48 protein-coding genes, 2 tRNA genes and 1 pseudogene (2 of these 51 cut by a window edge) are annotated in these 57,008 nt (G+C 73.5%); 24 read left to right on the plus strand and 27 right to left on the minus strand.

Going from position 1 to position 57,008, the window contains the following annotated elements; all coding sequences use genetic code 11:
* Positions 1-638, minus strand: partial view of a putative bifunctional diguanylate cyclase/phosphodiesterase gene (locus ACFZCD_RS24315; RefSeq protein ID WP_391834229.1) — the 5' portion only. 1,135 nt of this gene lie to the left of the window's left edge; 638 of the gene's 1,773 nt are visible here — the first part of the coding sequence; the start codon lies at positions 636-638; its stop codon lies beyond the left edge, outside the window.
* Positions 639-1,030: 392 nt separating this feature from the next.
* Here ACFZCD_RS24315 and ACFZCD_RS24320 point away from each other — a divergent pair, with 392 nt between their 5' ends.
* Positions 1,031-2,254 (plus strand): M6 family metalloprotease domain-containing protein, encoded by a 1,224-nt coding sequence (locus ACFZCD_RS24320; protein ID WP_391834826.1) that lies wholly within the window; start codon positions 1,031-1,033, stop codon positions 2,252-2,254.
* A gap of 118 nt (positions 2,255-2,372) precedes the next feature.
* Here the strand turns inward: ACFZCD_RS24320 and ACFZCD_RS24325 are convergent.
* The 7 genes from ACFZCD_RS24325 to ACFZCD_RS24355 all read right to left on the minus strand — a co-directional run bounded on the left by ACFZCD_RS24325 (position 2,373) and on the right by ACFZCD_RS24355 (position 9,070).
* A tRNA-Lys gene (locus ACFZCD_RS24325) sits at positions 2,373-2,446 on the minus strand.
* Positions 2,447-2,585: 139 nt separating this feature from the next.
* A complete protein-coding gene (locus tag ACFZCD_RS24330) occupies positions 2,586-3,218 on the minus strand; it encodes a hypothetical protein (RefSeq protein ID WP_391834231.1) in 633 nt (210 codons plus the stop codon).
* Between the two features lie 219 nt (positions 3,219-3,437).
* Entirely contained in the window at positions 3,438-3,806 is a 369-nt protein-coding gene (locus tag ACFZCD_RS24335; protein ID WP_391834233.1) for a hypothetical protein, read from the minus strand.
* A 150-nt stretch (positions 3,807-3,956) separates the two neighbouring features.
* On the minus strand, positions 3,957-5,312 hold the full coding sequence (locus ACFZCD_RS24340) for an AAA domain-containing protein (RefSeq protein ID WP_391834828.1): 1,356 nt from the start codon (positions 5,310-5,312) through the stop codon (positions 3,957-3,959).
* Between the two features lie 65 nt (positions 5,313-5,377).
* Positions 5,378-6,919 (minus strand): hypothetical protein, encoded by a 1,542-nt coding sequence (locus tag ACFZCD_RS24345; RefSeq protein ID WP_391834235.1) that lies wholly within the window; start codon positions 6,917-6,919, stop codon positions 5,378-5,380.
* Positions 6,910-8,166 (minus strand): hypothetical protein, encoded by a 1,257-nt coding sequence (locus ACFZCD_RS24350; RefSeq protein WP_391834237.1) that lies wholly within the window; start codon positions 8,164-8,166, stop codon positions 6,910-6,912. Before ACFZCD_RS24350 ends, ACFZCD_RS24345 begins: the two co-directional genes overlap by 10 nt.
* The gene (locus tag ACFZCD_RS24355) at positions 8,081-9,070 is read right to left on the minus strand and encodes a phosphatase PAP2 family protein (protein WP_391834239.1); all 990 of its coding nucleotides are present in this window, start codon (positions 9,068-9,070) and stop codon (positions 8,081-8,083) included. The genes ACFZCD_RS24350 and ACFZCD_RS24355 overlap by 86 nt, the downstream gene beginning before the upstream one ends.
* A 338-nt stretch (positions 9,071-9,408) precedes the next feature.
* On the opposite strand from ACFZCD_RS24355, the gene ACFZCD_RS24360 reads away from it, so the two are divergent.
* From ACFZCD_RS24360 to ACFZCD_RS24380, 5 genes are all read left to right on the plus strand, one after another.
* Positions 9,409-10,002 carry a histidine phosphatase family protein gene (locus ACFZCD_RS24360; RefSeq protein WP_391834241.1) on the plus strand — a complete coding sequence of 198 codons (594 nt, stop codon included), beginning with the start codon at positions 9,409-9,411 and terminating at the stop codon, positions 10,000-10,002.
* Positions 10,003-10,225: 223 nt separating this feature from the next.
* The gene (locus tag ACFZCD_RS24365) at positions 10,226-11,542 is read left to right on the plus strand and encodes an ABC transporter substrate-binding protein (RefSeq protein ID WP_391834243.1); all 1,317 of its coding nucleotides are present in this window, start codon (positions 10,226-10,228) and stop codon (positions 11,540-11,542) included.
* Positions 11,539-12,531, plus strand: a complete 993-nt coding sequence (locus ACFZCD_RS24370; RefSeq protein WP_391834245.1) for a carbohydrate ABC transporter permease — start codon at positions 11,539-11,541, stop codon at positions 12,529-12,531. The genes ACFZCD_RS24365 and ACFZCD_RS24370 overlap by 4 nt, the downstream gene beginning before the upstream one ends.
* Positions 12,532-12,540: 9 nt before the next feature.
* On the plus strand, positions 12,541-13,512 hold the full coding sequence (locus ACFZCD_RS24375) for a carbohydrate ABC transporter permease (protein ID WP_391834247.1): 972 nt from the start codon (positions 12,541-12,543) through the stop codon (positions 13,510-13,512).
* 29 nt (positions 13,513-13,541) lie between these two features.
* Positions 13,542-14,930, plus strand: a complete 1,389-nt coding sequence (locus ACFZCD_RS24380; protein ID WP_391834248.1) for a GH1 family beta-glucosidase — start codon at positions 13,542-13,544, stop codon at positions 14,928-14,930.
* A gap of 10 nt (positions 14,931-14,940) precedes the next feature.
* On the opposite strand, the gene ACFZCD_RS24385 is transcribed toward ACFZCD_RS24380, so the two are convergent.
* The 6 genes from ACFZCD_RS24385 to ACFZCD_RS24410 form a co-directional block, all read right to left on the minus strand.
* Complete coding sequence (locus ACFZCD_RS24385; protein WP_391834830.1) at positions 14,941-15,828, minus strand: spermidine synthase; 888 nt, start codon at positions 15,826-15,828, stop codon at positions 14,941-14,943.
* A gap of 13 nt (positions 15,829-15,841) precedes the next feature.
* Positions 15,842-16,288 carry a hypothetical protein gene (locus tag ACFZCD_RS24390; RefSeq protein WP_391834250.1) on the minus strand — a complete coding sequence of 149 codons (447 nt, stop codon included), beginning with the start codon at positions 16,286-16,288 and terminating at the stop codon, positions 15,842-15,844.
* A gap of 270 nt (positions 16,289-16,558) precedes the next feature.
* Positions 16,559-16,631, minus strand: a tRNA-His gene (locus tag ACFZCD_RS24395).
* 107 nt (positions 16,632-16,738) lie between these two features.
* The gene (gene orn / locus ACFZCD_RS24400; protein WP_391834252.1) at positions 16,739-17,344 is read right to left on the minus strand and encodes an oligoribonuclease; all 606 of its coding nucleotides are present in this window, start codon (positions 17,342-17,344) and stop codon (positions 16,739-16,741) included.
* Between the two features lie 5 nt (positions 17,345-17,349).
* Entirely contained in the window at positions 17,350-18,723 is a 1,374-nt protein-coding gene (locus ACFZCD_RS24405) for a helix-turn-helix domain-containing protein (RefSeq protein WP_391834254.1), read from the minus strand.
* A 414-nt stretch (positions 18,724-19,137) separates the two neighbouring features.
* Entirely contained in the window at positions 19,138-19,470 is a 333-nt protein-coding gene (locus ACFZCD_RS24410; RefSeq protein WP_391834256.1) for a hypothetical protein, read from the minus strand.
* Between the two features lie 379 nt (positions 19,471-19,849).
* Here ACFZCD_RS24410 and ACFZCD_RS24415 point away from each other — a divergent pair, with 379 nt between their 5' ends.
* Positions 19,850-20,371, plus strand: coding sequence for a universal stress protein (locus tag ACFZCD_RS24415; RefSeq protein ID WP_030369762.1), 522 nt, complete (start codon positions 19,850-19,852; stop codon positions 20,369-20,371).
* Positions 20,372-20,692: 321 nt separating this feature from the next.
* On the opposite strand, the gene glmS is transcribed toward ACFZCD_RS24415, so the two are convergent.
* The 3 genes from glmS to ACFZCD_RS24430 form a co-directional block, all read right to left on the minus strand.
* Complete coding sequence (glmS, locus tag ACFZCD_RS24420) at positions 20,693-22,513, minus strand: glutamine--fructose-6-phosphate transaminase (isomerizing) (RefSeq protein ID WP_391834258.1); 1,821 nt, start codon at positions 22,511-22,513, stop codon at positions 20,693-20,695.
* Between the two features lie 119 nt (positions 22,514-22,632).
* Entirely contained in the window at positions 22,633-22,908 is a 276-nt protein-coding gene (locus tag ACFZCD_RS24425; protein WP_194960160.1) for a hypothetical protein, read from the minus strand.
* An 86-nt stretch (positions 22,909-22,994) separates the two neighbouring features.
* The gene (locus ACFZCD_RS24430; protein WP_391834260.1) at positions 22,995-23,900 is read right to left on the minus strand and encodes a DUF4429 domain-containing protein; all 906 of its coding nucleotides are present in this window, start codon (positions 23,898-23,900) and stop codon (positions 22,995-22,997) included.
* Positions 23,901-24,132: 232 nt separating this feature from the next.
* On the opposite strand from ACFZCD_RS24430, the gene ACFZCD_RS24435 reads away from it, so the two are divergent.
* Positions 24,133-25,776 (plus strand): beta-N-acetylhexosaminidase, encoded by a 1,644-nt coding sequence (locus tag ACFZCD_RS24435; RefSeq protein WP_391834262.1) that lies wholly within the window; start codon positions 24,133-24,135, stop codon positions 25,774-25,776.
* Positions 25,777-25,876: 100 nt separating this feature from the next.
* Here ACFZCD_RS24435 and ACFZCD_RS24440 read toward each other — a convergent pair whose 3' ends face one another.
* Genes ACFZCD_RS24440 through ACFZCD_RS24455 form a run of 4 tightly spaced genes read right to left on the minus strand, consistent with a single transcriptional unit; the run spans position 25,877 to position 31,712 of the window.
* Complete coding sequence (locus ACFZCD_RS24440; RefSeq protein WP_391834832.1) at positions 25,877-27,037, minus strand: acyl-CoA dehydrogenase family protein; 1,161 nt, start codon at positions 27,035-27,037, stop codon at positions 25,877-25,879.
* A 9-nt stretch (positions 27,038-27,046) separates the two neighbouring features.
* Positions 27,047-27,985 carry a hydroxymethylglutaryl-CoA lyase gene (locus ACFZCD_RS24445; protein WP_391834264.1) on the minus strand — a complete coding sequence of 313 codons (939 nt, stop codon included), beginning with the start codon at positions 27,983-27,985 and terminating at the stop codon, positions 27,047-27,049.
* Complete coding sequence (locus ACFZCD_RS24450) at positions 27,982-30,072, minus strand: biotin carboxylase N-terminal domain-containing protein (protein ID WP_391834266.1); 2,091 nt, start codon at positions 30,070-30,072, stop codon at positions 27,982-27,984. The genes ACFZCD_RS24445 and ACFZCD_RS24450 overlap by 4 nt, the downstream gene beginning before the upstream one ends.
* An 8-nt stretch (positions 30,073-30,080) precedes the next feature.
* A complete protein-coding gene (locus ACFZCD_RS24455; protein WP_391834268.1) occupies positions 30,081-31,712 on the minus strand; it encodes a carboxyl transferase domain-containing protein in 1,632 nt (543 codons plus the stop codon).
* Positions 31,713-31,829: 117 nt separating this feature from the next.
* On the opposite strand from ACFZCD_RS24455, the gene ACFZCD_RS24460 reads away from it, so the two are divergent.
* The 4 genes from ACFZCD_RS24460 to ACFZCD_RS24475 all read left to right on the plus strand — a co-directional run bounded on the left by ACFZCD_RS24460 (position 31,830) and on the right by ACFZCD_RS24475 (position 34,977).
* Positions 31,830-32,465: a TetR/AcrR family transcriptional regulator gene (locus tag ACFZCD_RS24460; protein WP_391834270.1), complete on the plus strand. Its 636-nt coding sequence runs from the start codon at positions 31,830-31,832 to the stop codon at positions 32,463-32,465.
* Between the two features lie 105 nt (positions 32,466-32,570).
* The gene (locus ACFZCD_RS24465) at positions 32,571-33,731 is read left to right on the plus strand and encodes an acyl-CoA dehydrogenase family protein (protein ID WP_391834272.1); all 1,161 of its coding nucleotides are present in this window, start codon (positions 32,571-32,573) and stop codon (positions 33,729-33,731) included.
* 23 nt (positions 33,732-33,754) lie between these two features.
* The gene (gene tesB, locus ACFZCD_RS24470) at positions 33,755-34,678 is read left to right on the plus strand and encodes an acyl-CoA thioesterase II (protein WP_391834274.1); all 924 of its coding nucleotides are present in this window, start codon (positions 33,755-33,757) and stop codon (positions 34,676-34,678) included.
* A 101-nt stretch (positions 34,679-34,779) separates the two neighbouring features.
* On the plus strand, positions 34,780-34,977 hold the full coding sequence (locus tag ACFZCD_RS24475) for a hypothetical protein (protein WP_391834276.1): 198 nt from the start codon (positions 34,780-34,782) through the stop codon (positions 34,975-34,977).
* Positions 34,978-34,979: 2 nt separating this feature from the next.
* Here ACFZCD_RS24475 and ACFZCD_RS24480 read toward each other — a convergent pair whose 3' ends face one another.
* Positions 34,980-35,768 (minus strand): phosphatase, encoded by a 789-nt coding sequence (locus ACFZCD_RS24480; RefSeq protein WP_391834278.1) that lies wholly within the window; start codon positions 35,766-35,768, stop codon positions 34,980-34,982.
* Between the two features lie 178 nt (positions 35,769-35,946).
* On the opposite strand from ACFZCD_RS24480, the gene speB reads away from it, so the two are divergent.
* From speB to ACFZCD_RS24505, 5 genes are all read left to right on the plus strand, one after another.
* Positions 35,947-36,927 carry an agmatinase gene (gene speB / locus ACFZCD_RS24485; RefSeq protein WP_391834280.1) on the plus strand — a complete coding sequence of 327 codons (981 nt, stop codon included), beginning with the start codon at positions 35,947-35,949 and terminating at the stop codon, positions 36,925-36,927.
* Between the two features lie 358 nt (positions 36,928-37,285).
* A complete protein-coding gene (gene kdpB / locus ACFZCD_RS24490) occupies positions 37,286-39,268 on the plus strand; it encodes a potassium-transporting ATPase subunit KdpB (RefSeq protein WP_391834834.1) in 1,983 nt (660 codons plus the stop codon).
* Positions 39,269-39,337: 69 nt separating this feature from the next.
* Complete coding sequence (locus tag ACFZCD_RS24495; protein ID WP_391834282.1) at positions 39,338-40,402, plus strand: esterase-like activity of phytase family protein; 1,065 nt, start codon at positions 39,338-39,340, stop codon at positions 40,400-40,402.
* 115 nt (positions 40,403-40,517) lie between these two features.
* Positions 40,518-44,234 (plus strand): ABC transporter ATP-binding protein, encoded by a 3,717-nt coding sequence (locus ACFZCD_RS24500; protein ID WP_391834284.1) that lies wholly within the window; start codon positions 40,518-40,520, stop codon positions 44,232-44,234.
* A gap of 62 nt (positions 44,235-44,296) precedes the next feature.
* Complete coding sequence (locus tag ACFZCD_RS24505; protein WP_391834286.1) at positions 44,297-44,878, plus strand: dihydrofolate reductase family protein; 582 nt, start codon at positions 44,297-44,299, stop codon at positions 44,876-44,878.
* Here ACFZCD_RS24505 and ACFZCD_RS24510 read toward each other — a convergent pair.
* A complete protein-coding gene (locus tag ACFZCD_RS24510; RefSeq protein ID WP_391834288.1) occupies positions 44,862-45,290 on the minus strand; it encodes a winged helix-turn-helix transcriptional regulator in 429 nt (142 codons plus the stop codon). The two genes, ACFZCD_RS24505 and ACFZCD_RS24510, sit on opposite strands and share 17 nt — an antisense overlap.
* 151 nt (positions 45,291-45,441) lie before the next feature.
* Between ACFZCD_RS24510 and ACFZCD_RS24515 the strand changes: the two genes are divergently transcribed.
* Both ACFZCD_RS24515 and ACFZCD_RS24520 read left to right on the plus strand, forming a co-directional pair.
* Positions 45,442-46,407 (plus strand): NADP-dependent oxidoreductase, encoded by a 966-nt coding sequence (locus tag ACFZCD_RS24515; RefSeq protein ID WP_391834290.1) that lies wholly within the window; start codon positions 45,442-45,444, stop codon positions 46,405-46,407.
* Positions 46,408-46,488: 81 nt separating this feature from the next.
* The gene (locus ACFZCD_RS24520; protein WP_391834292.1) at positions 46,489-47,919 is read left to right on the plus strand and encodes a S28 family serine protease; all 1,431 of its coding nucleotides are present in this window, start codon (positions 46,489-46,491) and stop codon (positions 47,917-47,919) included.
* A 12-nt stretch (positions 47,920-47,931) separates the two neighbouring features.
* Here ACFZCD_RS24520 and ACFZCD_RS24525 read toward each other — a convergent pair whose 3' ends face one another.
* The 3 genes from ACFZCD_RS24525 to ACFZCD_RS24535 form a co-directional block, all read right to left on the minus strand.
* Positions 47,932-48,558 carry a hypothetical protein gene (locus ACFZCD_RS24525; RefSeq protein ID WP_391834294.1) on the minus strand — a complete coding sequence of 209 codons (627 nt, stop codon included), beginning with the start codon at positions 48,556-48,558 and terminating at the stop codon, positions 47,932-47,934.
* Positions 48,559-48,918: 360 nt separating this feature from the next.
* Positions 48,919-49,539, minus strand: a complete 621-nt coding sequence (locus ACFZCD_RS24530) for a TetR/AcrR family transcriptional regulator (protein WP_391834296.1) — start codon at positions 49,537-49,539, stop codon at positions 48,919-48,921.
* A gap of 104 nt (positions 49,540-49,643) precedes the next feature.
* Positions 49,644-50,549, minus strand: a complete 906-nt coding sequence (locus ACFZCD_RS24535) for a LysR family transcriptional regulator (protein ID WP_391834298.1) — start codon at positions 50,547-50,549, stop codon at positions 49,644-49,646.
* Between the two features lie 91 nt (positions 50,550-50,640).
* On the opposite strand from ACFZCD_RS24535, the gene ACFZCD_RS24540 reads away from it, so the two are divergent.
* Positions 50,641-51,615, plus strand: coding sequence for an EamA family transporter (locus ACFZCD_RS24540; RefSeq protein WP_391834300.1), 975 nt, complete (start codon positions 50,641-50,643; stop codon positions 51,613-51,615).
* Here ACFZCD_RS24540 and ACFZCD_RS24545 read toward each other — a convergent pair.
* Positions 51,605-52,354, minus strand: a pseudogene (locus tag ACFZCD_RS24545) (sugar phosphate isomerase/epimerase family protein); the annotation flags it as partial. The gene ACFZCD_RS24540 and the pseudogene ACFZCD_RS24545 overlap by 11 nt on opposite strands.
* Between ACFZCD_RS24545 and ACFZCD_RS24550 the strand changes: the two are divergent.
* The 4 genes from ACFZCD_RS24550 to ACFZCD_RS24565 form a co-directional block, all read left to right on the plus strand.
* Positions 52,345-53,490: a Gfo/Idh/MocA family protein gene (locus ACFZCD_RS24550; RefSeq protein ID WP_391834302.1), complete on the plus strand. Its 1,146-nt coding sequence runs from the start codon at positions 52,345-52,347 to the stop codon at positions 53,488-53,490. The pseudogene ACFZCD_RS24545 and the gene ACFZCD_RS24550 sit on opposite strands and share 10 nt — an antisense overlap.
* Complete coding sequence (locus ACFZCD_RS24555) at positions 53,487-54,641, plus strand: dihydrodipicolinate synthase family protein (protein ID WP_391834304.1); 1,155 nt, start codon at positions 53,487-53,489, stop codon at positions 54,639-54,641. Before ACFZCD_RS24550 ends, ACFZCD_RS24555 begins: the two co-directional genes overlap by 4 nt.
* Positions 54,638-55,495, plus strand: a complete 858-nt coding sequence (locus tag ACFZCD_RS24560) for a sugar phosphate isomerase/epimerase family protein (protein WP_391834306.1) — start codon at positions 54,638-54,640, stop codon at positions 55,493-55,495. Before ACFZCD_RS24555 ends, ACFZCD_RS24560 begins: the two co-directional genes overlap by 4 nt.
* Before the next feature lie 292 nt (positions 55,496-55,787).
* A protein-coding gene (locus ACFZCD_RS24565) for an ATP-dependent RecD-like DNA helicase (protein WP_391834308.1) crosses the window boundary here: on the plus strand, positions 55,788-57,008 show its 5' portion. It continues 1,020 nt past the right edge of the window; only the first 1,221 of its 2,241 coding nucleotides appear in the window; it begins with the start codon at positions 55,788-55,790; its stop codon lies off the right edge, out of view.

Here is a 57,008-nt window from a genome sequence, read left to right on the forward strand (position 1 = left end):
AGTCTGTCCCCGGCGCGGTGGCCGAGGGTGTCGTTGATGGCCTTGAAGCCGTCGAGGTCCAGATAGCAGACCCCGATCCGGCCGGTGCCGCCGTGCGCGGTGGAGGCCGTGGCCAGGGCGGTGGTCAGCCGTTCGAAGAACAGGCTGCGGTTGGGCAGCCGGGTGACCGGGTCGTGCATCCGCAGGTGACGCAGGCGGGCCCGCAGGTCCCTCCGGTCGCTGATGTCGGCGACGGAGAGGAGGGTGTCGCAGCTGTCGGGCAGCGGTGTGACGATCACCTCGGCCCACACCCCCTGCCCGCCGGTGTGCTTCAGCCGCCGGGTGCAGTGCAGCCGCTCGCGGCGGCCGAGCAGCACCTCCCGGTAGGCGCTCCAGGTGCGCGAGTCCTCGCGCAGACCGGTGAACTCGGCGGCCGGGGCGTCGGCGAGCCGGGCCGGATCGGTCCCCAGCAGCGCCCCGAGCGCATGGTTGGCGGTGCGCACCAGGCCGTCGCGGCCCACCACGGCCATGGCGAGCTGCGCGGCGTTGAACGCGGCACGAAAATCACTGGATTCACTACGTTGCGTGACGACTGTAGGCGTAGGGCCGGGCGCGCCGCCCTGGCCATCGAGGGTTCCGCTCACCGCTCGCTCCCGCATGGCATTCGTTCCGCACTGGTTTCGTATGGGTCTCATGGATCTCGTACGCGTGTCCGAACAGGCGGCGGGAGGCCGTCCGCCCGGGGTATCCGTGCTGGAAATGTGGCGATCATAGAGCTCGCGGGGGGACCGTTCCAGCGGCCCTCACGAGGGAGGCCGGGCCGCCGACCCCGGGTTGTCCACTTCTGCACGACCGTGCGCGCTCGTGCCTGAGCCTGTAGTGCCACACCATCTCGATTGACCGTCAGTGACTGAGTGTGATGTACCCAGAAGTCGGCCTAGTCACTCGACCGGAGCAGCGGAATAGGGCATAACACCACAAATCCACTGAGGGTGGATGAGGTGTCCCGAATCCGTCCCGGGAGGTCGACGTGGTGCGTCCGCAGACACCCATGGGAGTGGACCGGCCGCGGCTGCTCCGCCGCGTCGGGGCCGTCCTCACCGTGCTGTGCGCCATCGCGGCGACCACGCTCGTCGCGATCCCCGCGCAGGCCGTGGGGCCCGGCGGCCCCTGTGCGCTCCCGCGCAGCCAGGCCCACCACTCCGAAGGGCTCGACAGCTGGAACCCCGCCTACCCACGGCCCGTGGGCCGGCTCGACGCCGTCATGATCTTCCTGTCCTTCCCGGACTCCAAGCCCTCGGTGCCGCCGGACAAGCTCGCGGCCGACCACTTCCCCGCCACCTCCCGCTTCTTCGAACGAGCCTCCTACGGGCGGTTCTCGCTGCGCGCCCACGCCGTGAAGCGGTGGTTCAGGATGCCCCGGTCCGCCACCTCGTACCGGATACAGCGCGACTGGGACGGCGACCGGCGCTCCGACTACCTGCGCGACGCCGTCGCCGCCGCCGACCCCGGCGTGGACTTCAGCCGCTACGACCTCGTCTACCTCGTCGCCGACCCCGACGCGCCCGGCGTCGACTCCGACGCCACCAAGGTCGTCAACCTCGACCGGCCGCTGCAGGCCGACGGCGCCCAGCTGCGCCGCGTCGTCACCGTCTTCGAGCACCACCCGCCCGACCGCAACGTCCTCGCCCACGAGACCGGGCACGTCCTGGACCTGCCCGACCTCTACCACCGGCCCACCGACGGCAAGGGCGACTGGGACACCCACGTCGGCGACTGGGACCTCATGGGCAGCCAGTTCGGCCTCGCCTCCGACCCCTTCGCCTGGCACAAGTGGAAACTCGGCTGGCTCGCCCCCTCCCAGGTGGCCTGCGCCCGCGGCCCCAGCCGCGCCCTCTACACGCTCCAGCCGCTGGAGACGCCGATGCAGCCGGGCGGCGACGGACGCACCCGCCTGGTCGTGATCCGTACGGGCACCACCACCGCCCTCGCCCTGGAGGCGCGCTCCGCCACCGGCAACGACAGCGGCGCCTGCACGGAAGGTGTCCTCGTCTACCGCGTCCACAGCGACACGCCGTCGGGCGGCGGGCCGGTACAGGTCCTCGACGGGCACCCGGGCCACCAGGCCTGCTGGGGCGAGTCCGTCTACCCGCCGCTGGCCGACGCGCCATTGGGGGTGGGGGAGTCCCTTACCTCGGAGACGGACGGGGTGCGGGTGACCGTACGGGGGCGGACGGCCGGCGGGTCGTGGACGGTGGGGGTGAGCCGGGCGTGAAAACCGGGCCCGGACACGGAGACGCGCCGGACATGGAGAAGCGTCGGGCACGGAGAAGCGTCGGGCACGGAGACACGAAGAAGGGCCTCACCTGACGGTGAGGCCCTTCGACTGTCTGTGCGCCGCCAGGGACTCGAACCCCGGACCCGCTGATTAAGAGTCAGCTGCTCTAACCAACTGAGCTAGCGGCGCCTGCTGACAGAGAAGACTCTAGCACCCTGATCGGGTGGAACGAAAATCCGTATGTTTCAGCGGGCTGAGGGCGGGCTTGCGCAGGTCAGCGGGGTGGGGCGGCAGGGCGGGGGCAGTGGGGCGAGGGCAGTGGAGTGGGTCACAGGGCGGGCTCGGGCGTGCGGTGCGCCGGGCGGCGGGGCGGCTCGGCCAGCGGCGCGCCGGCCGCCGCGCGCGCCACCCGCACACACGCCCACAGCAGCGCCTCCGCATCCGGCAGCCACGGATGCCGCACCTCCGGGGCGACCACCCAGCGGGAGGCGGGCGGCGCGGGCTCCTCGGGGCCCGGGGGGTAGAGCGGAGGGATGGTCACCGTGTCACCCGTGCCGTGGCACAGCAGCGGGGGCATCGCGCGCGCCCACTCCTCCCAGCCGAGCAGCGCGGGCAGGCGCTGGGCGGTGCCGGGGGCCGCGAAGAGCTCCAGCCGGCCGCGCTGGGCGGCGACCGGCCCGGAGCCCGGCCCCTTCTCCCATAACCGGTCCAGCATCCGGCGGCCGAACAGGGCGGGCGCGCTGACCACGTCGAACGCGACGCCGCACGGCAGCACCACCGGGCCGGCCGGGCAGTCGATCCACAGGGCGTGCACGCTCCGGGGGAAGGGGCTGGCCGAGGCGAGCCAGTCGGCCCCGGCGAGGGTCACGTAGCTGGTGGCGAGGGGGGACCGGGAGGGGGTCCCGGGGGCGCCGGGGCGCCGGGTGAACGGATCGCGCGGGTCGTACTGCCGAGAGGTCATGGCGCCCATGCTCAGCGGAGCGGCCGCCGCGGATCCGGGTAGTTGCGGAAGTCGGGACAGGGCGGGGTGCGGTGCGCTATTTTTCGCGTCGCATATGCCAACGGCTCATGGTGCCGCGGGTCGCCGACGGCCCGTGGTCCCGGTGGTGACCACGGGCCGTCCGGGGTGCGAGGTGCCCCTGGGCCGGCGATGCGGTGCGCCCCACGGGGCGCCGGTCGCTCACTCGCCGGTCCCGCCGCCGCGCATCAGGTCGCGGCCGAAATCGACCATCTTCTTCGCGTAGTCCTCGCTCCACTCGGCGCGCTCGGCGATCACGGCCGTGGAGAGCCGGTCGAAGCGCCGGGGGTCGGCGAGCTGGGCCGCCGCCAGGGCCTGGAACTCGGTCGCCCGGTCGGCCGCGGCACGGAAGGCCAGCGCGAGCTCCGTGGAACGGGCCAGCAGCTCACGGGGGTCCTCGATCGACTCCAGGTCGAAGAAGTGCTCGGGGTCGGCGACCGCCTCCGGGGGCTCGAAGAGCAGCTGCGCGGGCTTCAGACGGCGCGGTCGCTCACTCGGGCCCGCGTCGGGAGCCGACTGCGGCTCGGACATGTACATACCTCCAGGATCGTCTGCACCGCCATCCATTGTCCTGCGCGCCGCAAGGGTGCCGCCGGGTGGCCGTCCTCTGCGCTTGGGGTGGCGTGGGACTGTCGTCCCACGGGGGGACGGGTCGCCTTCCGGCGGGGCCGGTCGCCCTCCTCACGGCCGCCAGGCCACCCGGTGCTCGTTCAGGTGGGCCAGAACCGCGTGGTTGGCCTCCCAGCCGTCCGGGAACTTCATCGTCACCCCCAGCTGCACCGGCTCCGTCGACGGATGCTCGTCCAGCAGGCGGTCCACGCCCGCCCGGCACACCACCACGCACGCGTGCCGGTGCCGCGAGGCCAGCACGCACAGGCGGCCCGTCTCCAGGTGGAAGGCCGTCGCGTCCGGGCGGCCCGACAGCGGGTGGAGGACGACCGTGACGTCGAACTCCCGGCCCTGCAGCCGGTTGGCCGTGTCCACCGTGACGCCCTGCACGCCCAGGCCCGCCAGGGCCGCCCGCACCGCCGCGGCCTGGTCGCGGTGGGCCGTGCCGACCGCGATCCGGGCGGCCGTCAGCGGCACCGGCTCCGGCGCCGTCTCGCTGACGGTGACCCCGCCCCGGTCCAGCAGCCGCCGCACCACGTGCGCGACCGCGCCGACCGCCTCCGGGTCCGTGCGCGGCGTGTGCCGGGCGGGGAGCTCCAGCAGGCCCCAGCCCGCGACGGCCGCCTCGTCCAGCACCCGGTCCGGGCCGGAGCCGTCCGACGCCACGCCGAAGGTCAGCCGCCGGTCGCCGTGGTCCGTGCCGCTGCGGAAGGGCGTGTACGGGTAGAAGGCGGCGGAGACCAGCGGGGCGGCGGACGCGGGCAGCCGCCAGGACACCGGCAGCCGGTGCTGCGGCAGGCGCGGGTTGTGGGCGAGCAGGGTGCTCACCGCGCTCGCCGACGGGTCGTACGACAGCCCGGCCCACTGCGCGACGCCGTCGGCCCCGACCACGCTGAACGGGTCCAGCTGCCCGGGGTCGCCCACGAAGAGCGCCCGCTCGAACAGCCCGGCCACGGCGAGCAGGGCGTCCGACCGCATCTGGTAGGCCTCGTCCACGATCGCGTGACCCCACGGCTCGCCGACCTTCGTGTGCGCCCACTTGGCGGCCGTGGACACCACGACCGGAAGCCCCGCGAGGTCCGCGGCCTTCGCCGAGGTCACCACCGACGGCAGGCCGTCGAGCGCCCGGTCGTACGGGCTGGCGTCGCTGCTGTGCAGGCGCCCCACCGGCAGCTCGGGGTCCTTCGCGGCCAGCCGCAGCACCAGGTCGTCCACCTGGGCGTTGGTCTGGGCGACGATCATCAGCGGGCGGCCGGCCGCGGCCAGCTCCCGCGCGGCCCGGACGACGAGCGTCGACTTGCCCGCGCCCGGCGGCGAGTCGACCACGACGCCGCGCTCCGGGCTGTGCAGGGTGTCGTGCAGGATCCTGCGCGTGACCTCCTCGGCGGCCGCGCCCGGGTCCCGGGCCCCGTCGCGCTGCGGGGGCAGCACCTCCTCCGCGTTCGCCGAATTCGCTGCGTTCGCCGCGTTCTCTGCGTGCACCGTGGGCGTCCTCACAGCAGGTCCTCCGTGGTCACCGCGTCGGGCAGCTCGGCCACCGGCTCGCCGGGCGGCCCGCCGTGCGTCCAGGGCGTCCGCTCCGGGTCCGGCAGCTCGGGGCCGCCGCGGGGGGCGTGCTCGAAGAGCGTCCAGCACACGTGGTCCCCCTTCTCCGGCACCGAACCGGGCTCGGGCACCTTGCCCCGGCCCATGCCGCCCGTCAGACGCACCGTCAGCACCCCCGGCTCGCCCGGCACGTGCCCCGCGAACTCCGCCGGCTGCGACTTCCCGTCCGGCAGGACGCGGTGCACCCGCACCCCCTCGGCCAGATACGGGCTGTCGTCCGTCCGCACCGTGACCAGCGGCCTGGGCCGCGGCACCTTCGCCTCCGTGTACTCCATCACCACTTCGGTGACCTCCCCCGCGAACGCCTCGCCCGCCAGCCGCCGCCCGGCCATCACCAGCGGATCGTCCAGCGCTTCCTGTGCCTCCAGCTGTGCCTGGGCCGCCTCCCGCGCCGCGAGCTTGCGGGCGGCCGTCACCGCGTCGTCCCGCCGGGGCTGCGGGGGCTCGCCGGCCCGGACGCGGTCCCGGTGCGCGGTGTACGACCAGCGGTCCCGCTTCCACCGCTCGCCGGCCCGCTCCCCCTCGGGCAGCGCCCGCAGCAGATCGACGCCGCGCCAGACCGCCTCCCACGTGGGGCGCAACTGCGCCTCCAGGAGCTCGGCGACCTCCTCTCCGGCGCCCGGCAGCCCCGCGTCGTAGCGCGCGACGGCCGGCGCCAGGAGCCTGTTGTCGAACGCCGGGTCGGTGGCCGGGCCCGCGGGCGGGACCAGCAGCTGCCCGGCCGCGTCCCGCGCGAGCTCCGCGCGCAGCGCCGCCTCCGCGCCCGTCAGCCCCTCCGGCGGGTCGATCCAGGCGAGCAGCGCCCCCAGGTGCTGGTCCTCCAGGTTGCTCTGGCCCGTCGCCCAGTGGCGGCCGAGGAGCTGCGTCATCGACAGCAGCAGCGACGAGCCGGGCACCCGGGCGCGCTCGCCGAAGTGCGTCAGCCAGCGGCCGAGGAGCGGCACGCGCGGGGGAGCGGGGTGAGGCGTCTCGGGATCCTGCTCGGCCGTGCGGCGGAACCGCATGGAGCGCCCGAGCAGCCGGACGTACGCGACGCCCGCCGGGCTCGGCACCAGCAGCTGGGGCGCCCCTGCGCACAGCTCGACCTGGACCGTCACCTTCTTGCCGGTCTCCGGGTCGGTCTCCTTGCGCTCCTCCGGGGTGACGTCGTCGGCGAAGCCCTCGACGTACGGGAGCATCTCCTCGGCCAGCGCGGCGAGGAACGCGGAGCGCAGGTCCCGGTCGCGCGGCTGCGGCACGGTCAGCAGCCGGGGCCGCTCGCGGTCGGTGCCGACGAGCGCGCCGAGCGGGGCGCCCGCCTCGCCGGCGGTGGTGAGCGGGACGAACACCAGCGGCCGTTCGGACAGATGCCGGTGGCGCACGGTCGTGAGGGGCCGCGCCCGGCCGTCCCGCACGGCCTCCATGCGGGCGAGCGTCGTGATCAGCGACATGCGGCCTCCGCTCCCGTGCGGGCGTCAGGGGTCGTACGAGCAGCGGCCAGGGCCTCCGCGCGGAGGGCCGCGGCCCGGCGCAGGGCGGCGACGGTGGGGCCGGGGACCCCGGCCTCGCCGGGCAGGTCCCCGTCGCAGGGCCCTCCCGCCGCGGCGGCGAGAACGGACTCGACGGTCGTCAGCCCGCCCAGCTCCCCGCGCAGCCCGCGGCCCAGGGCGGCCACCGATCCCTCGGCCCGGGCGCGGGCGCGGCAGTGGAAGGCCAGCTCGCAGGCGGCCAGGCACTCCGGTGCGTAGGCCGCTTCGACGGCTTCGACGGCGGCGGCGAGCTCTTCGGCGGGCCGGCGGGCCGTTGTGCCGTCGTCGGCGAGGCACAGGTCGAAGGTGGTGCCGGCGGGCAGCTCCGCGGCGATGTCCTCGACGCGGGCGAGGCGGGTGAGCTGGCGGCGGGTGGTGGCGCGCGGCTTGCGGACGTCGACGAGCTCGGCGACCGGGACGTTGGCGAAGTCCTTCGGGCAGACCAGCAGGATCTCGTGGCGCACGCGCGCGGGGTCCCCGCCGGGGATCCGGGCCGCGAGCTCCTCCAGCGCCAGGACGTACACGGCGGCCTGCCGGGCGGCGGCGCCCACCTTGCCGGGGTCGGCCGCGCCGTCGATCACGGGGAAGGACTTGATCTCCACGACCGTCCACGTCCCGTCCGGGTGGACCACCACGGCGTCGGGCTCCAGGAAGGCGGGCGCGCCGGCCACCGGGAGGGCGAGCAGCGGGTGGTCGAGGAGCGCCCAGCGGCCGGCGGCCGTCGCCTCGCGCAGGGCGAGCGCCGTCCGGGCGGTGCGGCCCTCGGGGCCGCCGGCGGTCAGGTCCGGCACGTCGACGGAGCCGGGCGCGGGGGCCGGGGTGCCGTCGCGCAGCCGCTCGTGGAGCAGCCGGACGAGCTCCGTGCCGCCACCGGCCTTGGCGCGGGCCTCGAAGGAGTGGCCGCGCGCGATGGCGAACTGCGACTGGCCGAAGGCGGCCGGCGCGCCGAGGGCCCGGGCCAGTGCGGACTTGTCGACTCCGGCGCCGTCCAGCAGGACCCGGCGGCGGCAGCCGGGGTTGGCGGCGAGGGCCGCGAGGGCGCGGGCGTCGAGCGGGCGCTGTGCGCTGCCCGGCCCGCGCAGCTCAGCGAGCCGCTGCCGCAGTGCCGCCGGAGCGGCTTTCGCCGGCGGCGCCGTGCGCCGGCTGTCGGGGGATCTGGTCACTGGCATCCGCCTCGAAAGGTCGCTGCGGCGCTCCCGGACGGCCGTCTCCGGCGGCGGAGCCGGAGACCGCGGCCCGGGGAAGCGCTGTACCCGCCGAAGTCTCGCATCCGCCACTGACATACGCGGGCGTCCCGGCGCTTTCCCCGCGTCCCGCGCCGGACAGGCGGCTCCTGACCAGGTCCACGAGCCGTAGCGCGGGCCGGGCGAGCAGCAGGCCCGCGACCATGACGGCGGCGCCCGCGACGGCGTCGAGGAAGTAGTGGTTGGCGGTGCCCATCACGACGAGGGCGATGGCGAGCGGGTAGACCACTCCGGCGGCCTTGGCCCAGGCGGTGCGCCCGTGGCGCCAGAGGACGACGCCGCACCACAGGGCCCAGCCGACGTGGAGGCTCGGCATCGCGGCGTACTGGTTGGTCATCCCGCCGAGGCCGCGGGGGGCGCTCGCGTCGCCGCCCCACCAGCCGTAGGAGCCGTACTGGGCCATCGTGTCGACGAAGCCCTGGCCGGCGTCGAGGAGCCGGGGCGGGCAGGTGGGCAGCAGGGTGAAACCGACGAGGCCGATGAGGGTGGAGATCATCAGCCAGGTGCGCTGGAGGCGGTACGCGGCCGGGCGGCGCCGGAAGAGCCAGACGAGGAGCGCGGGCGTGAGCAGATAGTGCAGCGACGCGTAGGCGAAGTCGGCGGGTATGCCGATGGCCGGGTGGTCGGTGAACAGCCGGTTGAGCGGGTGCTCGAAGTTTATTCGGAACGTTTTCTCAAGATCGAGAATCGCCAGGCCGTGATCGACGGCGGGCTGCACACTGCCCCGGACCAGCAGCCGGCCGGCGGAGTACAGCCCGTACACCACGGCGATCAGCGGCAGCTCGGTCCACCAGCGTGGCCGCTTCCCAAGCGGTGCGGTGCGGTACATCCGTACGCTCTCCATTTGATCCGTCGGCCGACAAGCGCGCATGCAACCGTACGGTGTACGTCGCATCGATCGCACACCGCCCCGCGACTTCCCGGAAACGCCGAGTTCGCCCGCTGTTCCGCGGCCCGGACGGGTGCGGGGAGGGAGACGTCGACATTGCGGCCGGGGTTGCCTGGGACGGGTGTGAGGAACGCGCCAGGCGGGGTGAGCGATGATGGAGGACGAGCAGATCGTTTCTGCCGCCGCTCTATCGCTGTCCTTTCGAAATGTTTTGAGCGGCGCAGCGATCTGCGATGAGTTCTGTTGGAAAAATCACCGAAGACGTGAAGGGGCGCTTCATGGCACCGCGGATCCTGCTGGCCCGGCACGGACAGACCGAGTGGTCGCTGTCCGGCAAGCACACCGGCCGCACGGACATCCCGCTCCTCGACGAGGGCCGGCGCGGAGCCAAGCTGCTGGGCGAGCGGCTGCACCGCGCCCCCTGGGACGGCCTGCCGGACACCGAGGTCCGCACCAGCCCCCTGGTGCGCGCCCACGAGACCTGCGAGCTGGCCGGCTTCGGCGGCCGGGCCACCGCCTGGGACGCTCTGATGGAGTGGGACTACGGCGCCTACGAGGGCATGACCCCCGCCGAGATCAAGGCCGAGCGCCCCGGCTGGCTGATCTGGCGCGACGGCGTCCCCGGCGGCGAGACCCTCGCGGAGGTCAGCGCCCGCGCCGACGAGGTCGTCGAGTGGGCCCGCTCCGCCGACCGCGACGTGCTGGTCTTCGCCCACGGCCACATCCTGCGCTCCATCGCCGCCCGCTGGATGGGCGAGGACCTCTTCTTCGGCTCGCGCATCCGCCTCGACCCCACCTCGCTGTCCGTCCTCGGCTGGGCCTACGGGGCCCCGGCGCTCGAACGCTGGAACGACACCGGCCACCTCGCCTGACGCCCCCGTCCCACCCGGGCGCCCCCGCGCGAGCTCCCTCCTACGGGTGAGGAGGGCGTGGCCGGGGCGATGATCGCCTCATCCGAGGGAATGATCGGATCCCGGAACGGGCGCGTGCCGCTGCGCTGCTCCGGCGAGCCGCGGCACCGGAGGAAAGGGCGTGAGCGATGGCACCTGACAGCGTGACGGGAACGGGCCGCCCCGGGCACACCACCCCGCAGCCGTGAGCCGGGCCTCGCGGCGCCGCGAGGCGGCCGTCGGGATCGCCGCCACGCTCGCCGCGATCCTCTTCGCCGCCTGCGCCGAGGACGCCCGGACCGGACCGGACGGCACCGGCGGCACCGGCCGCAGCACCACGGTCACCGTCGGCACCTTCGGTGTCTTCGGCTACAAACAGGCCGGCCTCTACGCCGAGTACGAACGGCTGCACCCCGAGGTCACGATCAAAGAGAGCGTGATCGAGCGGAACGACGCCTACTACCCGCAGCTCCTCACCCACCTCGCGGCCGGCGGCGGCCTCGCCGACATCCAGGCCGTCGAGACGGGCAACATCAACGAGCTCGTCACCACCCAGGCCGACCGCTTCGTCGACTTCGCCCGCACCGACGGCGTCAACCGGAGCGACTGGCTGCCCTGGAAGTGGGCGCAGGCCACCACCCGGGACGGCCGCACCATCGGCCTCGGCACGGACATCGGCCCCATCGCCGTCTGCTACCGCAAGGACCTCTTCGCCAAGGCCGGGCTGCCCACCGACCGCGAGAGCGTGGGCCGCCTCTGGGCCGGCGACTGGCAGAAGTACATCGACACCGGCAAGCGGTACATGGCCAACGCCCCCGCCGGCACCGTCTTCACCGACTCGGCCGCCGGCATCTACAACGCCTCCGTGCACGCCCACTCCGAGCGCTACTACGACCACCGCGGCCGGCCCGTCTACCGCACCAGCCCCGCCGTCAAGGAGTCCTGGGACCTGGCCATGCAGGCCGCCCAGGGCGGACTGACCGCCCGCCTCAAGCAGTTCGAGAAGGCCTGGGACCAGGCCTACGCCAACGGCCGCTTCGCCTCCGTCGCCTGCCCGCCCTGGATGCTCGGCTACATCAAGGAGAAGGCCGGCGACGCCGGCCGGAACAAGTGGGACGTGGCCGCCGCCCCCCGCCCCGCCAACTGGGGCGGCTCCTTCATCGCCGTCCCCAAGGCCGCCCGGCACCGCGCCGCGGCCACCGCCCTCGCCCTCTGGCTCACCGCCCCCGAGCAGCAGGCCAAGCTCTTCGGCCGGCAGGCCAGCATCCCCTCCACCCCCGCCTCCTACGCCCTGCCCCTCGTCCGGGACGCCCGCAACCCCTACTTCTGCGACGCCCCCACCGGCCGGATCTTCTCCGCCGCCGCCCGCTCCATCCCCACCCTCGTCATCGGCCCGAAGGAACAGCAGATCGGCACCGCCTTCACCGACATCGGCATCCCCCAGGTCGAGCAGCAGGGCAAGTCCCCCCAGGCCGGCTGGAAGGCGGCACAGAAGGAGATCGAGAACGTGGTGGACACATGACGGCCACGGCCCGGGCCCTCGAAGAGGCCGGGGCGCCCGTGCCCCGCCCGCCCCGCACCCGGGGCAGAGCCGCCCCAAGCCCCTGGCGCAGCCGCCTCTACCGCTGGGACGTGCGCTACAGCCCCTACGCCTTCGTCGCGCCGTTCTTCCTCTTCTTCGGCGCCTTCGGCCTCTTCCCGCTCGTCTACACCGGCTGGGCCTCCCTGCACCGGGTGGAGCTGGCCGCGCCGGACCACATGGAGTGGGTCGGCCTGCACAACTACGTCCGGCTGCTGGACGACGCCTTCTTCTGGAACGCCCTGTACAACACCTTCACCATCGGCGTCCTGTCCACCGTCCCCCAGCTGCTGATGGCGCTCGGCCTCGCCCACCTCCTGCACTACCGGCTGCGCGCCGCCACCTTCTGGCGCGTCGCCCTCCTCACCCCGTACGCCACCTCCGTCGCCGCCGCCACCCTCGTCTTCGTCCTCCTCTACGGCCGCGACTACGGCATGGTCAACTGGGCCCTCGACGCCTTCGGCATCGGCCCCGTCGACTGGCAGAACGGCACCTGGTCCTCCCAGATCGCCGTCTCCTCCATCGTCATCTGGCGGTGGACGGGCTACAACGCCCTGATCTACCTCGCCGCCATGCAGGCCGTGCCCGACGAGCTGTACGAGTCGGCCGCCCTGGACGGCGCCACCCGCCGGCAGCAGTTCCGCTACGTGACCGTGCCTGCCCTGCGGCCCACCATCCTGTTCACCGTCGTCGTCTCCACCATCGGCGCCACCCAGCTCTTCGGCGAACCCCTGCTCTTCGGCGGGGCGGGCGGCCAGAAGGGCGGCGCCTCGCACCAGTTCCAGACCCTCGGCCTCTACCTCTACGAACAGGGCTGGTTCAACTTCCACCTCGGGCGCGCCTCCGCCGTCGCCTGGACGATGTTCCTGATCCTGTTGCTGATCGCCGCGGCCAACATGCTGATCGCGCGGCGGCTGAGGAAGAGCCACTGAGGGGCTGCCGTGACCATCACCGCGACCGGACGACGACCGGGGCCCGAAGGGCCCGGGCCCCAGCGGCGGCCCCCGTCCCGCAAGGACCTCCTGCGCCGGCTCCGGCCCCCGGGCCGGCGGCGGAACCGGGCCCCGTCCGCCACGGCCCGCACCCGGGCCGGCCGGCAACTGCACGCCGGCCCCCTCACCTACGCCGTCCTCGGCCTCTTCACCGCCGGCTCGCTCTTCCCCCTCCTCTGGACGGCCGTCACCGCCTCCCGCGACAACATGCGCCTGGCGAAGACCCCGCCGCCCTTCTGGTTCGGCACCCGGCTCGCCGAGAACGCCGCCACCGCCTGGACCGAGGCCAACATGGGCCTCGCGCTCCTCAACAGCCTGCTCGTCGCCGGCACCGTCGCCGTCGGCACCGTGCTCTTCTGCACCGTCGCCGGCTTCGCCTTCGCCAAGCTCAAGTTCCGCTTCAGCGGTGCGCTGCTGCTCCTGACCATCGGCACGATGATGGTCCCGCCGCAGCTCAGCGTCGTCCCCCTGTTCATGGTGATCGCCGAGCTCAAATGGACCAACCAGCTTCAGTCCGTGGTCCTGCCCACCCTCGTCAGCGCCTTCGGCGTCTTCTTCATGCGGCAGTACTTGCTGGAGGCGCTCCCCGGCGAGCTCGTCGAGGCCGCCCGCGTCGACGGCGCCAGCAGCCTGCGCATCATCTGGCACGTCGTCTTCCCCGTCGCCCGGCCCGCGATGGCCGTGCTCGCCATGCTCTCCTTCGTCCAGGCCTGGAACGACTTCTTCTGGCCGATCATCGCCCTCACCCAGGAGAACCCGACCGTCCAGGTGGCCCTCACCGGCCTCGGCCGCGGCTACGTCCCCGACCAGGCCGTGATCATGGCCGGTGCGCTGCTGGGCACCCTGCCGCTGCTGCTCGCCTTCACCCTCTTCGGCAAACAGATCGTCGGCGGCATCATGCGGGGTGCCGTCAAGGGCTGACGCCCGCCCCCCTCTTCCCGGGAGACCCGATGACCGTGAACTTCCCGCCAGGCTTCCTCTGGGGCACCGCCACCGCCGCCTACCAGATCGAGGGCGCGCCCCGCGAGGACGGCCGCACCCCCTCCATCTGGGACACCTTCTCCCACACCCCCGGCAGGACCCTCGGCGGCGACACCGGCGACACGGCCACCGACCACTACCACCGCCGCCGCGACGACGTCCGCCTGATGGCGGACCTCGGCATCGGCGCCTACCGCTTCTCCGTCTCCTGGCCGCGCGTCCAGCCCGGCGGACGCGGCCACCCCAACCAGCCGGGCCTGGACTTCTACCGCGCCCTCGTCGACGACCTCCTCGAGCACGGCATCCGGCCCGTCCTGACCCTCTACCACTGGGACCTGCCGCAGGAGCTGGAGACGGCGGGCGGCTGGCCCGAGCGCGGCACCGCCCACCGCTTCGCCGACTACGCCCACCTCGTCGCCGAGGCCCTCGGCGACCGCGTCGAGATGTGGACCACCCTCAACGAGCCCTGGTGCAGCGCCTTCCTGGGCTACGCCTCCGGCGTGCACGCCCCCGGCCGCACCGACGACCTCGCCGCCCTGCGCGCCGCCCACCACCTCAACCTCGCCCACGGCCTGGGCGCGCAGGCCCTCCGCGCGGCCCTGCCCTCCCACGCGCAGGTTTCGGTCACCCTCAACCCCGGTGTCGTGCGGGCCTTCACCGACGCCCCGCAGGACCTCGACGCCCAGCGGCGCATCGACGCCCTGGCCACCCGTATCTTCACGGGGCCCATGCTGCATGGCGCATACCCCGAGGACCTGCTCGCCGACACGGCGGGCATCACGGACTGGTCGTTCGTGCACGACGGCGATCCGGGCGTCATCAAGCACCCCCTCGACTCGCTGGGCATCAACTACTACACCCCCGCAGTAGTAGCAGCCGCCACTGACAACGGCCCCGCCGGAGAGGCCCCGGAGCCCTCGCCGTGGCCCGGCGCCGCCGGCGTCGCCTTCCACCGCCCGCCCGGCAAGCGGACGGCCATGGACTGGTCCGTCGACCCCACCGGCCTCTACGACCTGCTGGTGCGCTTCGCCCGGGAGGTCCCCGGCCTGCCCCTGGTGGTCACCGAGAACGGCGCCGCCTACGACGACAAGCCCGACGGCGACGGCACGGTGCACGACCCCGAGCGCATCGCCTTCCTGCACGCCCACCTGGACGCCGTCCGGCGGGCGATCGCCGACGGCGCCGACGTCCGCGGCTACTTCCTCTGGTCGCTGCTCGACAACTTCGAATGGGCCCACGGCTACAGCAAGCGCTTCGGCGCGGTCCACGTCGACTACGCCACCCAGACCCGCACCCTCAAGTCCAGCGCCCGCTGGTACTCCCAGGTCGCCCGGACGGGCCAGCTGCCCCCGTACTAGCGGCCCGGCGTCACTCGAAGACCGACGGCGGCGGCTCCGGCGACGGCCGGGCGCTCGCGTCCGTGACCGGCGCCGCGCCGCCCGTGAAGTCCGCCAGCGCCCTGCCGTGTTCGACCCGCCCCTGGTGGGGGTCGGACGCGGCCCTGCGCGTCAGCTCGGCGACCGGCAGCGCGTGGTCGGAGGCGAGCAGCACCGCGTTGCCGAAGCGCCGCCCGCGCAGCACGGCCGGGTCGGCGGTCAGGCAGAGCTCCGGAAAGACGGTGCCCACCGTCGCGATCTGGGACTTCACATAGGCCAGCGGCGGGCCGTCCGCGAGGTTCGCCGCGTAGAAGCCGCCCGGCCGCAGCGCGCGCCGCACCTCGGCCGCGAACTCGGCACTGGTCAGGTGCGCGGGCGTGCGGGCGCCGCTGAAGACGTCCGCGATGATCAGGTCGGCCCAGCCGTCGGGCACCTTGGCCAGCCCCTCGCGCGCGTCGCAGCCCCGCACCCGGATCCGCCAGCCGCTGTCCAGCGGCAGCTCGCGCCGTACGAACCGGACGAGCGGCTCGTCGATCTCCACGATCTGCTGGGTCGAGCGGGGCCGCGTCGCGGCGACGTACCGGGCGAGGGTGAAGGCGCCGCCGCCCAGGTGGAGGGCCTGGACGGGCTTGCCGGGCGGCGCGACGAGGTCGGCGATGTGACCGAGCCTGCGCTGGTAGGCGAAGTCCAGGTAGGAGGGGTCGTCGAGATCGACGTGGGACTGCGGCGCGCCGTCGATCAGCAGGGTGAACCCCCGGGGGCGGTCCCGGTCGGGCACGAGCTCGGCGCGCCCGCCGGCGACCTGCTCCGCGACCGGTTCGGCGGCGCGGCCGCGCCCTTGCTTCTTCCTGACCTTGCCCACCCGGCAAGTATCGCCCAGGGGCGGGCGGGGGCTAGCGGCAGCGGTCGACCGCGGCGATCGTCCGGGCGGCCTCGCCGAGGGCGGCGCGCAGCACCGCCGGGTCCGTGGCCGAGGAGAAGGCCGCCTCCGGGGCGACGAGCCAGCCGGCGCCGGTGAGGACCGGCCCGTCGGGGACGGCGCGGAGCCCCCGGCCGTGGGTCTGGGTGCAGGCGCTGCCCGGCACGTCCCAGGCGGCGGCGGTGCCGGCAGGCACCAGGAAGCCGAGCGTGTCGCACTCGCCGTCGTGCAGGACGGGACCGACGCCGTCGCGCAGCCGGAGGATGTCGACGGCCTCCAGGCCCTGCCGGGCGGGCACGGTGACCAGATCGCACGGGCCGGCGTCGGGGGCGAGGCCCGGTGCCTGGGGTGCGCACGGTGAAGGGCTGCGGTCCTGACGCGGCTGGTGCAGGGCCGTCGTCCGCGAGCTGCTGCTGTCCACTCCGGCCTCCACCAAGGGAAACCCCTCCTCCGCCTGCCACTACGCTCCGCGTCGAGCGTGCTCGACGGGTTCAACGCGCGAGAGGCGTCAACGGCAACGGGCACATGCCGTCACAAAGGATGGCACTTCACGGCGGACCGGGGGTGAGCCATCCGGTCCGTAGCCGAACGGGGGGTCAGGGAGGGGGCCGAACAGGGGAAGCGGCGCGCCGGCTGCCGGGCGTACGACAAGGGCCCCGGTCCGCTTCCGCGGACCGGGGCCCTTCGCCAGGGTGAGTAACGGGACTCGAACCCGCGACATCCTGGACCACAACCAGGTGCTCTACCAGCTGAGCTATACCCACCATGACCGGTGACTTGTGGTGTGTTTCCCACCGGCCGAGAAAAAGCTTACACGGTCCGGAGGGGTGCTCGCTCCCAGCTTTCGCCGAGCCGGGAGCGAGCTGCGTCACTATCCCTGAGCAGGCAGGACGTGTTTGGCCGCGATGGCCTTCGCCGTGTCCGAGTCCGGACCGGGCTGCGGCACGAAGATCGCCTCACGGTAATAACGGAGTTCGGCGATCGATTCCCGGATGTCGGCGAGCGCGCGGTGGTTGCCGTTCTTCTTGGGGCTGGAGAAGTAGGCCCGCGGATACCAGCGGCGGGCCAGCTCCTTCACCGACGACACGTCGACGATCCGGTAGTGCAGGTGGGACTCCAGGGCCGGCATGTCCCGCGCGAGGAAACCGCGGTCGGTGCCGACCGAGTTGCCGCACAGCGGGGCCTTGCCCGGCTCCGGGACGTGCTCGCGGACGTAGGCGAGGACCTGCTGCTCGGCGTCCTCGAGGGTGGTGCCCTGGTCCAGCTCCGCGAGCAGCCCGGAGGCCGTGTGCATCTGGCGCACCACCTCGGGCATGGTGACGAGGGCCTCGGCGGGCGGGCGGACGACGATGTCCACGCCGTCGCCGAGGATGTTCAGCTCCGAGTCGGTCACCAGGGCGGCCACCTCGATGAGCGCGTCGGACGACAGCGAGAGCCCGGTCATCTCGCAGTCGATCCACACCATGCGATCGTTCATGTTCCTCACCCTACGGGGCGTTCCCGCTGGCCGGGCAGGCGTGGGGTGTAGAGGTCCGATTCCGGCTTGCCCGAATCCGTGGCATTCACCCCGTATCCACCGCTATGTCCGCCCGGTACGCCCTGATGGGCGCCGTGCGGGCCGTGGCCCGGGTGTCCTCCGTGCGGTGGCGGCGGACCACCGAGGACACCGCCGCCCCCGGAGGCGGCATGGGCCGGAGCCATGGCAGCCCGGCGGAGCGCCATCACCGACGGCTCGCCGGTCCGCTGCTCGCCGAGCTCCGCCCGGTCGAACCGATCCGGACGCTCCCGCTCCGTACGCCCCTCGCGCTCGGCCCGCTCGGGGCGGTCGGCCGAGCCGCTCTGGGGCCTGCGCGCGCGGTACGCGGCCCGGTAGGCGGCGGGGGAGGACCCCAGCTGCCGCCGGAAGTGCCCGCGCAGCGCCACCGGGGAGCGGAACCCGCAGCGGCCGGCGACCTCGTCCACCGAATAGTCGGAGGTCTCCAGCAGCCGCTGTGCCTGGAGCACCCGCTGGGTGATCAGCCACTGCAGGGGCGCGCTCCCGGTGAGCGAGCGGAACCGCCGGTCGAAGGTCCGGCGGGACATGTACGCGCGCGCGGCGAGCGTCTCCACGTCGAACTGCTCGTGGAGGTGCTCCAGCGCCCAGGCGACGACCTCGGCGAGCGGGTCGGCGCCGATCTCCTCCGGTAAAGACCGGTCGAGGTAGCGCTCCTGCCCGCCGCTGCGGCGCGGCGGGACGACGAGCCGGCGGGCCAGCGCCCCGGCCGCGTCGGCTCCGTGGTCGGTGCGGACGATGTGCAGGCACAGGTCGATGCCTGCCGCGGTGCCCGCGGAAGTCAGTACGTCACCGTCGTCCACGAAGAGCTCCCGCGGGTCCACGTGGACCGACGGATAGCGCTTGGCGAGCGTGGGCGCGTACATCCAGTGGGTGGTGGCGGGCCTGCCGTCGAGCAGTCCCGCCGCGGCCAGTACGAAGGCCCCGGTGCACAGCCCGACGATGCGGGCGCCCTCCTCGTGGGCACGGCGCAGTGCGTCGAGTGCGGCTGCGGGCGGCGGCTGGGTGATCGACCGCCAGGCCGGTACGACGACGGTGCCGGCCCGGGAGAGTGCCTCCAGGCCGTACGGTGCGGTCAATTCCAGGCCGCCGGTTGTTCGCAATGGCACATCCTCGCCCGCGCACACCAGCAAGCGGTAGCGAGGGACTCCGGCGTCCTGTCGGTCGATGCCGAACACGGAGAGCGGAATGGAGCTTTCGAAGATGGGGCCGCCGCTGAAAAGCAGCACTGCGACGATCTCCCGGCGGCGGCGTCCGGAGAGCTTGCGCGTGGTCTCCGGTACGGTCGTGGAGTCCTGGCTCATGGCGCTAAGCCCCCCTCGGCGGTCGAGTCCTCTCGGTCCTGCACGTTTCCCCTCGGTCCTGAACGGTTCCCCCGCCGGTCATGGCCAAGATCGAATCTACTGCGTCGAATGGAGACGCGGTGACCAGTTCACCACCCGGCTCTATGTCGACATGGCAACTTGGCGCGAAGCGTTCGATCACGAAGCGTTGCACTTGCAGGCCTCGGTGAAAAGTACGCCTCTCGCCCATGCCCAATCCCCGTAGGGTGCAACCGCCCTCCGCGGTCCTTCCCTTGCTGGTCGACCGGCTGTTAGGGGCCTCTCAAGCCAAGGTGCGGGGTTCGGACTCAAGTTGGCTGAAAAGTGGTGGGTCCAGGTGTGCGAAAGTGTCAAACAGCCCTCGTCCAGCCCTCTGTCCGGCCGCCTCCGGAGGCCTCAGTCGAGGGGTGCGGCGCCGCTCTGATGGCGCCCGCCGCGGTGCGTCCCCGAGCCGGTCCGGCCGTGCCGGCCGCGGTGCGGGACGGTCTGCTCCGCGAGGGCCCTGGCGGCACTGCGCTCGGACTGCCGCAGCAGGGCGCGGCAGGCGCAGGTGACGGCCACGAGCCCGGCCGCGGTGCCCGCCGCGCCGCCGAAGGACTGACCGCAGATCAGCAGGGTCACGGGGACGAGCACGCAGCTGAAGGCCGCCCAGCGGACCACGTCGCTCACCGGATCGGGGGAGTCCTGCGGCGGGGCGTCGGCGCGGGCGTGGTCGCGGGTTCCGGGCACGGGGCGCTCCCTGGGGGCGGCGGGCTGGCGGTGGTACAACGCCCGGCCGGGGCCCTCGGTCACTGCGCCGAGCGCATCGGGAGTACGCCCGGAGCGCGGCCGGGGCATTGCGCTACGCGCCGCCCTCGTGCATGCTCCGGGGAACGCCCGCCCGCCACCCGACCCACCGGCGGTCCGGGCGGGCACCGCGTGCCGCGCCCGTGCGACCCGGGGCTCCGGGGCGCCGGCCGGCCCCTGGGCAGGCGGCGAGTGTCGCCGTACCCTGGTGGGTAAGTGATTGAAAAGATGAATCCCGGACGGATTTTGCCTCCAAGATCCGACCCCGGGGGAGCAACCGCCGATCTCCCTCCGCCCGAGGACACCCTTCGCCGAGATACCGATGGCCGGTCACGAATTCTCCGAACCTGCGGACCGCAAGCGGGTCGCCGATCACGCGGCGCACCCCGAAGCGGCGGAAGAAACACGCCATTCCTGCGATCCGGCGTTCCAGCACGGCGTCGTGGTGGGCTTCGACGGCTCCACGTCCAGCGAGCGAGCGCTTGCGTATGCAATCGGGATGGCCCGGCGCTCCGGCTCCGGCCTGATCATCGTCCATGTGGCCAACCGGCTGCCGACCACCGTCTGGGCGGGCTGCGAGCCGCCGGTCTTCGTGGACGTCCCCGACCACCGCACCGAGGTCCTGGGCCTGGAACTGGCCTGCGCGGACTATCTGTCGGAGGTCCCGTGGATCCTCGTCGAGCGCGGCGGCGACATCTGCCACGAGCTCGAGGAGGTCGGCCGGGAGTACGCGGCCGATGCGATCGTCGTCGGCTCGACGCACGGCCTGGTCGGCCGGATCTTCGGCTCGGTAGCGGGCCGGCTGGCCCGGCGGGCCCAGCGGCCCGTCGTCGTTATTCCGTAGCCGGTTTCCTCACCCTGCAGGAGTGATGACTCCTGCCCCGTACTTGACGGCCCGTGAATCTACCCGCGCGTAGGGGGTGGATCGCGCCGCGCGGGCGGGTAGGAACCGCCCGATGGCGTGCTGCCGTACGGGAGGTGACGGTTCCCGGAAGCGGCGGCATCCCCGCCGGCGCGAGGGCGAACGCCGGCGCATGGGAAAGCGGCCTTCCCGCGCGCGTGGTGGCACGTGCGGGAAGGCCGTTCCTCTCGGACCTGTCGCGGACAGGTGCGGACAGGTACGAGAGCTCCGAGGGGGCCCGCCGGAGGGCGGGCCCGGCGGGTGCTACTCGACGGTGACGGACTTCGCCAGGTTGCGCGGCTTGTCGATGTCGCGGCCCATGGCCTTGGCCGTGTAGTAGGCGAAGAGCTGCAGCGGGATGCCCATGAGGATGGCGTCCAGCTCGTCCTCGTTCTTCGGCACGACGATCGTGTGGTCGGCCTTCTCCTGGACCTGGTGCGCGACGGCGAGGATGCGGCCGCTGCGGGCCTTGATCTCCTCCAGCGCGGCGCGGTTCTTCTCCAGCAGCTCGTCGTCCGGGACGATCGCGACCGTCGGCATGGCGGGCTCGATCAGGGCCAGCGGACCGTGCTTGAGCTCGGAGGCGGGGTAGGCCTCGGCGTGGATGTACGAGACCTCCTTGAGCTTCAGCGAGGCCTCGCGGGCCACCGGGTAGCCCCGGACGCGGCCGATGAACATCATCGACTTGGCCTCGGCGTACTCCTTGGCCAGCTCCTCGATCTGCGCCTCGTTCGCGAGGATCTCCTCGATCTGCGCGGGGAGCTTGCGCAGGCCCTCGATGATCCGCTTGCCGTCGGCGACGGACAGGTCGCGGGTGCGGCCCAGGTGCAGGGCGAGCAGGCCGAAGGAGACCACCATGTTGGTGAAGCACTTGGTGGAGACCACGCAGACCTCGGGGCCGGCGTGCACGTAGATGCCGCCGTCGGTCTCGCGGGCGATCGCCGAGCCGACCACGTTGACCAGGCCGAGGACGCGGGCGCCCTTGCGCTTGAGCTCCTGGACGGCGGCGAGCACGTCGTAGGTCTCGCCGGACTGCGAGACGGCGATGTAGAGGGTGTCGGGGTCCACGACCGGGTTGCGGTAGCGGAACTCGGAGGCCGGCTCGGCGTCCGCGGGGATGCGGGCCAGCTCCTCGATCATCTGGGCGCCGATCTGGCCGGCGTGGTACGAGGTGCCGCAGCCGAGGATCTTGACGCGGCGCACGGCGCGGGCGTCGCGGGCGTCGAGGTTCAGGCCGCCCAGGTGCACGGTGGAGAAGCGGTCGTCGATGCGGCCGCGCAGCGCGCGGTCCACGGCGTCGGCCTGCTCGTGGATCTCCTTGTGCATGTACGTGTCGTGGCCGCCCATGTCGTACGACTCGGCCTCCCACTCGACGGTGGTCGGCTGGGCGGAGGTGCGGGAGCCCTCGGTGGTGTACGTGCGGTAGTCGTCGGCCTTGAGGGTGGCCATCTCGCCGTCGTCGAGGGTGACGACCTGGCGGGTGTGGCTGACCAGGGCGGCGACGTCGGAGGAGACGAACATCTCCTTCTCGCCTATGCCCAGCACGACGGGGGAGCCGTTGCGGGCGACGACGATGCGGTCCGGGAAGTCGGCGTGCAGGACGGCGATGCCGTAGGTGCCCTCGATGTGGCGGACGGCCTCGCGGACCTTCTCCTCCAGCGTGGCGGCCTCGGAGCGGGCGATGAGGTGGGCGAGCACCTCGGTGTCGGTGTCGGAGACGAAGACGAAGCCCTCGGCCGTCAGCCGGGTGCGCAGGTCGGCGGCGTTGTCGATGATGCCGTTGTGGACGACGGCGACCTTCTCCTCCGCGTCCAGGTGCGGGTGGGCGTTGACGTCGTTCGGCGCGCCGTGGGTGGCCCAGCGGGTGTGGGCGATGCCGGTGGTGCCGTTGAAGCGCTTGGGGAGGCGGGACTCCAGCTCGCGCACACGGCCCTTGGCCTTGGCGGACTTCAGGCCACCGGTCTTGCCGCCGGCGTGCAGCGCGATGCCCGCGGAGTCGTATCCGCGGTACTCCAGCCGCTGCAGACCCTCCAGCAGCAGCGGTGCGACATCGCGCTTACCGATGTATCCGACGATTCCACACATGTGGTGACCCTCCCAGAGAAATGATCAGTGGTGCCCGTGGGGCGGCAGTGGCGGGGGGGGGGGGGGGGGGGGGGGCCCCCCCCCCCCCCCCCCCCCCCCCCCACGACTCGGCCGATGACTCAGCCGTAGACGATGCGGCGCAGCTGCCGCAGTGAGAGCTCCGGCGGGGCCACCGCGCGGTGCGGCAGCTCCGCCGAGATCCGCTCGAAGATCTCCGTGTTGCGCAGTCCGCCGGACTGCAGCTCGCGGTGGCGGCGGCGGACGAAGCTCTCGGTCGTCTCGTCGAAGTACGCCAGGACGTCCAGGACCACCCGGGCGGCCTCGCCGCGCTGGAGCGGCGTGCTGCGCACCAGGTGGTCCACCAGGTCGTCATGATTCATACGGCGTTCGAGCACCCGTCGATACTGAGGGGTATCCGAGACATTCGCAAGAATCCTGCCCGATATCGGGCAGGCGTGAGTGGTTCAGATGCCGGAATCGCCTAGAAACGCTTGAGTACGGCCTGTTTTGCCGTGGCGAATTCCTCATCGGTCAAGATCCCCGCACGGTGCAGCTCGCCCAGCTCCCGCAGCCGCCGCAGCAGGGCGTCATGATCGGAAGCGGCCTCGGGGGCGGGGGCGGGGGCGGCGATGGCGAGGGCGGCCGGGGGCTCGGGGAGCGCGTGCGCCGCGCCCTGTGCGCCGGCGGCGGACGGGTGCGGCAGCCGGGCCACCACCGCGGCGCCCACCACCGCCATCAGCGGGTCCTTCTTGAAGCCGAACAGTTCGATCGCATGGGGGTCGTGCTTGGGCGGGGCCTTGGTCGGCTCCCGGAGGACGACGAAGCGGAGGTAGCCGTGCTCCAGGCCCATGGAGGGCATCCACTCCACCGAGCGGACCTCCGTCAGGGCGAGCGACTGCGTACCGGCGGACTTCTTGCCCTCCTCGGTCTTCCAGTTCCACTCCAGGCGGATCCGCTCGCCGTCGAAGGTGACCGTGCCGTCCCCGGCGCCGACCGACAGCGGCAGCGTCGGGCCGGGCAGCAGATAGCGGTCCGTGGGCCCCTCCGGCACCTGCTCCAGGAGGAGGGCGTTGCGCACCTCGTCCACGAAGTACTCGGCGACGCCCGAGCGGTCGGACTCGACCGTCAGCTGATACGGATCGGCGGCGTCCGGCAGCCTGCCCCGCGCGACCTGCAGCAGGGGGTCGGCCCCGTCGCGCAGCCGGAGCCGCAGCCGGCCGCTCTTCCGGCCCGGCTCGTAGGCGATCCCCGCCACGGCGGTCAGCGGAACGGCCAGCTCACCGAGGGTCTGACGCATCAGGTGCACGCCGCGCTCGCGGCCCGGGACGATCCGTATCGTGTCGCCGTCGAAGGTCCACGTACCGTCCTTCTGGAGGATCTCAGCCATGGGGGGATTCTCTCAGGCACGTACGCTCAGGAGGACGCGGACCTTGACGCCGGCCGGGGCCGGCGATACCCAAGTGAGCGTTCGTACGCGTGAATTCCCGTGAGCGGCATGCCGAAGGGACTTCCTCTTGAGACGCACGAGCCCGAGACGCACGAGCGTGAGAAGCGAGAGTTCGAGAAGCGCGAGCGTGAGGCGCGCGAGTCCGAGACGCGCGAGTCCGGGACGCGCACGCGTGAGATGTCTTGCGGCGGCCGGTGCCGCCCTGTTGCTTGCCGCCGGGCCCGTCTCCGTCTCCGCCACGGCCGCCCCGGAGCGGGCCGCGGAGCCCGGGCCCGCCCCGCTCGGCCGCGTCGTGCCGGCCCCCGCCTCCGTCCGGCCCGGCGGGGACCCGTACGAGATCACGGCCCGCACCGTCGTCCGGGTGCCGTCCGGCAGCCCCGAGGCCGCGCGGGTCGGCGGCTACCTGGCCGGGCTGCTGCGCCCCTCGACGGGATACCGCCTGCCCGTCCAGGAGACGGAGACGGAGGCGGAGGCGGACGGCCCGGGGATCCGCCTGGTGATCGACGAGGAGGAAGGCGGGGGCGGCGCGGGAGCCCGAGCAGGCGTCCGGGAGGGGGATCCGGGCGGCGAGGACTACCGGCTGTCCGTCACCGCGCGCTCCGTGACGATCTCCGCGCGCGGGGGCGCCGGGCTCTTCCACGGCGTCCAGACGCTCCGGCAGCTGCTGCCCGCCCGCGCCGAGAGCACCGTCCGGCAGCCCGGGCCGTGGACCGTGGCGGGCGGCGAGATCACCGACGCGCCGCGCTACGGCTACCGCGGCGCGATGCTCGACGTCGCCCGGCACTTCTTCACCGTGGACCAGGTCAAGCGGTACGCCGACCAGCTCGCCCTCTACAAGTACAACGCCCTCCACCTGCACCTCTCCGACGACCAGGGCTGGCGGATCGCCATCGGCTCATGGCCCCGGCTGGCCTCGTACGGCGGCAGCACCCAGGTCGGCGGCGGGCCGGGCGGCTCCTACAGCCGGGAGGACTACCGGGAGATCGCCCGGTACGCCGCGAGCCGCTACCTCACGGTGGTCCCCGAGATCGACATGCCCGGGCACACCAACGCGGCCCTCGCCTCGTACGCCCGCCTGAACAGCGACGGCACCGCGCGGCCCCTCTACACGGGCACGGAGGTCGGCTTCAGCTCCCTGTGCGTGACCAAGCAGGACACGTACGACTTCGTGGAGGACGTCATCGGCGAGCTGGCGGCGCTCACCCCGGGTCCCTACCTGCACATCGGCGGCGACGAGGCGCACTCGACCAGCCCCGCCGACTACGCGGCCTTCATGGACCGGGTGCAGCCCGCCGTCGCCCGGCACGGCAAGACGGTCATCGGCTGGCACCAGCTGGCCGCGGCCCGGCCGGCGGAGGGCGCGCTCCTGCAGTACTGGGGCTACGACAGGACCGGGGCGGCCGAGCGCGCGCAGGTCGCGGCCGCGGCGCGGGCGGGCGCCGGCCTGATCCTCTCTCCCGCGGACCGGGCGTACCTGGACATGAAGTACACCAAGGACACGCCGCTGGGCCTGCAGTGGGCAGGGCTGGTCGAGGTGCGGCAGTCCTACGACTGGGACCCCGGCGGCTATCTGGCGGGGGCGCCCGCCTCGGCCGTGGCGGGCGTCGAGGCACCGCTGTGGACGGAGACGGTCAGCACGAGCGCCCAGCTGGAGTACATGGCCTTCCCGCGGCTGGCGGGCATCGCCGAACTCGGCTGGTCCCCGGCGGCCACGCACGACTGGTCCTCCTACCGGGCGCGGCTGGCGGCACAGGGCCCGCGCTGGGACGCGCTGGGCATCACGTACTACCGCTCGCCGCAGGTGCCCTGGCTCTGACCGGAGCCCGGGCGCCCGGCGCCGAGGGCGAGTGCCTTGATCCGTTGCGCACGCCCGGTGAAGGGTGCGGGCCGCACCCTTCACCGAGCCGCAGCGGTGCTCAGCCCGCGAACCCCAGTTCGCGGGCGATCAGCATGCGCTGCACCTCGCTCGTGCCCTCGCCGATCTCCAGGATCTTGGAGTCGCGCCACATCCGGGCCACCGGATACTCGTTCATGAAGCCGTAGCCGCCGTGGATCTGGGTGGCCTCGCGGGCGTTGGTCACCGCGATCTCGGACGAGTAGAGCTTGGCCAGGGCGGCCTCCTTCTTGAACGGCTCGCCGTGCACCAGCCGGGAGGCGGCGTCGCGCCAGGCGAGACGGGCCGTGTGCGCCCGCATCTCCATGTCGGCCAGCTTGAACTGGATCGCCTGGTTCGCCCCGATGGGCCGGCCGAAGGCCTGCCGCTCCTTGGCGTACTTCACCGACTCGTCCACGCAGCCCTGCGCCAGGCCCGTGGCCAGCGCGGAGATCGCGATCCGGCCCTCGTCCAGTATCCGCAGGAACTGGGCGTAGCCGCGGCCCTCCTCGCCGAGCAGATTGGCCTTCGGGACGCGGACGTCGGAGAAGGACAGCTCGCGGGTGTCGGAGGCGTTCCAGCCGACCTTGGAGTAGGGGGCGGCGACGGTGAAGCCGGGCGTGCCCGAGGGGACGATGATCGAGGAGATCAGCGGCTTGCCGCTGTCCGTGCGGCCGGTGACCGCGGTGACCGTGACCAGGCCCGTGATGTCCGTGCCGGAGTTGGTGATGAAGCACTTGGTGCCGTTGATCACCCACTCGCCCGTGGCCTCGTCCAGCCGGGCCGTGGTGCGCGTGCCGCCGGCGTCCGAGCCGCACTCGGGCTCGGTCAGGCCGAAGGCGCCCAGGATCTCGCCGGAGCACATCTTCGGCAGCCAGGTGCGCTTCTGCTCCTCCGTGCCGAACCGGAAGACGGGCATAGCGCCGAGCGAGACGCCGGCCTCCAGGGTGATGGCGACGGAGGAGTCGACCCGGGCCAGCTCCTCCAGGGCCAGGCCGAGGGCCAGGTAGTCGCCGCCCATGCCGCCGTACTCCTCGGGGAAGGGCAGCCCGAACAGCCCCATGCGGCCCATCTCCCGCACGATCTCGTACGGGAACTCGTGGCGCTCGTAGAAGTCGCCGATCTTCGGGGCGACCACGTCGTGTGCGAACTCCTCCACCGTGCGGCGGAGTTCCTCGTGCTCGGGGGTGAGGCGGTGGTCCAGCGGCATGGCTCAGGACTCCTGTTGGGAGAGGGCGCGGACGGTACGGGAGGGGCTGGGCCGCCCCAGCTGCTCGGCCATCCAGACGCTCGTGGCGGTGAGCTGGCCGAGGTCGACCCCGGTGCGGACACCGAGGCCGTCGAGCATCCAGAGAAGGTCTTCGGTGGCGAGATTGCCCGTGGCGCTCTTCGCGTACGGGCAGCCGCCGAGGCCGCCGGCGGAGGCGTCGACGGTGGTGACGCCGTGCCGCAGGGCGGCCAGGGTGTTGGACAGGGCCTGGCCGTAGGTGTCGTGGAAGTGGACGGCGAGCCGGCCGGTCTCCACGCCCGCCTCGTTCAGGGCGGTGAGCAGGGCCGTGACGTGGCCGGGCGTGGCGACGCCGATCGTGTCGCCCAGGCTCAGCTCGTCGCAGCCGAGGTCCAGCAGGCGGCGGCTGACCCGGACGACCTGCTCCAGCGGGACGGCGCCCTCCCAGGGGTCGCCGAAGCACATGGACAGATAGCCGCGGACGCCGAGGCCCGCCTCGCGCGCCTCGGCCACGACCGGCGCGAACATCTCCAGGGACTCGTCGACCGTCCGGTTGAGGTTCGCCTTGGCGAAGGACTCCGTGGCGCTGCCGAAGACGGCGATCTCGCGGGCGCCGAGGGCGCGGGCGCGCTCCAGGCCGCGGGCGTTGGGCACGAGGACGGGCAGCCGGGCGGGCACCCCGTCCAGGAGGGGCAGCAGCTGCTCGGCGTCGGCGAGCTGCGGCACCCACTTGGGGTGCACGAAGCTGGTGGCCTCGACCGTGCCGAGGCCGGCCGCGGCGAGGCGGCGGATGAACTCCGCCTTCACCTCGACCGGGACGACCGTCCGCTCGTTCTGCAGGCCGTCGCGGGGGCCCACCTCGTGGATCCGGACGCGGGAGGGGAGGCCGGGCTCGGGCACGGCCATGGGCAGTCCGCTGATCATGACTCCTCCGCGGGGGCGGGGGTGACGACGGCCAGCACCTGGTCCATGGCGACGGTGGCACCGGGCGTCACGTCCAGCTCGGTGACGGTGCCGTCGTGCGGGGCGGAGATGACGTGCTCCATCTTCATCGCCTCCACCACGAGCAGGCTCTGCCCGGCGCTGACGAAGTCGCCCACGCCGGCCTTGACGACGGTGACGGTGCCGGGCATGGGGGCGGTGAGGGTGTCGACGCCGCCGGCTCCGGCACCGTCCGTGACCACGACGGGGTCGTGGTCACGGAGGTGCCAGGCATCGCCGTCCCGCCCGAGCCAGGTGCCCTCCGGGCCGGGGGCCCGGTGGAAGGTGTGGGTGAGCCCGTCCAGTTCGAGGGCGACGGGGGCCGCCGGCCCGCGGGAGGGCAGCAGCTTCGCGGGGACGGGCAGGGGCGCCGGGGCCGTGGGGGAGGGCTCTCCGCTCGCGGTGCCCGGCGCGGCCGGTGCCGGGCCGGCCGTCTCCAGCACGAGCTCCGCGGCGGATGCCGCACCCCGGACGCGGACCGTCACCGGATCCTCGCCCGGCACCCGGAAGTGGTGCGCCGTCCAGGCCTGCTCGCCACCGAGGCGCCAGCCGTGCGGGACCGAGAACGGGTCCACCCAGCCCTCGCCCGGCGGTTCCAGGGCCGCCTGGCCCAGCAGCGCGGCCGCCGCGTACACCTCGTCCGGGACGGAGGACCGCACGAGCGATGCCGCGTCCCGGTCGACCAGGCCCGTGTCCAGCGCGCCGGCCACGACCTGCGGGTGGGCCAGCAGGCGGCGCAGGAAGCCCGCGTTGGTGTCGACGCCCAGGACGACCGTGTCCGCGAGGGCGGCCCGCAGGCGGCGCAGGGCCGTGGCCCGGTCCGGGCCGTGGGCGATGACCTTGGCGAGCATGGGGTCGTAGGACGTGCCGACGTCCGTGCCTTCCGCGAGGCCCGAGTCGACGCGGACGCCCTCGCCCGCCGGCTCGCGCAGCAGCCGCACGGTGCCCGCGGACGGCAGGAAGTCGACGCGGTCGCCGCCGGCGCTCACCCGCGCGGTCTCGGCGCAGATGCGGGCCTCGACCGCGTGCCCGGTGAGGGTCACGTCCTCCTGGCGTACGGTCAGCTCCTCGCCGGCGGCGACGCGGATCTGCCACTCGACCAGATCCAGGCCGGTGACCAGCTCGGTGACGGGGTGCTCGACCTGGAGGCGGGTGTTCATCTCCATGAAGTAGTACGAGGCGGGGTCGTCGCCCGGCACGATGAACTCGACCGTGCCCGCGCCCGCGTACCCGCAGGAGCGGGCCGCCTGGACGGCCGCCTCGCCCATGGCGGCGCGGGTGGCCTCGTCGAGGAACGGCGACGGGGCCTCCTCGATGATCTTCTGGTGGCGGCGCTGCAGGGAGCACTCGCGCTCGCCCAGGTGGATCACGTGGCCGTGGCCGTCGGCGAGGACCTGGATCTCGATGTGGCGGGGGCGGTCGACCCAGCGCTCGACCAGCAGGGTGTCGTCGCCGAAGGAGCCGCGGGCCTCGCGGCGCGCGGCGGCGATCTCCTCGCCGAGCAGGGCGGCGTCGCGGACGAGGCGCATGCCCTTGCCGCCGCCGCCCGCGGAGGGCTTGAGCAGGACGGGCATGCCGATCGTGAGGGCGGCGGCCGCGAGCTCGGCGTCGGTCAGGCCGCTGCCGGAGGAGCCGGGCACCACGGGCACGCCCGCGGCCTGCACGGTCTCCTTGGCGCGGATCTTGTCGCCCATCAGCTCGATGGCGGCGGCGGGCGGGCCGATGAAGGCGAGCCCGGCGTCGGTGCAGGCGCGGGCGAAGGCGGCGTTCTCGGCGAGGAAGCCGTAGCCGGGGTGGACGGCCTGCGCGCCGGTGCGGGCCGCTGCCTCCAGGAGGCGCGGTATCGACAGATAGCTCTCCGCGGCGGCCGCCGGGCCGATCCGGACGGCGGTGTCGGCCTCGCGGACGTGCCGGGCCTCCGCATCCGCGTCGCTGAACACGGCGACCGAGCGGATACCGAGCGCGCGCAGCGTGCGGATGACCCGTACGGCGATCTCGCCGCGGTTGGCGACAAGGACAGTCTCGAACATGCTCCGCCTCACATCCGGAAGACGCCGTAGCCGGGCGCCGTGGTGTCCTTCTCCGGCAGGGGGGCGTTGGCGCAGGCCGTCAGCGCCAGGCCCAGCACCTGCCGGGTCTCCAGGGGGTCGATGACGCCGTCGTCCCACAGCCGCGCGGTGGCGTAGTAGGCGCTGCCCTGCGTCTCGTACTGCTCGCGGATGGGGGCGCGGAAGGCGTCCTCCTCCTCGGCGCTCCAGGTCTCGCCGCGGCCTTCGAGCTGGTCGCGCTTGACGGTGGCGAGGACGGAGGCCGCCTGCTCGCCGCCCATGACCGAGATCTTGGCGTTGGGCCACATCCACAGGAAGCGCGGCGAATAGGCCCGGCCGCACATCGAGTAGTTCCCCGCGCCGTAGGAGCCGCCGATGACGACGGTGAGCTTGGGGACGCGGGTGCAGGCCACGGCCGTGACCATCTTGGCGCCGTGCTTGGCGATGCCGCCCGCCTCGTACTGCCGGCCGACCATGAAGCCGGAGATGTTCTGCAGGAAGACCAGGGGGATGCCGCGCTGGTCGCACAGCTCGATGAAGTGGGCGCCCTTCTGGGCGGATTCGGAGAACAGGATGCCGTTGTTGGCGACGATGCCGACGGGGTGGCCGTGGATCCGGGCGAAGCCGGTCACCAGCGTCTGCCCGAACTCGGCCTTGAACTCGGCGAACCGCGATCCGTCCACGACGCGGGAGATGACCTCGCGCACGTCGTACGGCGTGCGGGAGTCCACCGGGACGGCGCCGTAGAGCCCCGCGGGATCGACGGCGGGCTCCTCGGCCGGCTCGACGTGCCAGGGGAGCGCGCCCCGCTCGGGCAGGGTCGACACGATCGTGCGGACGATGCGCAGGGCGTGGGCGTCGTCCTCGGCGAGGTGGTCGGTGACGCCCGACACCTTCGAGTGGACCTCGCCGCCGCCGAGCTCCTCGGCGGTGACGACCTCGCCCGTGGCGGCCTTCACCAGCGGCGGGCCGCCCAGGAAGATCGTGCCCTGGCCGCGGACGATGACCGCTTCGTCGCTCATCGCCGGGACGTAGGCGCCGCCGGCGGTGCAGGAGCCGAGGACCGCGGCGATCTGCGGGACGCCCGCGCCGGACATCCGGGCCTGGTTGTAGAAGATCCGGCCGAAGTGGTCGCGGTCGGGGAAGACCTCGTCCTGCATGGGGAGGAAGGCGCCGCCCGAGTCGACCAGATACAGGCACGGCAGCCTGTTCTCCAGGGCGACCTCCTGGGCGCGCAGGTGCTTCTTGACCGTCATCGGGTAGTACGTGCCGCCCTTGACGGTGGCGTCGTTGGCGACGATCACGACCTCGCGGCCGGAGACCCGCCCGATGCCGGAGATGACGCCCGCGGCGGGCGCGGCCCCGCCGTACATCCCCTCGGCGGCCAGCGGGGCGAGCTCCAGGAAGGGCGAGCCCGGGTCCAGCAGAGAGTCCACCCGGTCGCGCGGCAGGAGCTTGCCGCGGGCCGTGTGCCGCGCCCTGGCCTTCTCGCCGCCCCCCAGCCGGGCCGCGGCCAGCCGCTCCCGCAGCCCCGCGGACAGCTCGCGGTGCGCGGCCTCGTTGGCCCGCCAGGCGTCGGACGCCGGATCGGCGGCGCTCCGCAGCGCCGGTGCCTGCTGCATGTACTCGAGCTCCTTGCTCGGGCCCACCGGCCCGGCCCATGACCCACTCGGTTAATGAGCGTTAACACGTTTCCTTCAGGTTAACGACCACTAACGCCGCTGTCTAGAATTACTTTCGTGAACGACGCACCAACCCGCACCCCGGCCCCCGCCGCGCCCACCCGCCGCGAGCAGATCCTCGAAGAGGCGGCCCGGCTCTTCGCCGAGCGCGGCTTCCACGGCGTGGGGGTCGACGAGATAGGGGCGGCCGTCGGGATCAGCGGCCCCGGCCTCTACCGGCACTTCGCCGGCAAGGACGCGATGCTCGCCGAGCTGCTGGTCGGCATCAGCGAGCGGCTCTTCGCGGGCGGGCGCCGCCGCGTCATCGAGGCCGCCTCGGCGGGCGGCGGCCCGGCCGCCGTGCTGGGCTCCCTCATCGACGGTCACATCGACTTCGCGCTGGACGACCGGGCGCTGATCATCCTCCACGACCGGGAGCTGGGCCAGCTGCGCGACAGCGACCGCAAGCAGGTGCGCTCGCTCCAGCGGCAGTACGTGGAGCTGTGGGTCGACGTCGTCCGCCGGCTCCACCCGGGTCCGGACGAGGCCGAGGTCCGCGCCGCCGTCCACGCCGTCTTCGGCCTGCTCAACTCCACCCCCCACCTCGGCCGCCCGGGCGCCCTCCCCGGGCGCGAGGCCACCGCGGCCCTGCTGCGCCGCCTGGCCCACGGAGCCTTCGAGGCGCTCTCGGCCGGCGTCACCCGTACGGCCTAGCCGGCCCTGGACAGCCCTGGTGACTCCCCGGTAGCTTCGCCTGAGCAAGCGCTTGGCCAGGCATGAGCCCGGGGTCCCCGGGCCCGCACGAGGGGATGGCAGCCAATGCGTCGCACGGTGTACAGCGAGGACCACGAGGCCTTCCGCGGAACGATCCGCGACTTCATCGCGACCGAGGTCGTGCCCGTCTACGACGAGTGGCGGGAGGCGGGCGCCGTCCCGCGCGAGTTCTACAAGAAGCTCGGCGACCTCGGTGTCTTCGGCATCGAGGTGCCCGAGGAGTACGGCGGGGCGGGCGAGGGCGGCGGGTTCAAGTTCCACGCCGTCATCACCGAGGAGTGCGCCCGCGCGGGCGTCAGCTTCGGCGGCAGCAGCGTGCACACCGCGCTGTGCCTGCCGTACCTCCTCAAGTACGCCACCGAGGAACAGAAGCGGCGCTGGCTCCCGCCCTTCGTCTCCGGCGACATGATGACCGCCATCGCCATGACCGAGCCCGGCACCGGCTCCGACCTGGCCGGCATGCGGACCACCGCGAAGCTCTCCGAGGACGGCACGCACTACGTCCTCAACGGCGCGAAGACCTTCATCACCGGCGGCGTCCAGGCCGACCGCGTGCTCGTCTGCGCCCGCACCGCCCCTCCCTCCCCCCAGGACCGGCGCGCCGGCATCTCCATCCTGGCCGTCGACACCTCCTCCGAGGGCTACGCGGTCGGCCGCAAGCTGGAGAAGCTCGGCCTGAAGACCTCCGACACCGCCGAACTGTCCTTCACCGACGTCAAGGTGCCCGTCGAGGACCTCCTCGGCGAGGAGGGCAAGGCCTTCGGCTACCTGGGGCAGAACCTCCCGCAGGAGCGGCTCGGCATCGCCGTCGCCGCCTACGCCCAGTCCGCCGCGGCCGTCGGGTTCGCCAAGGCCTACGTGCAGGACCGCACGGTCTTCGGCACGTCCGTCGCGTCCTTCCAGAACACCAAGTTCGTGCTGGCCGACTGCAAGGCGGAGGTCGACGCGATGGAGGCGGTCGTCGACCGCGCCCTGGACGCCCACGAGGCGGGCGAGCTGTCCGCCGCCGACGCGGCCTCCGCCAAGCTCTTCACCACCGAGCGGGCGGCCGTCGTCATCGACAAGTGCCTCCAGCTCCACGGCGGTTACGGCTACATGATGGAGTACCCCATCGCCCGCCTGTACGCCGACACCCGCGTCAGCCGCATCTACGGCGGCACCAGCGAGGTCATGCGCTCCATCATCGCCAAGTCCATGGGCCTGTAAGGCCGGTAAGACCCAGTACTCCTATGAACGAGCCCCTTACCACCCGTATACCGCCGGCAGAGCCGCCCACCCCGCTGGACGAACTGCTCGCCCTCCTCGACCTCGAACCCATCGAGCAGGACATCTTCCGGGGCCGCACCGGCCGTGCCGTCCTCGTCCCGCGCGTGTTCGGCGGCCAGGTCGCCGCGCAGGCCCTCGTCGCCGCGGGGCGCACCGTCCCTGCCGACCGCCCGCCGCACTCCCTGCACTCCTACTTCCTGCGGCCCGGTGACCCCGCCGTGCCCATCGTCTACACCGTCGACCGCATCCGCGACGGCGGCTCCTTCACCACGCGCCGCGTGGTAGCCGTCCAGCACGGGCAGCCGATCTTCCACCTGTCCGCGTCCTTCCAGCGCCACGAGGAGGGCCTGGAGCACCAGGAGGCCATGCCGCCGGCTCCCGCCCCCGAGGCCCTTCCCACGGCCGCGGAGACGCTGTCCCGCTACGCCCCGCTCCTCGGCGGCCGGGGCGTCGTGGACCGCATCCTGGACGCCCGCTCGGCGGTCGACCTGCGGTACGCGGACGAGCCGCCGTTCGGCAGCGTGGGCGAGCCGCGCGAGCCCAAGTCGCAGGTGTGGTTCCGCACCAACGGCAAACTGGCCGACGACCCCCTGCTCCACATCTGCCTGGCCACCTACGTCTCCGACATGACGCTCCTCGACTCCGTCCTCCTGGCCCACGGCCGCGGCGGCTGGGCCGTCGGGGACGTCGTCGGCGCGAGCCTGGACCACGCGATGTGGTTCCACCGGCCGTTCCGCGCCGACGAGTGGCTGCTGTACGACCAGGAGAGCCCGACGTCCCAGGGCGGCCGCGGCCTGGCCCGCGGGCGGATCTTCACGGAAGACGGCCGGCTGGCGGTGTCGGTGATCCAGGAGGGCGTGGTGAGGGTTCCTCGCCCGCGGACGTGACGGGCCGGTAGCATCGGTGAGTTGACGCGACCGGTGGGAGTGGAGGGGGCCGGATGGCACGCGTGGCCGCACGGATGGGAACGGCGCCGAGGATACTGCTGATGGCGGGAGGTGCCGTGAGCATCGTCCTGGCCGTCCTGCTGGTCTTCCTCTGGCACAGCCCGATCGTCGAGGCGACGGGGGTGCCCAAGCTGGTGGGCTTCCTGGTGTTCCGGGGAGCCGAGGCCGCCCTGCTCTGGGGCGGCGCCTGGCTCTGCGTCCGCGGCTGGAACGGCGGCTCCGCGCCGGCGGAAGGCTAGGCCTAGCCTTCCGCGGCAAGCCCCGCCGCGCCCAGCAGGTACGCCGTCATCGGCTCGTAGAAGCGCGGGTCCACCACGTGGTCGTCCATCGGGACGGCCACCTGCAGCGTGCCCTCGGCCTCCGCGAGGAAGAGCGCCGGGTCGTTGGAGTCCGCGTAGCCCACCGCGTCGATGCCGCGCTGCGCCGCGCAGCCCGCCCAGCCGTGGTCGGCGACGACCAGGTCCGGCAGCGGGCGGCCCTCCCGCAGGAGGCCGTCGAGGATCGCGGTCATCGGATTGGGGGAGTGGGTGTGCCAGAGGGTCGCCCCGCCCTCGTACACCGCCACGTCCGCGAACTGCACGACGCAGCCCTCGTCCGCGCCGAGCCCGCCGGGGATCCGGACGACCTCGCAGCCCGCCGCCCGCATCGCCGCCGCCGTCGTGCGGTGCACGTCCAGCAGGGCGCCCGGGTGGCCGGTGGCGAAGAGGACCCGCTGCCGGCTCTCCGCCGCCTTGCGCAGCACGTTCGCCATGCGGTCCAGGGCGTCGGCCGTCAGTTGGGGGTCGATGTGGTCCTGGCCGGCCCGGTGGTTCAGGTCGTCGCTGACGCCGCACCGCTCCGCCATGACGGCGAGCACGTCCTGCTCGTCCGTCCAGCGGTCGCCCAGCTCCAGCCCGAGCCAGTAGCGGCGGTCGCCGTTGGCGAGCTTGCGGTAGTGGTCGAGGTTGTTCTCGCGCGGGGTCGCCACGGCGCCGGCGATGCGCGTGCGGACGAGGTGATCGATCAGTTCGCTGCGGGACGGTATCGGCATGCCGTTCATTGTCTCCCCCGGTCGTGCGGTGCTGGACGTGGTGTCCATATGGCGGTGCCGGACCCACTGATACGTACATGTGCGGATTCCGCCGCCCTGCCTACCCTCGGGTACGTCCACCGCAGCCGCCCCGACGTTGGTTCGACCGTAACGCGTCCGTGATTCGAGAGGCACTCGCATGACCCCCCAGAACGGCCCTGCCCCCCGTGAACCGCGCGGCCCCGTCGACTCCTCCCGCATCCCGCGCTACGCCGGCCCCGCGACCTTCGCCCGCCTGCCGCGCCTGGACGAGGTCGGCACGGCGGACGTGGCCGTCGTCGGCGTCCCCTTCGACACCGGCGTCTCCTACCGGCCCGGCGCCCGCTTCGGCGGCAACGCCATCCGCGAGGCCTCCCGCCTGCTGCGCCCGTACAACCCGGCCCAGGACGCCTCGCCCTTCGCCCTCGCGCAGGTCGCCGACGCCGGTGACATCGCCGCGAACCCGTTCAACATCGACGAGGCCGTCGAGACCATCGAGGCCGCCGCGGACGACATCCTCGGCACCGGCGCCCGCATGATGACCCTGGGCGGCGACCACACCATCGCCCTGCCCCTGCTGCGCTCGGTCGCCAAGAAGCACGGCCCCGTCGCCCTGCTGCACTTCGACGCGCACCTCGACACCTGGGACACCTACTTCGGCGCCGAGTACACCCACGGCACGCCGTTCCGCCGCGCCGTCGAGGAGGGCATCCTCGACACCGAGGCGCTGTCGCACGTCGGCACGCGCGGCCCGCTGTACGGCAAGAAGGACCTCACCGACGACGAGAAGATGGGCTTCGGCATCGTCACCTCCGCCGACGTCATGCGCCGCGGCGTCGACGAGATCGCCGACCAGCTGCGCCAGCGCGTCGGCGACCGCCCGCTGTACATCTCGATCGACATCGACGTCCTGGACCCGGCCCACGCGCCCGGCACCGGCACCCCGGAGGCCGGCGGCCTGACCTCCCGCGAGCTGCTGGAGATCATCCGCGGCCTGTCCGGCTGCCACCTGGTCTCCGCGGACCTGGTCGAGGTCGCCCCCGCGTACGACCACGCCGAGATCACCTCGGTGGCGGCGTCCCACGCGGCCTACGAGCTGACGACGATCATGTCGCGGCAGATCGCGGCCTCGCGCGGCTGACACGGCTCCTTCCCGGAGCGCCGTACGGACCGGAAGAACCGGCCCGTACGGCGCTCCGCGCTTTCCGGAGGCCCGCAGCGGCGTCAAAGGTGCGTAAGCCGGGCCCTGCGGCCCGACAAGGCCGCGTCAGGATCCGGTGACGGGCCGTGCCCGGACGGTTGGCTGAGGTGATCACCCGCCCCCGTCGAAGGCCACCCCGTTGACGCTGCACCTGCTCCCCGGACAGGAAGTCCCCAGCCCGAGCCCCGCACCGCCCGCCGGACGGAAACGGCACCGGCGGGTGGCCGGGGGCGCCGTCGACCTCCGCCGGATGGCCGCCTCCCTCCCGGACGCCTTCCGCAAGCTGCACCCCCGGGTCATGGTCAAGCACCCGGTGCTGTTCGTGGTCGAGGCGGGCTCCGTCCTCACCACCCTCTCCGCGCTCCTCGCCCCGTCCGCCTTCGCCTGGCTCATCAGCGTCTGGCTCTGGCTGACCGTCCTCTTCGCCAACCTGGCCGAGGCCGTCGCCGAGGGCCGCGGCAAGGCCCAGGCCGAGACGCTGCGCCGCACCCGCGACACCACCGTCGCCCGCCGGCTGCGCTCCTGGCGGGTCGGCATGGACCGGCGCGACCGGGTGGAGGAGCGCGTGCTCGCCGCGGACCTGCGCCCGCAGGACTTCGTGGTCGTGGAGGCGGGCGGGACCGTTCCCGGCGACGGCGAGGTCGTCGAGGGCGTCGCGTCGGTGGACGAGTCGGCCGTCACCGGCGAGTCCGCGCCGGTCATCCGCGAGGCCGGGGGCGACCGCTCGGGCGTCACCGGCGGTACGACGGTGCTGTCCGACCGGATCATCGTCCGCGTCACGTCGCGCCCCGGGCACACCTTCCTCGACCGGATGATCGCCCTGGTCGAGGGCACCAGCCGGCAGAAGACCCCCAACGAGCTGGCCCTGAACATCCTGCTCGCCTCACTGACCGTGATCTTCATCCTGGCCGTGGTGTCGCTGCAGCCCATGGCCGAATGGGCGGGCGCCCCGCAGAGCATCACCGTCCTCGTCGCACTTCTCGTCACTCTCATCCCCACGACCATCGGCGCCCTGCTGTCCGCGATCGGCATCGCCGGCATGGACCGCCTCGTCCAGCGCAACGTCCTCGCCCTCTCCGGCCGTGCCGTGGAGGCCGCCGGGGACGTCAACACGCTCCTCCTGGACAAGACCGGGACCATCACCCTGGGCAACCGCCGGGCGGCCTCCTTCGTGCCCGTCAGAGGCGTCCCGCACGAGCTCCTGGCCGACGCCGCCCAGCTCGCCTCCCTGGCCGACCGGACGCCCGAGGGACGCTCCATCGTGGCCCTCGCGCAGGAGTACGGGATCCGCCACGGCGACGAGGAGTTCGCGCACGGCCGCTTCGTACCGTTCTCCGCGCAGACGAGGATGAGCGGGGCGGACTTCGCCCACGACGGCGAGTTCTGCCGCATCCGCAAGGGCGCCGGCAGCGCGGTCGCGGAGTGGGTGACCCGGCGCGGCGGCGAGGTCCCCGCCGAGGCCGGCTGGATCGCGGACTCCATCGCGGCCGGCGGCGGCACCCCGCTGCTCGTCGCCCTGGAGGACGCGTCCGGCGCCCGGGTGCTCGGCGCCGTCCACCTCAAGGACGTCGTCAAGCCCGGCATCGCCGAGCGGTTCGCCGAACTGCGCGCCATGGGCATCAAGACCGTCATGGTCACCGGCGACAACCCGCTCACCGCCAAGGCCATCGCCGCCGAGGCCGGCGTGGACGACTACATCGCCGAGGCGACGCCCGAGCACAAGCTCGCCCGCATCCGCGAGGAACAGGCCGGCGGCAAGCTGGTGGCGATGACGGGCGACGGCACGAACGACGCCCCCGCGCTGGCGCAGGCGGACGTCGGCGTGGCCATGAACACCGGCACCTCGGCCGCCAAGGAGGCCGGGAACATGGTGGACCTGGACTCCGACCCCACCAAGCTCATCGAGATCGTCAAGATCGGCAAGCAGCTGCTCATCACCCGCGGCGCGCTCACCACCTTCTCCATCTGCAACGACGTCGCCAAGTACTTCGCGATCGTCCCCGCCATGTTCGGCGGTGTCGCCGGCTACGAGGGCCTGGAGAAGCTCAACGTCATGGGCCTGCACAGCCCGACCTCGGCCATCGCCTCCGCGATCATCTTCAACGCCCTGGTCATCGTCGCCCTGATCCCCCTCGCCCTGCGCGGCGTCCGCTACGCGCCCTCCAGCGCGCACGCCCTGCTGCGCCGCAACCTCGGCCTGTACGGGGCGGGCGGGCTGATCGCGCCCTTCGCCGGCATCAAACTCATCGACCTCGCCCTGCAGTTCATGCCGGGCCTGTGAGGGACAGGGGCGGCTCGTGAGGCCTACGGTGGACCGCGTCGCCCGCAGCCGACCGAGGAGACCCGCCCCGTGCGTACCCGATCCGCGCTTGCCGCCGCCGCTGCCGCGCTCGCCGCTGCCACGTGCCTGAGCCCGACGACCGCTCGGGCGGACGCGCCCACGCGCGCGCCCGCGCACGCGTGCTCGCCGTCCGTCCGGATCGACGGCTTCTCCGACGCCCTGGACAAGACGACGTTCCGGGGCTCGTTCGTGGGCAACCTGTCGGCGCTCGCGGTCGACAAGGACGGCACGGTCGCGGCGCTCTCCGACCGCTCCCAGCTGTTCTCCCTCGACGTGCGGCAGAGACCGCACGCGGCCCCCGTACGGGTTGTCGACCTCGCCGATGAGAAGGGCGGCCCGCTCGACTCCGAAGGGCTGGCGGTCGACCGTGACGGCACCCGGCTGGTCACCTCCGAGACCGAGCCCTCCGTCCGCCGCTACGACAAGGACGGCAAGCTGCTGGGCCGGCTGGCCGTCCCCGCAGCACTGCAGGTCGCCCCGGCCGGGCGCGCCACGGCCAACCAGACCTTCGAGGGCCTGACCCTGCAGCCGGGCGGCCGCACCCTGCTCGCCTCCATGGAGCAGTCCCTCGCGGGCGACGGGCAGGACGCCGCCGGCAGGCCGCTCGTGCGCGTGCAGAGCTGGCAGCGGCACGGCCGGCAGGAGTTCGCCCTCGGTCCGCAGTACGCCTACCCGGCCGACAAGGGCCTCGGCGTCGCCGAGATCACCGCGGCCGGGGACGGCCGCCTCCTCGTCCTGGAGCGCGGCTTCACCGCGGGAGTGGGCAACACCGTGCGGCTCTACCTCGCGGACCCGCGCCGCGCGAGCGACGTCACCGCCGTCACGCACCTGCCGGGCGGCCCCGCTACCCGCCCCATGGGCAAGAAGCTGCTCGCCGACCTCGGCGCCTGCCCGTCCCTGGGCGCGACCGCGCGGCAGCCCCAGCGCAACCCTCTCCTGGACAACGTCGAGGGGCTCGCCGTCACGCGCCGGAGCGGAGGAAACCTCCGCCTGCTGCTGGTGAGCGACGACAACCAGAACCCTGCGCAGATCACCCGCCTCTACTCGCTCACGGTGCGCCTGCCGCGGCCGTAGCGGAGGCGGAGTCCCCGGCCTCCTGCCCGTCCTTTGTTGCGGCGGGATGAAATCCGCAGCCCAGGGCGTTGGGCCCTCCGTCAGCAGGACGAGAGCGGCAGTGCAGGAGGCCCGGGTGGCAGCGGCGAAGGACACGACAGGTCAAGGATGGGCCAGGCGGCTCGCCGGCTACTGCTGGCGCTACCGCGGCACGGTGCTCCTCGCCCTCGGCTCCTCGCTCGCCGGCATGGCCGTCATGGCGCTGGTGCCCCTCATACCCAGGCTGATCATCGACGACGTGATCGGCTCCCACCAGCGCCCCCTGGCGCCCTGGGCCGCCCTCCTCATAGCCGCCGCCGTAGTCGTCTACGGCCTGACGTACGTCCGCCGCTACTACGGCGGAAAGCTCGCCCTCGACGTCCAGCACGACCTGCGGACGGAGATGCACGCCGCGATCACGCGGCTCGACGGCCGGCGCCAGGACGAGCTGTCCACCGGGCAGGTCGTCGGCCGCGCCACCAGCGACCTCCAGCTCATCCAGAGCCTCCTCTTCATGCTGCCGATGATGATCGGCAACCTCATGCTCTTCGCCATCTCGCTCGTCGTGATGGTGACCCTCTCCCCGCTCCTGACCGTCGTCGCCCTCGCCGTCGCCCCCGCGCTGTGGGTCCTCGCCAAGCACAGCCGCACCCGGCTCTTCCCCGCCACCTGGTACGCCCAGGGACAGGCCGCGGCCGTCGCCGGCGTCGTGGACGGCGCCGTCACCGGCGTCCGCGTCGTCAAGGGGTTCGGCCAGGAGGAGCAGGAGACCGCCAAGCTCCGCGAGGTGAGCCGCAGGCTCTTCGCCGGCCGCCTGCGCACCGTGCGCCTCAACTCCCGCTACACCCCGGCCCTCCAGGCCGTCCCCGCCCTCGGCCAGGTCGCCATGCTCGCCCTCGGCGGCTGGATGGCCACCCGCGGCCAGATCACCCTCGGCACGTTCGTCGCCTTCTCGACCTACCTCGCGCAGCTCGTCGGCCCCGTGCGGATGCTCACCATGGTCCTCACCGTCGGCCAGCAGGCCCGCGCCGGCGTCGAGCGCGTCCTCGAACTCGTCGACACCGAGCCGGTCGTGGAGGAGCGCCCGGACGCCCGCGAGCTGCCCGCGGACGCCCCCGCCACCGTCGAGTTCGACAAGGTCTCCTTCGGCTACGACCCCGCGCGGTCCGTCCTCGACGGCTTCACCCTGCGCATCGAGCCCGGCGAGACCGTGGCCGTCGTCGGCGCCTCCGGCAGCGGCAAGTCCACCGTCTCCCTGCTGCTGCCGCGCTTCTACGACGTCACCGGCGGCGCCGTGCGCGTCGGCGGGCACGACGTCCGCGACCTCACCCTGTCCTCCCTGCGCGCCGCCATCGGCCTCGTGCCCGAGGACAGCTTCCTGTTCTCCGACAGCATCCGCGACAACATCGCCTACGGGCACCCGGACGCCACCGACGAGCAGATCCGCGCCGCCGCACGCGCCGCTCAGGCGGACGGCTTCATCAGCGAACTGCCCGACGGCTACGACACCGCCGTCGGCGAACAGGGCCTCACCCTCTCCGGCGGCCAGCGCCAGCGCATCGCCCTCGCCCGCGCGATCCTCACCGACCCGCGCCTGCTCCTCCTGGACGACGCGACGTCCGCGGTCGACGCCCGCGTGGAGCACGAGATCCACGAGGCACTGCGCAGCGTCATGGCCGGCCGGACGACGCTGCTCATCGCCCACCGGGCGTCGACGCTGGCGCTCGCCGACCGGATCGCCGTTCTGGACGGCGGCCGGCTCGTGGACGTCGGCACGGCGGAGGAGCTGGAGGAGCGCTGCGAGAGGTACCGCGAGCTGCTGACGGACCCGGGTGAGCTCGCCGGCGTCACGAAGGACCCCGCCGGGCTGGCGGCCCCGGTCACCGTGGCTCCGGCCGGCAAGCCCGGGCGGGCTGCCGTGAACGGCGTCACTCCCTCCCTGTGGGTGCGCAAGGACGAGCCCTCCGGCTCCGCCGACGGCGTCACGGGGATGCCCGCCACGCCCGAACTGCTCGCCAAGGTGGCCGCACTGCCGCCCGCGGACGACACCCCGGACGTGGACGAGGAGCGGGCCGCGCGTCCCGAGGAGGCGTACGGGCTGCGGCAGCTGCTGCGCGGCTTCCGCACGCCGCTCGTCCTCAGCCTGCTGCTCGTCGCCGTCGACGCCGTCGCCGGCCTGCTGCTGCCCGTCCTGATCCGGCACGGCATCGACAAGGGCGTCCAGCAGCTCACCCTGGGAGCGGTGTGGGCGGCCTCGGGGCTGGCCCTGCTCGTCGTCACGGTGCAGTGGGCCGCGCAGGTCGCTGAGACGCGGCTGACGGGCCGCACGGGCGAGCGCATCCTCTACGCGCTGCGCGTGAAGATCTTCGCCCAGCTGCAGCGCCTGGGCCTGGACTACTACGAGCGCGAGCTCACCGGCAAGATCATGACGCGGATGACGACGGACGTGGACGCCCTGTCGACGTTCCTGCAGACCGGCCTGGTCACCGCCGTCGTCTCCGTCCTCACCTTCTTCGGCATCCTCGTCGCCCTCCTCGTCATCGACGTGGAGCTGGCCCTCGTCGTCTTCGCGACCCTGCCGCTGCTGGTCGCCGGGACCGCCGTCTTCCGCCGGCAGAGCGTCAAGGCGTACGAGCTGGCGCGCGAGCGCGTCGGGCTGGTCAACGCGGACCTGCAGGAGAGCGTCGCGGGCCTGCGCATCGTGCAGGCGTTCCGGCGGGAGGAGACGGGCGCCCGGCGGTTCGCGGAGCGCAGCTGGTCCTACCGGCAGGCGCGGGTGCGCGGCCAGTGGCTGATATCGGTCTACTTCCCGTTCGTGCAGCTGCTGTCGTCCGTGGCCGCCGCGGCGGTCCTCATCGTGGGCGCGGGCCGGGTGAGCGACGGCACGCTGACGGCGGGCGCGCTGGTGGCCTACCTGCTCTACATCGACCTGTTCTTCGCCCCCGTCCAGCAGCTGTCGCAGGTCTTCGACGGCTACCAGCAGGCCACCGTCTCGCTCGGCCGGGTGCAGGGCCTGCTGCGCGAGCCGACGACCACGCCCGTGGCGGAGCGGCCGCGCGCGGTGCGGGAGCTGAGCGGCGAGATCGTCTTCGATGACGTGGCCTTCCGCTACGGCGACGGCGAGAATGCCCTGTCCGGCATCCGGCTGACGATCCCGGCCGGCCAGACGGTGGCGTTCGTCGGTGAGACCGGCGCCGGCAAGTCGACCCTGGTGAAGCTGGTGGCGCGCTTCTACGACCCGACGGGCGGCGCCGTCCGCGTCGACGGGCACGACCTGCGCGAGCTGGACCCCACCGGATACCGGCACCGGCTCGGCGTCGTCCCGCAGGAGCCGTACCTGTTCCCCGGCACGGTGCGGGACGCCATCGCCTACGGGCGCCCGGACGCCACCGACGCCGAGGTGGAGGCCGCGGCGCGGGCGGTCGGGGCGCACGAGATGGTCGCCACGCTCGACGGCGGCTACCTGCACGAGGTCACCGAGCGCGGCCGCAACCTCTCCGCGGGCCAGCGCCAGCTGATCGCCCTGGCCCGCGCGGAGCTGGTGGACCCGGACATCCTGCTGCTGGACGAGGCCACCGCGGCGCTCGACCTGGCGACCGAGGGGCTGGTCAACCAGGCCACGGAGCGGCTGGCCGGACGCCGCACGACGCTCGTGGTCGCCCACCGGCTGACCACGGCGGCCCGCGCGGACCGGGTGGTGGTCCTCGACCACGGCCGCGTCGCCGAGGACGGCACGCACGACGAGCTGCTGGCCCGGGAAGGGCGCTACGCGGAGCTGTGGCGGACGTTCACGGGCGAGGCCGTCCCGGCATAGGTGCGGGGTCTCCCCGGCCGGTACGGTGGCGCCGAAGCGCTCCGTGCCGACCGGGGAGTCCCATGCGCAAGCTCACCTACTTCATCGCCGCCACCATCGACGGCCGCATCGCGGGCCCGGACGACGAGTTCGAGTTCATGATGTCGATCCTCGACGACGAGTACGTGACCGCCCTCGTCGGGAGCTACCCCGACACCGTCTCCGCGCGCGGCCGCGAGGCCGTGGGGCTCGGCCCGGGCAACTGGGACTTCGACACCGTCCTGATGGGCCGCAACACCTACGAGCCGGGCCTGTCGATCGGCATGACCAGCCCGTACCCGCACCTGAAGCAGTACGTCGTCTCGAAGTCCCTCACCACGAGCCCGGACCCCGCGGTCACCCTCTTCTCCGGCGACGTGGCGGACCTGGTCCGCGGCCTCAAGCGGGAGGAGGGCAAGGGGATCTGGCTGTGCGGCGGGGCGGACCTCGCGGGGCAGCTGCGGGACGAGATCGACGAGATCGTGATCAAGATCAACCCGTTCGTGGCGGGGAAGGGCATCCCCCTGTTCTCCGCGGACTTCGCCCCGGAGCGCTACGACCTCAAGGAGACCCGCACGTTCGGCAACGGCGTCGTCATGGTGACGTACGTCAGGCCGGCCGCCTGAGGGCGGCCCCGCCGGGAGCGGACCGGCCGAGCGCGGCCCGCTCCCGCAGGGCGGTCACCCCGGTCCGGGGCGGCGCCGCGTCGTAGGCGGCGCGGGCCTCCTCCACGCTCTCCTGGTGGCGGTCGGTCCAGCCCTGGAGGGCGTCGAGGAGCCCGGCGAGGCTCCGCCCGAGCTCCGTGAGCCCGTACGCCACCCGGACGACGGGCCGGCCGTCCTCGACCTCCCGGCACACCAGCCCGTCGCGCTCCAGCCCGCGCAGCGTCTGCGTCAGGACCTTGCGGCTCACCGGGCTCATGCGGCGCTCCAGCTCGCCGAAGTAGGCCGGTCCCTCGCCGAGCAGGGTGAGCGTGAGGGCGGACCAGCGGTCGCCGAGACGGTCGAGGAGGGGACGGCAGGGGCACAGATCTTCCACGGGCCGGACAACGGTGCGCGGCCGCGCGGTATTCCGGGGCGGTTACCCGGAAGTGCCGTCTGGGCGGTGCGGACGGGGCCGCACAGCATGGTGTGCGGCCGTCGTGCCCACCAGCAGTCGTCCCGTAGCCGTCACCGCACAGGAGCAGCACATGTCCACGCCCACACCCCGTATGCAGGCAGTCGTCCAGGACCGTTTCGGCGGCCCCGAGGTCCTGCGGCTCGCCGAGGTCGGACGGCCCGAGCCGGGCCCCACCGAGATCCTCGTCCGCGTGCGGGCCGCGGGGGTCAACCCGGTGGACGTCAAGACCCGGGCGGGCGAGGGCATCGCCGGCTGGCTCGGCGACCCGCCCTTCACGCTCGGCTGGGACGTCTCCGGCGTGGTGGAGGCCGTGGGCTTCGGCGTCACTCTGTTCCGGCCGGGCGACGAGGTGTACGGCATGCCGCGCTTCCCGCACGCGGGCGCGGCGTTCGCCGAGTACGTCACCGCGCCGTCCCGGCACTTCGCCCGCAAGCCCGCGGGCCTGACGCACGCCGAGGCCGCGGCGCTGCCGCTGGCCGCCCTCACCGCCTGGCAGATCCTCGTCGACACGGCGGACGTGCGGGAGGGGCAGCGGGTGCTGGTGCACGCGGCGGCGGGCGGCGTCGGTCACCTCGCCGTGCAGATCGCCAAGGCCCGCGGCGCCCACGTGACCGGCACCTCCGGCCCCGCCAAGGCGGACTTCGTCCGCTCCCTGGGCGCCGACGAGGTGCTCGACCACACAGCCGTCCGCTTCGAGGACGTGGTCCGCGACGCCGACGTGGTGGTGGACTCGGTCGGCACCCCGTCCCACCAGCTCCGCTCCCTGGCCGTCCTGCGCCGCGGCGGCCTGCTGGTGGCGGTCCCCTCGGGCGTGGATCCCGAGACGGCCCGGCAGGCGGAGGAGCGGGGCGTACGGGCCACGGGCATCCTCGTGGAGCCGGACCGCGCGGCCCTGGAGGCGATCACCGCCCTGGTGGAGTCGGGGGAGCTGCGGGTGGAGGTGTCGGCGGAACTGCCGCTCGCGGAGGTGGCGAAGGCGCACGCCCTGGTGGAGACGGGACGCACGCGCGGCAAGGTGGTCCTGACGCTCGCTTAGGCCGCCGGGAGCAATGGGTCTGGTGCACCGGTCGGCCCCCCGGTAGGTTCGCCGCGAACTTGCGAACCCAGGGGAGGGCGAATGCGCAAGGCTCTCAGATGGCTGCTGGCGCTGACGGTGCTCGTGGGCACCGTCGGTGCCGGCAGCGCCACGGCGGGGGCGGCCACCGCGGCCACCGAGCCGGACATCAAGGAACGCGTCCTGAGGATTCCCGGGATGAGGCTCGTCGAGGAGAAGCCCTACGAGGGCTACCGCTACCTCGTCCTGACCTACGACCAGCCGGTCGACCACCGGAACCCGGCCAAGGGCACGTTCCCGCAGCGCTTCACGCTGCTGCACAAGTCGACCGACCGGCCCACCGTCTTCTTCACCTCCGGCTACAACGTCAGCACCAATCCCGGCCGGAGCGAGCCGACCCGCATAGTCGACGGCAACCAGGTGTCGCTGGAGTACCGCTTCTTCACCCCGTCGCGGCCGCAGCCCGCCGACTGGTCGAAGCTCGACATCTACCAGGCCGCCAGCGACCAGCACCGCCTCTACGCCGCCCTCAAGCCGCTCTACGGCAAGAACTGGCTGGCCACCGGCGGCAGCAAGGGCGGCATGACGGCGACGTACTACCGCCGCTTCTACCCGGGCGACATGAACGGCACCGTCGCCTACGTCGCGCCCAACGACGTCGTCAACGACGAGGACTCGGCGTACGACCGGTTCTTCGCGAACGTCGGTGACCAGGCCTGCCGCAACCAGCTGAACGCGGTGCAGCGCCAGGCCCTGCTGCGCCGCGGCGAGATCGTCGCCCGCTACCAGAAGTGGGCCGACGAGAACGGCAAGACGTTCAAGGTCCTCGGCAACGCCGACAAGGCCTACGAGAACGTCACCCTCGACCTGGTCTTCGCGTTCTGGCAGTACCACCTGCAGAGCGAGTGCGCGAGCGTGCCGGCGACGAACGCCTCCACCGACGAGCTGTACAAGTTCATCGACAGCGTCTCGGGCTTCGACAGCTACACCGACCAGGGCCTGGAGCGGTTCACGCCGTACTACTACCAGGCGGGCACCGAGCTCGGCGCGCCCACCGTCAAGTACCCGCACCTGAAGGGCCTGCTGCGCTACCCGGACAGCGTCCAGCCGCGCGCCTACGTGCCGCGGGACATCCCGATGAAGTTCAAGCGCTACGCCATGGCGGACGTCGACCGCTGGGTGCGTGAGGACAGCAAGCGGATGCTCTTCGTCTACGGGCAGAACGACCCGTGGAGCAGCGAGCCGTTCCGCCTCGGCAGGAACGCCGCCGCGCGGGACGACTACCGCTTCTACGCCCCCGGCGGCAACCACGGCTCGAACATCGCCCAGCTGGTCGCCGACGAGCGGGCCAAGGCCACGGCCAAGGTCCTGGAGTGGGCGGGCGTCGCCCCGGCGGCGGTGACGGCGGACGAGTCGCACGCGAAGCCGCTCGCCACGTACGACGCGAAGCTCGACAAGCCGCTCGTCGAGCCGCGCAAGGGCCTGCGGCCCTAAGGGCCGGACCGGTCAGGACAGGCGGCGGGCGCACCCCACGGGTGCCCCGCCGCCCACTTGTACGTACAGGTCGGTCGAGGGCGGGCACTCCCGGCGCGCGCCGACCTCCGTCGTGATGCGGTACTCGGGCGCGCGGGCCGCCGAGCCGTCGCAGACGGTCTCCTTCACCACCCCGTCCCGCTGGGTGTAGAGGCAGTCGCCGGTCACCGTGAGGGGGCCGCCGCCCATGCCGGGGTCGCCCGGGTGCGGCGGCTGGAGGTTGCGCATGCAGGCGTAGCCCTCGGGCGCGCTGCTCTCCTCCGAGGTGCCCCGGTCGACGGCGGTGATGTGCAGCACGAAGTCCGTCTCGTCGGGGCAGCGCGGGCCGCCGGCGCTGGGGCCGTTGTAGCGGGCGAGGACCCGGGCGGCGGCCTCCCCGCTCCGGCAGGGGACCTCGGAGAACGAGCCCGCGGCGCGCCCCGCGCACTCCCCGCGGGCCAGGAACGCCGGATCGCGCCCGGGACGGGCCTGGGTCCCGGCCGCGGGGGTGACGGCGGCGCCGGGCTGCCGGACCGCGCGGCAGCCGGTCAGCGCCCCCGCCGCGCAGGCGGCGGTGAGCACGAGCGTGAGCAGCGCCGCCCCCGGCGCGCGATGCCGCATGATGACCCCCCGTCCCCCGGTGCGCTCCAGCCTGACTCCTTCGGCCCGGCGCACGCCAGACCTGCGGGGCGCACGGTGGCGGTGGAAACGAGGCGTGTGCGGGCGCGTTCCACCGGGCGTACGCCGGGGGGTGCACACCCGGACCGTGCCCCGTGCCGGCCCTCCGCGAGACCGTGCCCGCCGTCGGCGCAGATGAGCCAGGGGGCGCGCCGACGACGGGATGCTGCCGGCCGCAGGCGGCGGAGAGGGAGGTCAGCGACGCGGCCGGTGGCGCGGGCCGACACCGCTCTGCGGGGGTACGACGGCAGCACGGCGTTTGGACGGGCGGCTCCCCGGGGCGGTTCCCGCACCCGGCGCGCGTCAGTCGTGCGCGCGCCGTTTCGCGCCGAGCCCGGGCAGCCGGCGGGTCAGCAGCCGGGCGCGCGGCGCCAGCCGCCGGGCCATCGCGAACACCGACTCCGTACGGGAGCGGTCGCTGTCCAGCACGGTGAAGAGGTTCACCCCGAGGTAGAAGGTGATCGCGGCGTTGGCCAGGTCGCGCGGCGGGGTCAGCCGGGCGAGCGGCGTGCCGCCGATGACCCGCTCCAGGGTCTGCTCGACGAAGGAGATCCACGGCTCGGCCCGGACCCGTATCTCCTCGCGCAGCTCCGGCTTGGCGACGGCCGCGGCGACCAGCTCGGAGAACAGGGTCAGGTGCCCGGCGGCGATGTCGTTGCGGTAGACACGGGTGCCGGCGTCCACCAGGTCCTCCAGCGTGCGGGCGCCCGCGACGGCCTCGGTCAGCATCTCCATGCGCTCGGCGGAGGAGCGGTCGAGGGCGGCGAACAGCAGCGGGTCGACGCCTCCGAAGTGATAGAAGACCAGCGCCGAATTGACCCCCGCCTCCTTGGCGATCGTCCGCGCGCTGGACTTGGCGTACCCCTGCGTCCGCAACACGGTGTCCGCAGCCCGGATCAGCCGTTCCTTGGTGTCCACCGTCATGTGTGCAGCCCTCTCGCCGAGGCTGCATCATACGATTTGAGCGAGTGATGCAACCATGCGCTCAAGCCGTTGACCACCTGCTCAAGCCCGTCCGGCCGGTGGTGTCAGAACATCCGCAGGGGCCACTGCTCCTGCAGTACGCGGACGGTCTCGCTGATCGCGGGCCTGCGCGATGCGCCCCTGCGCCACAGGGCGAAGAGCCGCCGCACGGGCACCGGGTCCAGCGGCACGGCCCGCACGCCCTCCGGCAGCGGTCCCCGCCCCAGGCGCGGCATGAGCGCGATGCCGAGGCCCGCGGCGACCAGCGCGACATGCGTGTGGTTCTCGGCGGCCTGGTACGCGAGGTCCGGCTCGTGCCCGGCGGCGCGCAGCGTGCGCACCAGCCAGTCGTGGCAGACGGTGCCCGGCGGCTGGCAGATCCAGCGGTGGTGCGGAAGGTCGCTCCGGTCGAGCCGCTCGCGCCCCGCCAGCGGATGCCCTTCCGGCACCAGGACGTCGCACCGGTCGTCGCCGATCGTCACCCGCTCCAGGCCCTCCGGCGGGGCCAGCGGCGCGATGTCCCAGTCGTGCACGACGGCGAGGTCGATGACGCCCTGGGCGACCAGCCCGTCGGCCACGTGCGGCTCGGCCTCCAGCAGACGGGCGTCCAGCGCGGGGTGTTCGCGTGCGAGGCGGGCGAGCACGCCCGGCAGCAGGCCGCGCGCGGCGGAGGGGAACGCCCCGATGACCAGCCGGCCCGCCGGCCGCCCCCGCCGCTCCTCCAGCTCCGTCTCCGCCCGCTCGACCAGCGCCAGCAACTGCTGCGCCGTCGCCGCCAGATGACGCCCCTCGTCGGTCAGCGCCACGCCGCGCCCGCGCCGCTCCAGCAGCACCGTCCGGGTCTCCCGCTCCAGCTTGGTGACGGCCTGCGAGACCGCCGACGGGGTGTAGCCCAGGGCCTCGGCCGCCGCGCTCACCGAACCGTGCACCGACACGGCGTGCAGCGCCCGCAGACGCGCCAGGTCCAGCACCGGAGGCCCCCTCTCGATTCAGTATTGCTGAAATCCATCATGAAGGAACCTGTGCTGGTGCTACAGAGTCGGGGCGGCGAGGCTTGCCCGTATGCGTCCCTTGCACCTCTCCCTCGCCGTTCTCGTCGCCGCCGTCTGGGGCGTCAACTTCGTCGTCATCGACATCGGCCTCGACCACTTCCCGCCGCTGCTCTTCTCCGCCCTGCGCTTCCTCGCCGCCGCCGTCCCGGCCGTCTTCCTCGTCGGGCGGCCGCAGGTCGGACGGCGCTGGATCGTCGCCGTCGGACTCGTCCTGGGAGTGGGCAAGTTCGGGCTCCTGTTCACCGGAATGCACCTGGGGATGCCGGCCGGGCTCTCCTCGCTCGTCCTGCAGATCCAGGCCGTCTTCACCGCCCTCTTCGCCACGGCCGCGCTCGGCGAACGCCTCGGCCGCACCCGCCTGCTGGGCATGGGCGTCGCCCTGGCGGGCATAGCCGCGGCCGCCGTCGACGAGGGCACCTCCGGGCCGCTCCTCGGCTTCTCCCTCGTCGTGGCCGCCGCCGCCCTGTGGGGCGTGTCGAACGTGCTCACCCGCAAGGCCGCGCCGCCCGACGCGCTGCGCTTCATGGTGTGGGTGAGCACCGTCCCCGTACTGCCCCTCCTGCTGCTCTCGCTCCTCTTCGAGGGCCCTGAGGCGGACGCCGAGGCCCTGCGGTCCCTCGACTGGAGCGGCGCCGGAGCGATCCTCTTCGTCGCCTGGGTCTCCACCGTCCTCGGCTTCGGCGCCTGGGGCTTCCTGCTGCGCACCTACGACGCCTCGGCCGTCGCGCCCTTCAGCCTGCTGGTGCCCGTCTTCGGCATGTCCTCGGCGGTGCTCCTGCTCGGCGAGGAGGTGAGCCCGCTGCGCTGGGCGGCGGCGCTGCTGCTGGTCTCCGGGGTGGGCGTCACGGCGCTGGGCGGGCGGCGGCGAGCAGCCCGCGCAAGTACTCCGCCCCCGGCCCCGCCAGCTGCCCGAAGTCTGCCGCTTGCGGATGCCAGCGCTTCTCGTACTCCCAGCACAGCCAGCCGTCCCAGCCCGACGACGTGAGCGCCCGGACGCACTCGCCGAGCGGCAGCACGCCGGCCCCCAGCGGCAGCGGCGACAGGTCCTCGGCGGAGATGACGTCCTTCACCTGGACGTAGCCCAGGTGGGGGGAGAGCACGGGAAGGCTCTCCGCGGGCGTCTCGCCGCCCAGCCAGGTGTGCAGGACGTCCCACAGCGCGCCGACATGGGCGTGCCCCACGGGCCCCAGCACGCGCGCGGCGTCCGCGGCCCGGCAGTGCGAGTCGTGCGTCTCCAGCAGGACGTGGACGCCGCGGTCGGCGGCCAGTGGCGCCACCGCGCCCAGCCGCCGGGCCGCCGTCGCGTCGGCCTCCTCCGCCGGCAGGTCCCCGCCGCCGGGGAACACCCGCACATAACGGGCCCCCAGGTCGGCCGCCAGGTCGACGAGCCCGCTCAGCTCGCGCAGCACGGCCGCGTCGTCACCGGCGGCGGCCACCTGCGCGTAGCCCGCCACGGACAGGATCTCCACGCCCGCCCCGGCGAACTCCGCGACCGCCGCCTCCCGCTCCCGCGCCCCGCACCCGGGGTGCACGGGCTCCTCCGGGTGCGCCCGCAGCTCCACCCCGTCCCAGCCGTGCGCGCGGGCCAGCCGCACCACCTCCCACAGGGGCAGTACGGGCACTCCGAGCGTGGAGAAGGCGAGCTTCATGGGGAACGGGTTCCCCCGGGACAGGCGGGTAATGCTCCCCGTACGGCAGAAGGGGGGAACGCACGATGAGCGCATGCAGAACCCTGCGGATCGCCATGAACGGCGTCACGGGCCGCATGGGGCACCGCCAGCACCTCGTCCGCTCGGTACTCGCCCTGCGGGAACAGGGCGGCCTCGACCTGGGGGACGGCACGCGCGTGTGGCCGGAGCCCGTCCTCGTCGGCCGCAGCGCGGCACGGCTGAAGGAGCTCGCCGGACGGTACGGGCTGGATCACTGGACCACCGACCTCGGCGCCGTCCTGGCCGACCCCTCCGTGGACGTCTACTTCGACGCCCAGGCCACCTCCGCCCGCGAACCCGCGCTGCGCAAGGCCATCGCCGCGGGCAAGCACGTCTACTGCGAGAAGCCCGTCGCCTGTGACTGGGGCGGGGCACTGGACCTCGCCGACCGCGCCGCGGCGGCCGGCGTGAAGAACGGCGTCGTCCAGGACAAGCTCTTCCTCCCCGGCATCCGCAAGCTCAAGCGGCTCCTCGACGGAGGCTTCTTCGGCCGCGTCCTGTCCGTACGGGGCGAGTTCGGCTACTGGGTCTTCGAGGGCGACTGGCAGCCCGCGCAGCGGCCCTCCTGGAACTACAGCGACCCGGACGCCGGCATCACCTCCGACATGTTCCCCCACTGGGAGTACGTCCTGCGGGACCTCTTCGGCCCCGTGCGGACCGTCCAGGCGCACGTCGTCACCCACATCCCCCGGCGCTGGGACGAGAGCGGCAAGCCCTACCGCGCCGCCGCCGACGACGCGGCCTACGCGGTCATGGAGCTGGAGGGCGGCGTCGTCGCGCAGCTCAACTCCTCCTGGGCGGTGCGCGTGCACCGCGACGAGCTGCTGGAGTTCCAGGTCGACGGCACCGAGGGCTCGGCCGTCGCCGGGCTGCGCCACTGCCGCGTCCAGCACCGTTCCGTCACCCCCAAGCCCGTCTGGGACCCCGACGTGCCCGCCGCCGGCGACTTCCGGGCGCAGTGGCAGGAGGTCCCCGACAACGAACCGTCCGGCAACGCCTTCAAGGTCCAGTGGGAGCTGTTCCTGCGGCACGTCGTCCTGGACGAGCCGTGGCCCTACGACCTGCGCGCGGGCGCGCGCGGCGTGCGGCTCGCGACGCTGGCCCGGTCATCCGCCCGCGAGGGCCGCCGGATGCACTGGAACGCCTCGTGATCCGGCTGCCCGGCACCGGCGGGCGGCTGCACCCGTACGAGCCCACGGGGCGCGCCCTGGACCTCGCGCCCGGGGCGCCGCCGGTCTGCCGCTCCGTGCTCGCCGCCGCCCATGTCGTCGCCGACCCCCTGGGGAACACCACGCCGTACGGCCCCGCCGCCCTCGACTGGGACGCCACCCTGGCCTTCCGCCGTCACCTGTGGGCGCACGGGCTCGGGGTCGCCGAGGCGATGGACACCGCCCAGCGCGGCGCCGGCCTGGACTGGCCGGCCGCCGCCGGGCTGATCCGGCGCTCGGCCGCGGAGGCGAAGGCCGCCGGCGGCCGCATCGTCTGCGGGGCCGGGACCGACCAGCTCGCGCCTCCGTACGGCACCCCGGCGGACGTCAGTGCCGCCTACGAGGAGCAGCTGGCCCTGGTGGAGGAGACGGGCGCCCAGGCCGTCCTGATGGCCTCGCGCGCCCTCGCCGCCGTCGCCGCCGGCCCGGACGACTACCGGGAGGTCTACGGCGGCCTGCTGCGGCAGAGCGCGCGGCCGGTGATCCTGCACTGGCTGGGCGCGGCGTTCGACCCCGCGCTGGAGGGCTACTGGGGCAGCACCGACGCGGACGCCGCCACGGAGACCCTCCTGGACGTCGTCGCCGCCCGCCCGGACAAGGTCGACGGCGTCAAAGTGTCGCTCCTGGACGCCGAACGCGAACGCGCCCTGCGCCGCCGGCTGCCCGCCGGGGTGCGCTGCTACACCGGCGACGACTTCCACTACCCGGCCCTCGTCGCGGGCGACGCCGACGGCCACAGCGACGCCCTGCTGGGCGTCTTCGACCCGCTGGCGCCCTTCGCCGCCCACGCCGTACGGGCGCTCGACCGCGGCGACCGGGAGGGCTTCCGGTCCCTCCTGGACCCCACCGTCGCCCTGGCCCGGCACCTCTTCGAGCCGCCGACGCGCTGCTACAAGACGGGGATCGTGCTGCTCGCGTGGCTCTCCGGGCACCAGGATCACTTCACGATGGCCGGAGGCCTGCACTCCGCCCGTTCCCTGCCGCACCTCGCGCGCGCGTACCGGCTGGCCGACGGCCTGGCCCTGTTCCCGGACCCGGACCTCGCGGAGGACCGTATGCGCAGGCTGCTGGCCGTCCACGGAGTGGAGCCGTGAGCGGCCTCGCGCGCTTCAGCCTCAACCAGCAGACCGTCCGGCAGTGGTCGCTGCCGGAGCTGGCGGCGGGGTGCGCGGCGGCGGGGGTGCGCCACGTGGGGCTGTGGCGCGGGCCGGTGCAGGAGTACGGGGTCGCCGCCGCCGGCCGGCTCATGAGGGCGCACGGACTGGGCGTCAGCAGCCTGTGCCGCGGCGGGTTCCTGACCTCGCCCGAGCCCGCGGCGAGGGCGGCCGCGCTCGCGGACAACCGGGCGGCCGTCGAGGAGGCCGCCGAACTGGGGACGGCCGTCCTCGTCCTCGTCGCGGGCGGGCTGCCGCCGGGCTCGCGCGACCTGGCCGCCGCCCGCGAGCGGATCGCCGAGGCGCTCGCCGAGCTCGCCCCGTACGCGGCCGGGCACGGCGTCCGGCTCGCGGTCGAGCCGCTGCACCCCATGTACGCCTCCGACCGCTGCGTCGTCTCGACGCTCCGTCAGGCCCTCGATCTGGTGGAGCGTTTCCCCGCCGACCGGGTCGGCGTCGTGGTCGACAGCTATCACCTGTGGTGGGACGACACCGTGGCCGGGCAGCTCGCACGGGCGGGGGAGGGCGGCCGGATCGCGGCCCTGCAGCTCGCCGACTGGGTCACGCCGCTGCCGGAGGGGGTGCTGCTCGGCCGGGGCCAGCTCGGCGACGGTTGCGTGGACCTCCGCTGGTTCTTCGAACAGGCCGGCGCGGCGGGCTACGCGGGGCCCGTGGAGGCCGAGATCTTCTCCGAGCGGCTGTGGACCAGGGACGGAGCGGAGGTCCTCGCGGAGACGCTGGAACGTTACCTTCGGTATGTGCTGGGTTCACACGGCGTGGCCACAGACCTCTGAATCGCACAAAGGGTAACGGAAAGATAACTCCTTGAAAGCGCTGCAACCCTTTGCGGCCGAGGTGGGTCGTACATGGCATCGGGCTTCCTGGGGAGGGATCCGGGGGGATTCGGAGGAAGCCGGTTTTGGGGGGATACGAGGGGCCCGGTCGTCGGACCGGGCCCCTCGTCGTTTCGGCGGTCGTCGTGCCGGCGGTCGTCGTTCCCGCGGTCGCGATTGCTGCGATGCCGGGTGCCGCAGCGGTTATCCACAGCCTCGAACCGTTGTCGGAGCCGACCGGTACCGTCGGTGCATGGTCCAGATGGCAGTCGTGGAAGGTGTCCTGGAGCGGATCACCTATGCCAACGAGGAGAGCGGCTACACGGTCGCGCGCGTCGACACCGGCCGCGGCAGCGGCGACCTCCTCACGGTGGTCGGCTCGCTGCTCGGCGCGCAGCCCGGGGAGTCGCTGCGGCTGGAGGGCCGCTGGGGCTCCCACCCGCAGTACGGACGGCAGTTCACCGTCGAGAACTACACCACCGTCCTGCCCGCCACCGTCCAGGGCATCCGCCGCTATCTCGGCTCGGGCCTGATCAAGGGCATCGGCCCGCGCATCGCCGACCGCATCACCGAGCACTTCGGCACGGACACCCTCGACGTCATCGAGAGCGACCCCGGCCGCCTCATCGAGGTCCCCGGCCTCGGCCCGAAGCGCACGAAGCTGATCGGTGCCGCGTGGGAGGAGCAGAAGGCCATCAAGGAGGTCATGGTCTTCCTCCAGGGGGTCGGCGTCTCCACCTCCATCGCCGTGCGCATCTACAAGAAGTACGGCGACGCCTCCATCTCCGTCACCCGTAACCACCCCTACCGGCTGGCCGCCGACGTCTGGGGCATCGGCTTCCTCACCGCCGACCGCATCGCCCAGGCCGTGGGCATCCCGCACGACAGCCCCGAGCGGGTCAAGGCCGGGCTGCAGTACGCCCTTTCCCAGTCCACCGACCAGGGGCACTGCTATCTCCCCGAGGAGCGGCTGATCGCCGATGCCGTGAAGCTCCTGCAGGTCGACACCGGGCTCGTCATCGACTGCCTGGCCGAACTGGCCGCGGAGGACGGCCGGGAAGGGCCGGCGGAGGAGGAAGGCGGGACGGCGGGCGTGGTGCGCGAGAAGGTGCCCGGCCCCGACGGCGGGCAGCCCGTCACCGCCGTCTACCTCGTCCCCTTCCACCGGGCCGAACTCTCCCTGGCGGGGCAGCTCAAGCGGCTGCTCGGCGCCGGCACCGACCGGCTCGCCGCCTTCCAGGGCGTCGACTGGGACCGCGCCCTGACCTGGCTCGCGGGCCGCACGGGCGCGCAGCTGGCCCCCGAGCAGCGGGAGGCGGTCAGGCTCGCGCTCTCCAGCAAGGTCGCCGTGCTCACCGGCGGGCCCGGCTGCGGCAAGTCCTTCACCGTCCGCTCCGTGGTCGAACTGGCCCGCGCCAAGGGGGCCAAGGTCGTCCTCGCGGCGCCCACCGGGCGGGCCGCGAAGCGGCTCTCC

This window comes from Streptomyces sp. NPDC008001, from assembly GCF_042958085.1.
Taxonomy (GTDB): Bacteria; Actinomycetota; Actinomycetes; order Streptomycetales; family Streptomycetaceae; genus Streptomyces.

Excerpts from the sequence above, each read along its gene's own strand:
- ACFZCD_RS24380 (WP_391834248.1), top strand. The coding sequence starts at position 13,542 with ATGACCGTGAACTTCCCGCCAGGCTTCCTCTGGGGCACCGCCACCGCC.
- ACFZCD_RS24530 (WP_391834296.1), bottom strand. The coding sequence starts at position 49,539 with ATGACGGTGGACACCAAGGAACGGCTGATCCGGGCTGCGGACACCGTG.
- ACFZCD_RS24480 (WP_391834278.1), bottom strand. The coding sequence starts at position 35,768 with ATGCCGATACCGTCCCGCAGCGAACTGATCGATCACCTCGTCCGCACG.
- ACFZCD_RS24455 (WP_391834268.1), bottom strand. The coding sequence starts at position 31,712 with ATGCAGCAGGCACCGGCGCTGCGGAGCGCCGCCGATCCGGCGTCCGAC.
- ACFZCD_RS24450 (WP_391834266.1), bottom strand. The coding sequence starts at position 30,072 with ATGTTCGAGACTGTCCTTGTCGCCAACCGCGGCGAGATCGCCGTACGG.
- ACFZCD_RS24355 (WP_391834239.1), bottom strand. The coding sequence starts at position 9,070 with ATGTACCGCACCGCACCGCTTGGGAAGCGGCCACGCTGGTGGACCGAG.
- ACFZCD_RS24430 (WP_391834260.1), bottom strand. The coding sequence starts at position 23,900 with ATGGCTGAGATCCTCCAGAAGGACGGTACGTGGACCTTCGACGGCGAC.
- ACFZCD_RS24520 (WP_391834292.1), top strand. The coding sequence starts at position 46,489 with ATGCGCAAGGCTCTCAGATGGCTGCTGGCGCTGACGGTGCTCGTGGGC.
- kdpB (WP_391834834.1), top strand. The coding sequence starts at position 37,286 with ATGGTCAAGCACCCGGTGCTGTTCGTGGTCGAGGCGGGCTCCGTCCTC.
- orn (WP_391834252.1), bottom strand. The coding sequence starts at position 17,344 with ATGAACGATCGCATGGTGTGGATCGACTGCGAGATGACCGGGCTCTCG.
- ACFZCD_RS24360 (WP_391834241.1), top strand. The coding sequence starts at position 9,409 with ATGGCACCGCGGATCCTGCTGGCCCGGCACGGACAGACCGAGTGGTCG.
- ACFZCD_RS24345 (WP_391834235.1), bottom strand. The coding sequence starts at position 6,919 with ATGTCGCTGATCACGACGCTCGCCCGCATGGAGGCCGTGCGGGACGGC.
- ACFZCD_RS24405 (WP_391834254.1), bottom strand. The coding sequence starts at position 18,723 with ATGAGCCAGGACTCCACGACCGTACCGGAGACCACGCGCAAGCTCTCC.
- ACFZCD_RS24335 (WP_391834233.1), bottom strand. The coding sequence starts at position 3,806 with ATGTCCGAGCCGCAGTCGGCTCCCGACGCGGGCCCGAGTGAGCGACCG.
- ACFZCD_RS24475 (WP_391834276.1), top strand. The coding sequence starts at position 34,780 with ATGGCGGGAGGTGCCGTGAGCATCGTCCTGGCCGTCCTGCTGGTCTTC.
- glmS (WP_391834258.1), bottom strand. The coding sequence starts at position 22,513 with ATGTGTGGAATCGTCGGATACATCGGTAAGCGCGATGTCGCACCGCTG.
- ACFZCD_RS24515 (WP_391834290.1), top strand. The coding sequence starts at position 45,442 with ATGTCCACGCCCACACCCCGTATGCAGGCAGTCGTCCAGGACCGTTTC.
- ACFZCD_RS24330 (WP_391834231.1), bottom strand. The coding sequence starts at position 3,218 with ATGACCTCTCGGCAGTACGACCCGCGCGATCCGTTCACCCGGCGCCCC.
- tesB (WP_391834274.1), top strand. The coding sequence starts at position 33,755 with ATGAACGAGCCCCTTACCACCCGTATACCGCCGGCAGAGCCGCCCACC.
- ACFZCD_RS24465 (WP_391834272.1), top strand. The coding sequence starts at position 32,571 with ATGCGTCGCACGGTGTACAGCGAGGACCACGAGGCCTTCCGCGGAACG.
- ACFZCD_RS24415 (WP_030369762.1), top strand. The coding sequence starts at position 19,850 with ATGGCCGGTCACGAATTCTCCGAACCTGCGGACCGCAAGCGGGTCGCC.
- ACFZCD_RS24550 (WP_391834302.1), top strand. The coding sequence starts at position 52,345 with ATGAGCGCATGCAGAACCCTGCGGATCGCCATGAACGGCGTCACGGGC.
- ACFZCD_RS24525 (WP_391834294.1), bottom strand. The coding sequence starts at position 48,558 with ATGCGGCATCGCGCGCCGGGGGCGGCGCTGCTCACGCTCGTGCTCACC.
- ACFZCD_RS24350 (WP_391834237.1), bottom strand. The coding sequence starts at position 8,166 with ATGCCAGTGACCAGATCCCCCGACAGCCGGCGCACGGCGCCGCCGGCG.
- ACFZCD_RS24540 (WP_391834300.1), top strand. The coding sequence starts at position 50,641 with ATGCGTCCCTTGCACCTCTCCCTCGCCGTTCTCGTCGCCGCCGTCTGG.
- ACFZCD_RS24505 (WP_391834286.1), top strand. The coding sequence starts at position 44,297 with ATGCGCAAGCTCACCTACTTCATCGCCGCCACCATCGACGGCCGCATC.
- ACFZCD_RS24445 (WP_391834264.1), bottom strand. The coding sequence starts at position 27,985 with ATGATCAGCGGACTGCCCATGGCCGTGCCCGAGCCCGGCCTCCCCTCC.
- ACFZCD_RS24370 (WP_391834245.1), top strand. The coding sequence starts at position 11,539 with ATGACGGCCACGGCCCGGGCCCTCGAAGAGGCCGGGGCGCCCGTGCCC.
- ACFZCD_RS24320 (WP_391834826.1), top strand. The coding sequence starts at position 1,031 with ATGGGAGTGGACCGGCCGCGGCTGCTCCGCCGCGTCGGGGCCGTCCTC.
- speB (WP_391834280.1), top strand. The coding sequence starts at position 35,947 with ATGACCCCCCAGAACGGCCCTGCCCCCCGTGAACCGCGCGGCCCCGTC.